Raw genomic sequence first — 54,568 nt, forward strand, 5'->3', positions numbered from 1 at the left:
CGCGACGTTGATGTCCCGCGACGACGCCCTGCAGGCGACTGCAGCAGCGCAGTCGCACGCCGAGCCGCCCTGAAGCCGGCCCGCGCCCCACGATTCCCGTCCCCACCTCTTGTCAATACCCGGGCGCATGGCTCGCCAGCGACCCGCACCACCCTGGAGAAGAACATGACCCTCAAACTCATGGCCGCGATGGCGGTCTCACTCGCGACGTTCGCCTTCCAAAGCCGCGCCGATGTCATCAAGGTGGGTGTGATCGCCCCCATGTCCGGACCGTTCTCAGCGGTCGGGCAGACCTGGGAGGGCGCCACCAAGGCCTACCAAAAGCTCAACGGCACCACTGCGGGCGGACACACGATCGAGGTGATCTACCGCGACCTGCCGGAGATCAATCCCGCGCAGGCCAAGGCACTGGCGCAGGAACTCATCATCAAGGAAGGCGCGCAGTACATCGCGGGCTTGTATTTCACGCCCGATACGCTGGCTGTCGCCGCGCTTGCGCAGGAGGCGAAGGTGCCCGTCGTGATCTTCAATGCGTCGACCTCGTCGCTTCTTGAAAAGTCCGACTACCCTCTTGCGGACCTCGTACACGCTGCCGCAGATGGCCGTGCCGGTGGCCAAGTACGCGCTCGAGAAGAACGTCAAGAACGTCGTATCCCTGGTCAGCGACTTCGGTCCCGGCCTCGACGCCGAGAAAGCCTTTAACACCGCTTTCGTTGCCGGCGGGGGCAAGGTGCTTGAAGCAATCCGTGCGCCGCTGAAGACGACGGACTTCGGCCCCCTGATGCAGCGCGTGAAAGCACTCAAGCCGGACGCGCTCTATGTCTTCGGTCCGGGCGGGCCGGCCACCTATGCGATGGTCAAGGCCTACAACGAAGCGGGGTTGAGAGCTGCGGGCGTGCGCTTCCTGGGGCACGGGCGAGACGGATGAGGACCAGCTGCGCGCGATCGGCCCCGAGCTGCTGGGAATCGAAACCGGTATGTTCTATTCGGCGACGCACAACTCGCCGCTGAACAAGGCCGCCGTCAATGCCCTGGCTGAGGTTACGCCCAAGGCCATTCCGACCGTCCAGCTCGCGAACGCGTTCGACGGCCTGCATGTGATCTATCACATGGTCAAGGCGACGGACGGCAAGCGCGACGGGCCCAAGGCCATGGCCGCCGCCAAGGGATTTTCCTGGGAAAGCCCGCGTGGCCCGGTGAAGATCGATCCGGCCTCCCGCGAGTTTGTGCAGAACGTCTACATGCGAGTGGTGGAAAAGGATGCGGCCGGACGCTTCGTCAATCGTGAGTTCCGCACGTTCGAGATGCAGCCCGACTACGGCCGCATCCAGAATGCGACCAAGTAGTGCGGAGGCTGCAGCATGTCCGTTGCGCTTCTTAGCAGCATCCTGGTCGACGGGATCACGTACGCCATGATCCTGTTCATGATCACGGTGGGCCTGTCGATGACCATGGGTCTGATGCGGGTGGTGAATCTGGCTCATGGCGCCTTCGCGATGCTCGGCGGTTTTCTGGCGGCCAGCATTCCTCAACGCCTGGGTGTGCCGATCGGGCTGGGTTTCGTACTGGCGATCGCGATCGTGGCGCTCGTGGCGGTGCTTTTCGAGCGCATCCTGTTGCGCCGCTTCTACCGGCGCGACGATCTCGACCAGATGCTGGTGACCATCGGCCTGATGTTCGTCGCGACGGCTGCGGTCAACCTGATGTTCGGATCGTCGGTGACATCCGTCGCGCTTCCTGAGGCATTCGGCGGGTCGGTGGACCTGGGGTTCCGCTCCATTCCCCGTCATCGGCTCATCGTCGTTGCCTGCGGGCTTGCGGTCGTCGGCGTCCTGTGGTTGAGCGTGGACCGGTCATCCTTTGGCATCCGGGTGCGCGCTGCGGTCGACAACGCGCCGATTGCCCGGGCCATCGGTATCGACACGACCAGGATCTATGCGGCGACTTTCGCGATCGGTGCCGCGCTCGCGGCTCTGGGCGGCATCGCCGGAGCAGAGATGCTGCCAATGGAGCCAACTTACGCCTCCAAATATCTCGTGATCCTTCTGGCGGTTGTCGCCGTGGGAGGCAACGGAAATCTGTTCGGCTCTTTCTTCGCAGCGTTGCTGCTCGGCATCGTGGAGACTTCGATGAAATACATGGTTCCGCAGCTTGCATCGGCTGCCTTTTTCCTGACGATGATTATCGTCTTGCTGGTTCGCCCACAGGGGCTGTTCGGGAGGCAAGCATGAGCGCAGTGATTCCGCCCATGGCGATGGCGACGCCAGCGCGCGTACGCCCGTGGAAGCAATTGCGCGCCGAGATCGTCCTGACGCTCGCGGGGTTGCTGGCTTTCGTAGTGTTCCCGCAGGACCTTGGACTGCTGACTAACATGGCGACGATGTCGATCTTTGCGCTGTCGCTGAGCCTCGTGCTCGGACAGGCGGGCATCGCGACCCTGGGCCAGGCCGCGTTGTACGGCGCAGGTGCGTACGTCGCGGGCTGGACCGCGTTGTATCTGACGTCCGATCCCATCATCGGGCTGCTGCTCGGCGGGCTGGGCGGAGGGCTGATAGCGCTGCTGAGCGGTGCAGTCATGCTGCGCTCGACCAAGCTCACGCTCGTCATGCTCACCATCGCGGTGGCGCAGTTGCTGCTCGAGCTCGCCAATTGGGCCAGATGGCTTACAGGTGGCGACGACGGACTTGCCGGCTTCGAGGTCGCTCCGCTGTTCGGTATTTGGGAGTTCAACTTCATGGGTCACACCGGCTATTTCTACGCGCTGGGCGCGCTGGTGTTGATGTTTTTCCTCGTGCGCAACCTGGTTGAATCACCTTTTGGCTTGACGGCCAGAGCCATACGACAGGACCCGGGACGCGTCCAGGCGTTGGGCGGGCGCGTGTATCTGCACCTGCTGGCCGTCTACACCGTCGGCGGCGTCGTGGCGGGGCTGGCAGGAGCCCTGACGGCACAGACCAGCAAGGTGGCGAATCTCTTCATGCTGGACTTCACGACGTCCGCGGGTGTGGTGGTCATGATCGTCCTCGGCGGCACGCGCCGCCTGGCGGGTGCGGTGCTCGGCACCGTTCGTACATGACGATCCATCACATCGCGTCAACCTTGAATCCGTATCACTGGCTGTTCGTCATCGGGTCGATGCTGATTGTCGTGCTCATTGTCCTGCCGGAAGGCCTCATCGGACTTCTGGACCGGGCCGTAGCGTACGCCAAGCGGTTGGGCGGCAGCGGAGGAACGCGATGACCCATCGGCTGAAAACCCAGAACCTTTGCCATTCCTTTGGGGGTCTGGCCGTCACGCAGAACGTCACGCTCTCGCTGCCGCAGGGTGCGCGCACGGCGCTGATCGGTCCGATGGGGCCGGCAAGACGACGCTGGTCAACCTGCTGAGTGGGGCGATGCGCCCGCAGTCTGGGGACATCCAACTGGACGGCCGCTCGATCGTCCAGCTACCGCAATACGCGCGCGTGCGCAGCGGCATCGTTCGCACGTTCCAGATCAGCCGACTGTTCAAGGACCTTACCGTGGCGGAGAACGTCCGGGTGCGCAGTGCTGCAGCGGCTGCGGGCCTCGATGCAGTGGTGGCCCTCACCGGCGCGTTCCGCGCGCGTTCGCGACGAGGTCCACGAGACGCTCGGCATGCTCGGCCTGCATCCCTACGCGAACCGGGTCGTAGGACACCTCGCGCTCGGCGAACAGCGGCTTGCTGAAATCGCGCTGGCGCTCGCAATGAAGCCGCAGGTTCTGCTGCTGGACGAGCCCGGCGCGGGTGTGCCGCAAGGAGAAGGCGGTCGCATCATGGACGCCATCGAGAGCCTGCCGAAGGAACTGTCGGTGCTGCTCATCGAACACGACATGGACCTGGTGTTCCGTTTCGCCTCGCACATCATCGTGCTCGTTGCCGGTGCGGTGATGGTCGAAGGCACGCCGGAAGAAGTCGCCGCCAACGAACAAGTCAAGCAAATCTATTTCGGACGAGACGGACATGCCCAAGCAACCCATTGAACTCCGGTTCGACGATGTCACGACCGGCTACGGCGTTGTGCCGGTCGTCGAGCATCTCAGCTTCAGCGTGCGCGAAGGGGAACGGCTGGGCCTCATCGGGCGAAACGGCGCCGGCAAGACCACCACCCTGGCAACCGCGATCGGCTTGGCCGACCTGATGCAGGGCCGGATCCACTTCGGCGGCAACGACATCGGCAGCGCTACGACGCATGCGCGCGCACGGGCTGGGCTCGGCTACGTGCCGCAGAGCCGCGACATCTTTCCTTCGCTGACGGTGGAGGAGAACCTGCTGTCGGGCCTGCAGGGGCGGTCGGCCGGCGTGGCTCTGCCACCGATCTACGCCCTGTTTCCGCGACTCAAGGAGCGCCGGCGCAACGGTGGCACGCAACTATCAGGCGGTGAACAGCAGATGCTGTCCGTGGCGCGGGCACTTGTTGGCCAGCCGCGCATCCTTCTGCTCGACGAGCCGCTGGAGGGCCTTGCTCCCATGGTGCGCGAGGAACTGATGGATGCCATCGTCCGGATGAGCGACCGGCTCGGAGTTGGCTGCGTGCTTGTGGAGCAGCACGTCGACGTCGTTCTCGACTTCTCCACGAACGTCATCGTGCTGGAGCGGGGCGTTGCCGCTTATTCCGGCTCCGCAGCGGCGCTGCGCGAAGAAGAGGATCTTTTGAACCGCACCATCGGTATCCAGAAGTGCTGAAGCCAATCCCTGCGAGTGCGGTGGCAGGCAGCTGCCACCTCGGCGCACATTGAGTGCGCCGGCAGTCTCATCCTGTCATGCAGAACCTTCGCGCACTCCTGAGCCCCCTGCGGGCGTTCGATGCGGTGTATCGGGCCAAAGGCGTGTCGCGAGCCGCGCAGTTGCTCCACGTCACGCCAGGAGCCGTTAGCCAGCAGATCAAGCAGCTTGAAACGGGGCTCGGCGTGCAACTTTTCCAGAAGGCCGGTCGCGAGATCGAGCTCACCGCGGTGGGCGAACGACTCGCCACCCGCGTCTGTGACGCGTTCGATCGGCTGCACGAAGCGTTGGGCGACCTGGCGGACAGCCAGCGGGAGCAGCGGCTGCGTCTCAAGGTGCCTCCGAGCATCGCCATTCGCTGGCTGGTTCCCCGCCTGCACGGCTTCCATGCGCTTCACCCCGACATCGCGCTGGAGATCGCAACGATTGCACTTGCGGATGATGTCCGGCTTGAAGGCGCGGACTGCGCGATTCGGCACGGGATGGGCGAGTGGGCCGATGTCGAGCTGGACCACCTTTTCGACGATGAGTTCGTCCCGGTCTGCACACCCGTCCTGGCGGAACAGTTCCAGGAGCCTAGCGATCTGCTGCGAGCCGACCTGCTGCACTCCATGCTGCGCCCTCAAGCCTGGCCGCTGTGGCTCGGTTCGGCCGGCCTGCTGAACACTCCAAGTCTGCCGGGCATCGCGTTGGCGAATGCCGCGTTGTGCTATCAGGCTGCAGCGGACGGCCTGGGCGTGGCGATGGCGCAGCGGGCCTACGTGCAAGACGACCTGCGCACCGGGCGCCTCGTGGTTGCGGTGGACCATGTCGCGAAGACAGAGCTCGGCTACTACCTGGTCTGCGACCCGTTGAAAGCGGCCACGGCGCCGGTTCGGCTCTTTCGGGACTGGATCCGCTCGGTGCGCTAGGCGCGCCGCGAGCAGCGCGCCATCGCCTAGTCGGCTTTGAATCCCGAGGCCTTGACGATCGGTTCCCAGAACCCGCGCATTTCGGCGAACCGGGCGCGCGCTTCGTCAGGCGAGCTTTCCGTGTTCATGAAGCCGAGCTTGCGAACCCTGCTCGAGAACTGTTCGGTGGCAGCCGCCGTGCGCACGGCGGCGCTCCACTCGGAGACCACCCCGGTGGGCGTGCCAGGTGCCAAGCATATGGCAAGCACCCCGACCGCGGTGAGTTCCTTGCGGCCGAGTTCGCCGAAGGTCGGCACGTTCGGCAGTAGCGGCGAGCGCTCTGCGGAGGTGACAGCCAGCACGCGCAGCTTGCCAGCGTTGTGGTGCTGCGCAAAGTCTCCGACCGTGGACGTGCCCGCCGCGACATTGGCGCCAGTCAGGTTCACGATCATGGGCGCCGCACCCGGGAAAAGGGATGTCCTGCAGCGGTGTCCCGATGATCCTGGCGATCTGAAGTCCCAGGAAATGCGTCGGGCCGCCCGATGCGGCGTGGCCGAAGTTGGCTTTGTCCGGATGCGCACGTACCCATGGGGCATATTCGCCGAAGGTCTTGATGGGCGAGGAGGAGGGCACGGCCAGCGCCATTGGGAACTCGACCACCGTCGATACCGGCAGGATCGTCTCTGCGGGTTGTAGTTGATCTTGTTGAAGACGAAGGGGTAGATCGATGTGAAGAAGTCGGGGCACAGCATCGCCACGCTCCCGTCGGCAGGGGCGGCCCGCATCGCATCGATCGCGATCTTCCCGCCCGCGCCAGGCTTGTTTTCCACCACCACGGTGCGACCAAGCGGGCCATGCAATTGATCTGCAAGCGCGCGCGTCACCACGTCGAGCGTGCCGCCGGGCGAGAAGCCAACCAGGATCCTGGCGGGTGGACGGTCGGCTTGCTGCCCGAGGGCCGGTGATGCGCCGACGAACGCGGCAACGATAAGTGCGAGGTTGTTGAGCCAGGCGGTACGCGGTGTCTTCAAGAGCTGCTCCAGAAGAACGCTCACATCGGTTGTTCGAGTGTCGAATCGCGCGTGCGAGCAAATGGAAGGCTTGCCCAGAGGCGCATTCGTCTTCCGGGCAAGGAGTTTCAACGGCCGCGAAAAACGGGGTGGCGCTTCTCGGCGAAGGCGCGACGCCCTTCCAGCCGATCCTCGCTATCCCTGAGCAGCCCGAAGGCCTGGCGCTCCAGGGCCAGCCCGCCTGCCAGCGGCAGCTCGCGTCCATTCATCGCGAGGCGCTTTGCAGCGGTCATCGCGAGCGGGGCATTGGCTGCCATCGCGCCTGCGAGCTGCATGGCTGATTGCTGCAATTCGGAAAAGGGCACCACCTTGCTGACCAACCCGATGCGCAGCGCTTCCGCGGCGTCGATGCGTTCTCCGGTGAGCAGCATCCACATCGCGTCCGACTGGCTGATTGCGCGGATAAGACGCTGCGTGCCGCCGGCGCCTGGGATGCTGCCGACCCGCACTTCCGGCAAGCCGAACTGGGCGTTATCAGAGCAGATGCGTATGTCCGCCAGCAAGGCCAGCTCCAGCCCGCCGCCCAGAGCGTAGCCATTGATGGCGGCGATGACGGGCTTGTCTGTCTGCAGCGTGCCGAAGTTGAAATGCCCAGTGCCGCAGCGAAAGACCTGCCGTGCTGCGCTGTCGGCGGGCGGCATGGTCTTCTTGAGGTCCGCGCCTGTGCAGAAGGCGCGCTCGCCCGCACCCGTGAGGACCAGCACGCGGATGTCCTCGTTGTTCGACACCTCGTCCCAGATCTCGAGCAATTGCTCGTTTGATTCCGGGTCGATGGAGTTCATGGCTTCGGGCCGATTCAGGGTGACGACGGCGACGCCGTTCTGGACGGTCTTCACGATGGGCATAGCTGTGCTCAATTCTGGGAAGGGCTGAGGGGGATCACCGCATCGACGGTTGCGGCTGGCATGCCGAGTTCGGCCAGCACCTCACGGGTGTGCTGGCCCAGGGTGGGGGCTGGACGTCTCGCCCGGGGCCGCTCGCCGACGGCGCTGATGACGCTGCGAGGCAGCGTCATCAGCCCGGCGGTCGGGTGCTCCAGCTGCTCGGCGAGGGCCGCTTCGAGGAAAGGCGCTGACTGCGCCACCTCCGCGTAGTTGTTGATGGGGCCGCAGATGATGTCGACGGCTGCGAACCTCTCCAGCCAGAAGGCGCGGGGCTGCGCGAGCATGCGCCCTTCGAGCAGGCGCAGCAGTGTCTCGCGATGCTGGAGTCGGCTCTTGTTGTCAGCGAACCGTGGATCGCAGGCCAGTTCCGGTGCCCCGATGGCTGAACACAAAGCCTGCCACCGTGCGGGGTGATAGGCGGCCACCATGATCCATCCGTCAGCGCAGCGCAGGGCCTCATTCGGAGTCGAATATGGCGCTGCATGCCCTTGCGGTCCGGGCACAACGCCGTCCGCGAAGTAGGACGCGAGACTCACGTGCTGAAGCGCGATGGCGCTGGCGAACATGCTGGCTTCGACGTGCTGCCCGTGTCCTGTGCGTTGGCGGTCCGCGAGGGCGGCTAGGACTGCGATGGCCGCCAGCGACCCTGTGACCAAGTCGACCACCGGCACCGGCACCTTGCACGGCTCCCCATCGCGTGCGCCGGTGACGCTCATCAGGCCGCTCACGGCCTGAAGCACACCGTCGACCCGGGAAGATCCTTGCTGTCGCCGTGCTGGCCATACGCTGAGACCGAGCAGTAGATGAGGCGCGGGTTGTCCGCCGACACCGCAGCATAGTCCAGCCCCAAGCGCGCCATGACGCCCGGGCGAAAGCTCTCCACCAGCACATCCGCCTGCGCGACCAGCGCCTGCGCCGCCTGCAAGTGCGTTGGGTGTTTGAGATCGAGCACCACACTGCGCTTGTTGCGATTGAGCGCCATGAAGGCAACTCCCTCGCCGTGGACCCAGGGCGAAAGGGCTCGCGAAAGATCGCCGACGGGCGCCTCGATCTTTACGACGTCGGCGCCCAGGTCCGCCATGCACAGCGTGCAGGTCGGACCAGCCATCACCTGCGTGAAGTCGATCACTTTCAAACCGCTCAATGCATTGGCAAGCATGCGACCTTCCGTTTTGTCGGATTGCTCATGTCGTGATGTCGACGTGCTATACGGAGGGACTGCCGAGGCTGCGCCCGCCGCAGACGTACAGGAGCTGGCCGGTGACGTAGCTCGAGCCGGGTTCCGCGAAGAACCGGACGGCGCGGCCGATGTCCTCGGGCTGGCCAATGCGTTCCATCGGTACGGTCTTGTGAAGGCTCTGTCGGACTTCCTCGGTCAGCGTTTCGAACAGCGGCGTCTCCACGATGCCGGGAGCGATGGCGTTCACGGTGATGCCCTTGCGCGCATATTCGAGCGCTAGCGAGCGTGTCAGGCTTACCACCGCTCCCTTGGAGGCGGAGTAGGCCACCTGGCCGCGGTTGCCCAGCCATGCGCGCGAGCCGATGTTGATGATGCGGCCGAACCGGTTCTCTGCCATTTGCGCCAGTACTGCCTTGGAGCAGATGAACTGCGAATGAAGGTTGACCTCGATCACGCGGGTCCAGAATGCGAGATCCATCTTGGAGACGAGCTTGTCGCCACCGATGCCTGCGTTGTTGACCAAGATGTCGATGCGGCCATGAGACGCGAGAAGCCGGGCCACGGCCGCCTCCACCTGCTCCACCGAGCTGACGTCGACCTTGAAGGTCCGCACATTGAAGCCCTCGCCCGAAAGGGCAAGCTCTGCTCCCTCCAGCGCTTTCTCATCAAAGTCCCAGAGCGCGATGCGGCATCCGGCCTGTGCGAGCTCGCGGGCGATGCCGAGGCCGATGCCCTGGCGCCACCGGTCACGACGGCAACGAGGCCGTGTAGCGATGCAGGCGCACTTGTGCTTGTAAGGTTCATGGTACTTGCGATCAAAGCGAAAGAATGTTGATGGAGCAGGCGGCGTGGTCCACGCCCCAGATGCCTCCGCCTGTCACCTGCGTGAGGCCGATGCGTGCTGCGTGGACCTGCCTTGCGCCGGCACGGCCTTGCAGTTGCTCGCGAGACTTCGACGACCTGTGCGACACCTGTCGCTCCGGGGCGGATGCCCCTTGGCGATCAGTCCGCCGCTGGGGTTGACCGGCACGCGTCCGCCAAGCGTGGTTGCACCGCTCTGCAGGAGGATCGCCGCATCGCCTCGGCTGCAAAGTCCGAGGGCCTCGTAGTAGAGCAGTTCGGAGATGGTGAACGCGTCGTGCACCTCCAGCAGACTGAGATCCTGCGGTCCGATGCCGGCTTGTTCATAGGCTAGCCTGGCGGCACGCGCGGTGATCTCGGCCTCAGTCATGTCGACAGGTGAGGTTTCGAACAAGCCAGACTGCACCACCGACGCCAGCACTCGGACGGGCGTTGCGACGCCCTTGGAAGGCTTGGTGCTGAGCACCAGCGCCGCCGCCCCATCGACCACCGCGGGGCAGCACTGGAGCAGAGTGAGCGGCTCGGCCACCGGGCGGGACGCCAAGATCTCCTCGCGGCTCGCCAGCTTGGCGAACGTGGCGATGGGATTCAGGACACCGTGCTTTCGATTCTTGACGGAGATGTCCGCCAGCGTCTCAAGCGTAAGGCCGTGATCGTGCATGTATCGCCTTGCGCGCATGGCGTACAGGGCCGGCATGATCATTCCGCGCCGGTTGTTCCAGTCCTTCTGGCTGAGCGGCAGCGGCCCGCCACCGAGGCTGCTCAGGTGATCCATGCCGAACACCACCACGGTGTCGTACTGGCCGACCTTGAGCGCCTGCAGCGCGAGATTCAACGCAGTGGCGCCGCTGGAGCAAGCGTTGTCCACGTTGTAGACAGCACCGCCGTTGACGTGCAGCTCGCGCAATGTACGCTGGCCGGGCAGCATGGCTCCGAGCGCGTTGCCGCAGTAGAACGCCTGCACCTCCGAAAGCTGCGTGCCGGCATCGGCCAGGGCATCGAGAATTGCTGCCTGGGCCATGGCCTCTTCGGTCAATTCAGGAAAGCGCCCGAAGTCCGTGATACCGACCCCGGTGATCAGTGGTTGCTTCATCTCGCATTACTCCTGGAAGGCATAGTCGGGGGTGCCGTCCGGCAACGTGAAGGGCACCACCCGCAGGCGGCTGGCGATGGCGGGCGGCTGGTTGCCGAACAGCAGTCGCCCGAACGCACGAACGCCGGGCGCGAAGTCGACCATGGCCAGGCCATAGGGCTGCTTCTCCTTGCCGGGGTGGACGATCGTGAAGCTGTAGAGGGAGCCCGTGGGGCCGAGTTCGACCTCTTCGACCTTCTGGTCGTCGTGAACGAATTCGATCGGCGGGAACTGGGGTGGCTGGCTCGCCATGCGTGTGGCGACAAGCACCATGCCGCCGGGGGTGTCACGGAAAGGGGATTCCGTTCGCTTGATGATCTTCAAAAAGTGTCTCCTGTTCGTGTGGAACTGGCCACAGCGACAGGAAGTATTGAGACGAAAGCCGTCGTGGTCATTGGATTTCTGCTCGGCATTCTTTAGCGGCGCTAAAGCATTCGAAGCAATCAGACTGGCTAAACAATGGCCAGCCAAACTGAAAGGACAGCGGGCCGAATGCAACTGCATACTGGGCCGATGAAAGAACAAATCAACGTACCGGTCACCTTGATGCGCGGTGGCACGAGCAAGGCTGTTTTTCTCTCGCAGCAAGATGTGCCCGCCGATGAGGATGCGCGCCTTCGATTCCTGCTGGCTTTGTTCGGCAGCCCGGACGTGCGTCAGATCGATGGGCTCGGCGGCGCCGACATCTTGACGAGCAAGTGCGCCATCATCGGGCCGCCGTCGCGACCCGATGCAGACATCGACTACACCTTCGTGCAGATCGGCATCGACCAGCCAACCGTCAGTTTCGAGATTGTCTGCGGCAACATTTCATCGGCCACAGGGGTCTATGCGCTGCAGGAGCAGCTGGTTCCTGTGCAAGAACCCGTCACCACCGTTCGGGTGCACAACACGAACACCGGAAAGATCCTTCGGATGTCCGTGCAATGCGCCGACGGCGAGCCGCGTGTGGAGGGCGATAGCGAAGTGGATGGTGTGCCGGGAACCGGCGCAGAGGTGGCACTGGATTTCTCCGATACCAGCGGCTCCACGACCGGAAAGCTCCTGCCCACGGGGCAGGCGCGCGATTGGGTACATGTATCGAGGCTCGGCCGCGAAATACCTGTGTCGGTGGTCGATGTAGGCACGGCATGTGTGTTCATTCGCGCGGCGGACTTGGGAATCAGTGGCACGGAACTGCCGGGGCAGCTCGGTTCCGAGATCTACGAGATGGCCGAGGAGGTGAGGCGCTGGGTCGTCGAACGTTGCAATCTTCCGTCGTCGGGGATCCTCACGCCATACCAGATCTTGATTAGCGAAGCGCAGGATTACCGGACCATTGCCGGAAACCGCGTCGTGCAGGCAGCAGAGATCGACTTCGTCGCGCGCATGGTGCTCAATGGTGGTGCCATGCACAAGGCATTCCCCGGCGGCGGCTCGGTCTGCCTCTCTGTTGCGGCACAGATCGCGGGAACAATTCCAGCCGAAGCGCGCGGCACGCATGCCGGCCCGACGCGCATTCGCATTGGCCATCCGAGCGGGGTGCTTAAAATCTTCGCGAATGTCGAGCATGCGGGCGAGGACAAATGGTCGGTGCGCGAAGTGCACTTCACGCGCACGGCGCGCCGCCTGTTCGACGGAATCGCCTATGTGCGGCGATCGCGCCTCGAGGCGCCCGCCGAGCAAAGCACGTCCATAGGCACCGGTGCGGTAGCGACATTGCCATGAGCGTCCAGAATCTTTTCTCGCTGCAGGGCCGTACGGCGCTGATTACTGGCGGCTCACGAGGCATAGGCCGCATGATCGCTGAGGGGTTTCTTGCACATGGCGCACGCGTCTACATCAGTGCGCGAAAGGCCGAAGCCTGCGACCTGGCCGCGCGAGAACTCTCGAGCACGGGCCACTGCATTTCGCTGCCGCACGACGTGTCCACGGTGGGGGGCTGCCAGGCCATGGCCGATGCCTATGCCCGTCATGAATCGACGTTGGACATCCTGGTCAACAACGCCGGCGCAGCATGGGGTGAAGACTTCGATGCTTTTCCGGAGAGCGGCTGGGACAAAGTGGTCGACCTGAACCTGAAATCGCCTTTCTTCCTGACGAAGGCGCTCATCGCACCGCTGCGCGCCGCGGCAAAAGCGCGGGTTGGGAAGATCATTCACATCGCTTCTACCGACGGCATCGGGCTCAACCCGCAGGAAAACTACTCTTACGTCGCGAGCAAGGCAGGATTGATTCACCTGACGCGGCGCATGGCGATGCGCTTGGCGCAGGACAACATCGCAGTCAGCGCCATTGCGCCCGGGGCGTTTCCTTCCGAGATGAACCGCAATGCGCGCGACCATGGGGAGGCACTGTCGGGGCACATTCCCGCCCGGCGCATCGGCACGCCGGACGACATTGCCGGCGCAGCCATCTTCCTGGCCTCGCGTGCAGGAGACTACGTGATGGGTGCCACCCTGGTGGTGGATGGTGGCGTGACCCAAGCGCGCCCCTACCGGTGAAGACGGTGGATTCAACCGTTCAATGCTCTAAGCTATGAACTGCGTAGGCAGAGGGAATGTTGTAGATGAAGTTCCGGGTACGAACCTGCTGCTGGAACAGCCAGGTGGCATTGATGCCGAAGTGCCGGAAAACTGGCTGAACCCTTCATCAGATCGCTCACCTGTTTGATGGGTCGCAGGGGGCCGTGCGACAGATCCTCGCTCAGACCGGTGGAGCTCGCCTGCTCGAGCGACATTGCTCCAAGCCGGCTCTGACGCTTTGCTGAGAGAGAATTTGGCTGAGAACCGTGCCTTGCCGTGTGTCGTTCACACTGGCGTCGGCATGCGAGCGGTCACCCGTAGCGAGTAACCGAAAAGTCGTCGACAAAACTTTGTTTTCGCATGCAAAGCGGACGCCGAAGCTGCGGCTGTCAAGCTGGCGTGTAGATGACCAGCTTCAGCGCCGGATTGTCGTTTGCCTGGAAGCTGGCGTGATCGAAGCGCATCAAGCCGTTGGTCGGGTGGTGCAACGTCTTGCGTCCGGACAAAGGTGCGCGAATGTCGTGGTCTGGCCACCAAACGACGAATTCCGAACTCGATTCGTGCAGCCGCTCGACCAGCTCGGCAAAGGCCGGATCCCCGGCCCAAAGGTCGTGCACGGCACGAAACTGCGCCAACATGGCACGTGCGACGGTCGGCCAGCCGTCGCCGAAGAGGGCACGCGCCCGCGGATCGGCGAAGACGAACACAAGGATGTTCCGCTCGACCTTCGGCAGGGCGTTGAAGTCGCAGAACAGCTCGATCGTCGCGTCGTTCCATGCGAGAAGATCCCAGCGCTGGCCGGTGACATACGCCGGATGGGGCAGGCCGGCGACGATCTTGCGAATCGTCTGCGGCACCGTTTCGCGCACGAACGTCTTTGCTGGCGCGTGGCCGGCAAGTTGTCGAAGGTGGGCATGCTCCTGCGCATCAAGGCGCAGTGCGTGGGCCAACGCGTCGATGGTGCTGCTCGATGGGCTCACCATGCGACCTTGCTCGAGTCGAACATACCAATCCGTCGAAATGCCGGCGCGCTCGGCCACTTCTTCGCGACGCAAGCCGGGTGTGCGACGACGTGGACCGCTGGGCAGACCGACAGCTTCGGGCCGCATTCGGGCTCTGCGCGAATAAAGGAAGTCGCCTAGCGCTGCTTGGGAGGTCATGGGAATCGGTCCGAGGATTGCTCGATCCCAGGATAGTGCCATGTCTGGATGGCCCGGAACGAGTTGGAGAGACTGCAGGCTCATCATTGGAGATCGACCTATGCAAGCAGTTGTTTTCGAGCGCATCGGTGCGCCACTCGTGGTCCGCGATGTCCCCCCGCCGGTCTTGGGCAGCGGCGAAGTGATCGTGGATGTTACGGCGTCCCGGGTGCTGTCATACGCAGGCGAGGTGTTCGGCGGGCAACGTACTTACCCGTTTGATTTGCCTGCCGTGCCCGGCCCGGGCCCTATCGGCCGGGTGAGGGCAACTGGCAACGATGCCACGAAGCTCAAACCTGGTGATTGGGTCTACTGCGATCCGACGATCCGAGCGAGGGACGATGCCTTAACACCGGACATCATGTTGCAGGGATTGATCGCGCCAGGGGCGGGCCCTCAGCGGCTTCGCGCGTGGGTCGGTGATGGTGGATGGGCCGAGCAGATCCTCGTGCCCACCGAGAACGTGACGCCGCTTGGGGAGATCGGGACGAAAGAGGCGCTGCAGTGGTGTGCCTTGGGCACACTGTTGGTGCCCTTCGGGGGGCTGCTGGCCGCCGAATTACAAGCAGGCGAGACTTTGCTGCTTCACGGGGCAACCGGCAGTTTCGGCAGCGCAGGTGTTGCCGTCGCATTGGCCCTGGGGGCCGGGTGCGTCGTCGCGCCGGGGCGCAACCGAGCGATGCTCGACGAGCTCGTGCGCCGCTTCGGCGACCGCGTCCGCACGGTCGTGCTGTCAGGCGATGCAGCAGTCGATCTTGTCGCGATGCGGGCAGCAGCGCTGGGGCCGATCGACTGCGTGCTCGATCTCATGCCGCCCTCGGTGCCGGCCTCGGCGGTGCGCGCCGCCGCCATGACCGTGCGCCCGGGTGGGCGAGTGATTCTGATGGGCGGCGTTGGCATGGAGGGCGGGGACGAGTTCTCGTTGCCCTACCCTTGGCTCATGCGCAACGACGTCACCGTGCGGGGCAAGTGGATGTATCCGCGCTGGGCTCCGGGGCGATTGGTGGCATTGATCCGGGCCGGTCTCCTCGACCTGGCGCAATTCACACCGACTGTTTTTCCCCTGGAGCGCGTAGCAGAAGCGGTAGCTCATGCAGCGGCGAACTCGGGGGCGTTTCAGATGACGGTACTTTGCCCGTCTGTGCGAACACAGCCAGCCATTGAGATATGAGGGTTGCGACGCCCAGCGCCAGAACCTAGCGAAATCGTCGTTGCTGAGCTGAAAAAAGGAGGCGGGTGAATCAGGAGTGGCTCAGCCGGGGCCTCGGAGAGGCCTCGGCATGTCTTCAGGAATGCTCCGCATGAGACGCAGGCCCAGCCGACGAACGCCGATGAGGATTTGCCAAACACTCCGAGACCCCCGGAAAACTCTCAGACAACTCACCTCCTAAATTCGATCGCTCATGAGCATCCGTGCCGTCAACCGATGATGAATCCGGCCAGCTAAAAAGTCCCTTTCTCAGCGTTGAACGGTTGTAGGAGAAGACGCTGTACGCCATCATCAACCGATCTGCTTTTAGCCCGTCATCCGGGGGACAGCCTCATTCCGGGCTCCCCGTCTGCTGAAGTGCCGGCGCCGCTTTCCACGCTAATACCTAGGAATCGGCCGAAATCGCGCATAGGGAACCACCGTAGGTAGTGGGCCGATCTTCGGTCTGCGCGCTCCGCTACATTTAGGCGCTCCCCAATAGCTTGCTTACGATCAAACACACGTCAGCAAAACTGTCTCGCGCCGCTGGATCTCTGCAGTTTGCGCTTCCGGCCCGCTTTCAAACGTCGCTTGAATGACTACTTCCGAGATTTTCCTGGTCGCGATGTTGATCATCTTTTCGGTGCCGTACCTCGTCTGGCGCCTGGGGCGCACTGAGTACTTTGCGCCGCTGGTGGTGGTGCAGATCATCACTGGCATCGTGCTGGGGCCGGGCGTGCTGGGTGCGGCGTTTCCCGATTACTACACATTCGTCTTCAACGGGCCGGTTGTACAGTCGCTGAACGCCGTCGCTCAGTGGGCTGTCATGATGTTCGTCTGGATCGCAGGCATTGAGCTCGACTTGCGCAAGGCTTGGGTGCATCGTCGCGAAAGTGGCGTCACAGCAGGACTGGCGCTCGGCGTACCGATGGCCTTCGGCGCGGTCGCGGCGCTCGCTTTGCTGCCCTACCCCGGCTGGATGGGGGTACGTGGGACGTCTTGGCAGTTCGTGCTGGGCATCGGCATGTCGTGCGCGGTGACAGCCCTGCCTATTCTCATCCTGCTGATGGAGAAGCTTCAGATCCTGCGCCAGCCTATCGGCCAGCGGATCCTGCGTTACGCAAGCCTGGACGATATCGCCATCTGGGGCGTCTTGGCACTGATCCTCATGGATTGGGAGCGGGTCGGCAGGCAGGCAGGCTTCTTGGCAGCGTTCGCAGTCGCTTCGATCCTTTTTCGTCGACTGATGGTCTTCGTTCCGGAGCGCGATCGCTGGTATCTCGGGCTGATCTGGTTGGCGGCCTGCGGGCTCGGCGCCGACTGGTCGGGCCTGCATTACATGGTAGGTGCATTCATCGCCGGCGCAGTGATGGACGCGGAGTGGTTTGACCAGCAGCAGATGGACTGGCTGCGCCACAACGTGCTGCTCGTCGTCATGCCAGTTTTCTTTCTCAGCACCGGCCTGCGTACCAATTGGCAGGTAGGCGGCGCGGAGGTCTTCCTCGTGGCGGCAGTGCTGCTGGTTGCTTCGGTGGCTGGCAAGCTGATCGGGCTTCGCCTGGCAGGGCGGTTGTTGAGCTGGCGACCCGGGGAAGCCTCACTGATCGGCTGGCTGCTGCAGACCAAAGCCCTCATCATGATCATCTTCGCCAACGTGCTGCTGGACAAGGGGATCATCACTAACGAGACCTTTACAGCGCTGTTGATCATGGCGGTGGTAAGCACGATGCTGACTGTACCGGTCGTGTCGCCAAAGCTGCAGCGTATGAAAGACCTTGTATTGCGATCGCGCTGAGATCGAAGGCCTGTCGGCAGAGATCCTCTCCTTCGAGCGGTGCCGTACAGCTACGTCGGCATTGTCTCTGCACATGGCGGTGTAGGGCATTGGGACGCCTCGCCCCCAAAACACAAGTTGCAATGGGCGACTGCATCTACATCGGGTCGCCCATCGAGCGCCGCAAGACCATGGTGGCTCGGAAGGTCGACTGCGGGAGCTGGCAGCAACGCAACGCTCGATGGCCCAAACGACCGGATCTGATCGAGCCGCACGGCTTACATCTGACTCATGCGCGCTCGCGTGCCCATCCGTCTTCGGTGATCAGGTCGACAAGGTCTGAGCCCAGGCCACACGAACTGGACGGCACCACACCGGGCTCACGTGCAGCGAGCGGCTTGCGAATGCGGGCGCATAGATGAGAGCGGTTTGGACCTCGGCCGTGGGCACGGGTGAGGGCGAGGCTTGGCCAGTGGCGCGATGCGTGATCGGCTCCTGGGCAACAGACGAATCGGCTCGCTAAGATTTGTGCAAAGGGAGTCACGAATACCTGATCGAGCTGCCAGCGATGCGAAAACTTTTGACTGTCGAAGACTCTTTTCAGATTTCTGGACGCGGGTTGGTCGTCGTTCCTTGTCCGAAAATTGACGAGTACACGGGCCCGGAGGCGCCTCTGGTTGAGCTACGTTTACCCGACGGTGAAGTCGCCACGGCGACGCTCAGGATCGAGCGCGCCTTTTTCTCCCCACCGCTTGTCGAGCCTCGCTGGACTTGCGTCCTTCCAAGCGCCTCGAAGGCGGACGTTCCAGTCGGCACTGAGATCTGGGTTCCGAAGCGTTTTCGTCCGGACGCCGCCGTGGGCGCGGGCGTCTAAGCAGCGCTCGCGGCGAGGGCCGGCGCGTAGTGCAAGGGCTCCGGTGCGAACCCCGTCCTTGGCTACCGACACTACGGTTCCCGATGGTAGCTTGAGGACGGGTGGCCTGCGCTCGAGGAGCACGAGGGGCCTGCCGCTTGGGGGCGCAGACTTTTTAGAGGCGGAGAGAGTTGCATGCGGTGAGTTCCTACATTACGTACTGACTTAGCTCTTTTAGATTCTCGCCTCACGATTTTGATTCTGGAGGATGCGAATGTCTGGCGGGACGTTTTAGAAGCTGTTCGGGGCCTGGACCGATGCGGAAGCAGATCTGTACGAGGCGCTCGATCACTGGCCGTCGGAACACTCCACCGAGTGGGAGGAAAGGTTCAGATTGATGAAGGCCATAGCAGATGAGAGGTACGCCGCTCTCTTCGGCGCGAGGAGGTATCCGTCCGGCCAAGTCATCTTGAAACCGGGGCTGACGGCAGAAAGCATCGCGTCCACCCAACTTAGGTGGACTTGATTACAGGAGCAGGGTAGCGATGAAGTATGGCATCACCCCCTACGTCGTAGACGGATGGCCGAAACTAGCTCGCGCCGAGGAGATGGCCACGCCCACCAAGGAGCTTGACCTTCGTACTAGACTTGCTCGCCATGTCGTCCGCGTCTACCGAACTGTTCTCGAACGTGCGTCCCAGGTTGATGGCTATTGGCTATCGCATGCTTTCGTCCGTACAGGAGGCGGAGGACTTGGTGCAGGACGCATGGTTGCGCTGGCATGAGGAGACGAAGTCGTCCCAGGCCCAAGTCTTGAATGCTGAAGCTTGGCTCGTGACCGTGACCACGCGGATGGCGATTGACCGTCTTCGGGCGGCCAAACTGCGGAGAGCGACGTACGCGGGCGCGTGGTTCCCCGAGCCGCTACTGGAACAGGCGCCGACCACGCCTGAGCAAGCGTGTGAGACCGCCGACAATGTGTCCATCGCCTTCTTGCTACTTCTGGACTGCCTGTCGCCGGAAGCGCGGGCCGCGTTTTTGCTGCGTGAGGTGTTTGACGCTGAGTACGAGCAAGTAGCCGAGGCCATTGGCCGAAGCAAAGCCTCCGCCCGGCAGATTGTCCATAGAGCCAAGCGAAGGCTGGAGAACGCACGCGAATCAGCGGGCATGAAGGCGCCGCCAATGCCAGCAGTGGCTCAGCTGGAACTGTTGCGACGACTCGTTCAAGCAATTTCGAGCGGTCACCTTGAGGGCATTAAGAGGCTGCTCGCAGAGGAAGCGGAGATGCTGGGCGACTTTGGCGACGTCAGGCCAAGCTTGGCGAGGCCTTTGTTTGGCGCTCAACGCATCGCTCAGCTTTACTACGCGATGCACCTTCGCCACGGTGACGCTATGCGACTTGAGCTGGCCATACTGAATGGCGAATGGTCCCTCCTGCGCTACATCGATGGTGCGCTTGACTCCGTACAGACATTTGAGTTCACCAATGTCCAGGTCTCTCGGGTTCGCATCCAGCGGAATCCGGTGAAGTTGGCAACGTTGAAGGAGAAGCCACTCGTCTCCTGAGCTCCCGGCCAAACGCGCCGCCACCAGGAACCTGAGGCCTGGGGCGACATTTCTTTCCCCTGCGACTGTCACAACGCGATCACGTCAAACGTCTTGGGACCAGGTTGCTCCTGCAGCCGCATCCAGTCTCAACTTGAAGAAAGCGTTTCATGACCCGCGCAGTTTGGTTCCGAGTATTCCCGGAGGGCGCCAAGGCCATCGGTGGCCTGCATCACTTCGTCACCTCTGGCACGTCCTTGCCCAGCCAGCTTATCCATCTGGTGTTCCTGCGAGTCTCGCAGATCAATGGCTGTGCCCACTGCATCGACATCCATACCCGTGACCTGATGACTGGCGGAATGTCGGTTGAGAAAGTAGTCCTCGTGCCGGTGTGGCACGAAGCGGAGTACCTGTTCTCGGAGCAAGAGCGAGCGGCCCTCGCCTGGTCCGAGGAAGTCACCCCGCGTCAGCGAAACACACGCTTCCGATGAAGCCTACGAGGCGGCGTTGGCAGTGTTCGGCGAGAAGGACTTGGTCAACCTGACCCTCACCATCGCCGCGATGAACGCCATTAACCGCATGGGCATCAGCTTCCGCATGAAGCCGCGGGCGAAAGCTTAACGGCTTCGGCGCGCCGCTCTATTGGCTGAGCTCGTGGGTTCCATTCAGTAGTGCGGCATCAACTTCCCGATCTTGCTGGCCGGCTACTGCGACGTATGCGCCAGGCGAAGTCATCTTGACGCCGGAGATGCCGCAGTTCAGGCCGCGGGCGTCCAGCGGTACGGCAGCAGATCACGCAGTGCGGATGCTCGCTGGATCGGCAGCCGCTGCAGTACGTGCTTGAGGTAAGCGTATGGCTCATGGCCATTGAGCCTGGCGGTGTGCAGCAGGCTCATGATGGCGGCGGCGCGCTGGCCCGCGCGCAGGCTACCGGCGAACAGCCAGTTCTTCCTGCCCAACGCGATGGGGCGGATCAGGTTCTCGATGCGGTTGTTGTCTGCGGCAAGGTCGGCGTCGTCGATGAAGCGCGTCAGCGCAGCCCAGCGCTTGAGGCTGTAGTCGATGGCCTTGGCCGTTGCACTGCCATCTGGCACTTTCTGACGATTAGCCATCAACCAGGCGTGCAACAAGTCGGCCGCCGGCCTGGACCTGGCTTGCCGCACGCGCAGCCGCTCGCCCGGCCCGAGGTCCTTGACCTCGCGTTCGATGTCGTAGAGGTTGGCGAACAGCTTGAGCACCCCCTCGGCAAGCATGCTGCTGTGGTTGGCCCACAGCTCATGGAACTTGCGCCGTGCGTGCGCCAGGCAACCGGCCTCGGTCACGACAGCGCTCATCACCTGCTTGTAGCCCGCGTAGTCGTCGCAGATCAGCGTACCTCGCCAGCCGCCGCTGCCGTCTTCGGCGATGCCCAGGAAGCGCCGTGCGTTGTGCCCGGCACGGCTTTCGGCGAAGTCGAAGACCACGGCGTTGACCTCGTCCCAGACCGTGGTGCAGTAGCTCCACAAGTAGGCTCTGTGCGTCTTGCCATGACCTGGCTTGAGCATCGCCACCGGGGTCTTGTCGGAGTGCAGCACGTGGTGCCCGAGCAGGTCCTCGCGCATGGCCTGCACCAACGGCGCCAGTTCCACGCCGATGGCGCCGATCCATTCGGCCTGGGTGGAGCGCGGCACTGCGAAGCCTGCGCGACCCAGGCTCGCCTCTTGGCGGTACAGCGGCTGGTGGTCGATGTACTTGGCCACTGCCACGTGCGCCATCAGGCCCGCGGTGGCCATGCCTTTGTCGATCACGCAGGCCGGCACTGGTGCCTGGACTAGCGTCTGGCACCGGGTACAGGCCCACTTGCCGCGCACATGGCGCTGCACGCTGAAGCGTCCAGGCTCATAGTCGAGCTTCTCGGCCACGTCCTGGCCGATGCGCTTCATCTGGCAGCCGCAGCCCGGTGTGGTGCAGGTGGTGTCGTCGGGTTCGTGGTGGATGTCGTAGCGCGGCAGGTGGGCCGGCAGCGCCTGCCGCTTCGGGGTCCGCTTCTCCCCTGCTGCCTTGGCTGGCGACTGCAGCTTGCCTACCTCGCGCTCCAGGGCTTGCAGGTCCTCGTCGATGGCCTCTTCCAGCAGGTTGCGCTGCTCGGGACTGAAGCGTTCGGCGCTGGCGGCGAACTTCAGCCGCTTGAGCACGGCCATCTCATGGGCCATCTTGGCGTTCAGCGCCTGGGCGTGCCGTACCTCGGTCTGCAGTCGGCTAGCCAAGGCGCACACCTCGGCGAAGCTCATGCCCGAGAACGCCGGATCAGGAGCTGCATCAAGGGCGTTGGCGCTGCTGCAGTTCATCACGGCGGTGATGGTGCCAGCAGGCTCAGCCGGCCACCATCGGCACAGTCCGCAATGGAAGGGCTCACACCACCTTGATCACGCCGGCCTCGCCGACACGCTGCCACGGCAGTCCGAGCACCAAGGCGTTCAGCTGCGAGTGGGTCAGCGACAGCGTGCTGCCATCCCTGGGCCAGACGAAGCGGCCGCTGTTCAGCCGCCGCGCTGCCAGCCACACACCGATGCCGTCGTGTACCAGCACCTTCATGCGGTTGGCCCGTCGGTTGGCAAACAGGTAGGCGTGGTGGGGCCTGGCCTCGCCGAAGACCTTGACCACGCGGGCCAACGCCGACTCGGTTCCAGCGCGCATATCCAGCGGCTCGCAGGCCAGCCACACCGCCTCCACACGGATCACCGCAGCAACTCGCGTGTCCAGATCGCGAAGTCCGTTGCGGCACTGGCCGGCCATGTGATGGTCATCGTGATCGGGCCGCGGCGCAGTTCGACGCGGATGTCTGCCGACGAGGCAGCAGCCTCGGGTGACGCCATCAGCGGCAGTGCGATGAACTCGCCAGCCTTGACGGATCTCACTTGGCCTTCGCGGGCCAATTGCCGCCAGCGGTGCACGACGTTGGCGTTGATGCCGTGCGCCATCGCTACCTTGGCCACCGACGCGCCGGGCTCATTGCATTCGGCTATCACCTGGGCTTTAGCCGCAGCGCTGTAGCGTCGCCGGGACTGTGTCTTCTCGCTTGTCATCGCGTCCACCTAAGTTACGTGGACGCGATCCTTGCCGCCGCTTCTCTTCAGTTCAAGATGACTTGGCCGGACGCATACGCGAGGAGCTCTGTATCGCTCAATTTCGACTCGGGTCGCGCGAGGTTGGGTGCCGTTCCACCGGATCGCGATGATTGATCGCTTTGCAGGCGGACGCAGCCATGAAGCTGCGTGCATGCAAACGCTTCGCTCCCTCACCGTCCCGCTATTCCAGTCAGTCGACAAGACTTATCGCTGACGCTTGGTGGAACTTAACCCTGGCGGTCAGTGGTCTGCCATTGACGAGGAGCTTCAAGCCGAGAGGACCAACGGCGCCGCAGTGGACTCCGGTCTGGTAAAACAAAGGGGCCGTCTCAAGACCCTGCAATCGGACCGCGCGAGGAAGATCTGGAGGGCTCAGCAACCGCTGTGTAGCGGTATCGATACAAAGGCGGCCGCGTAGGTCCGCATTGACCCAGCAGAAACCAGAAGCCTCGATTGCCATCCGGTGCACTTACGCGGCGCGCCGGCTGCTTGTGGCAATGAAGTTACCGATCGTGCCGTCTATCCTTGGGGTAGCAATCGCGCCCAGGCTCGGGATAGTTTTTTTTATCTCTTGAATCTTTTCGCTGAATCGCTATGTCACTTGTCGGAAGCGCTGGAGACGCCTCCGGCGCTCTGTTCAACGCTTTGAATGGAGGTTTTCGCCATGTACCGATCCCTGTTCCCTCGCGACGTTTTCGCGGAGATGGATCGCCTGCAGCGCGATGTGCAGCAGGCCTTCGATCTATCGCCCAGCATTCGCGGCTTTGCCCGCAACGGGTTCCCCGCCTTAAACGTCGGCGGCACGTCCAAGACGATCGAGATCTATGCCTTCGCAGCAGGCGTCGATCCGGCCACGCTCGAGGTCAATCTTGAGCGCGGTCTGCTGACTATCGCCGGTGAGCGCAAGAGTCCGCTGCCAGATGCCCAAGCCAAGGTGGCCGTGCACATCAATGAACGCTTCGAGGGGCGCTTCCGCCGGGTGCTGACGTTGCCCGATGACGCTGATCCAGAGGCAGTGGACGCGAAATTGCGTGACGGCGTGCTGCACATCACTGTCCAGCGTCGGGCTTCTGCGCAGCCGCGCCGCATCACTATCCAGTGACCCCAGACGTTGCCAACTTAGAAAGGAGTAAACGCCATGCGCAACGATGTTCACACTACCACCAGCAACTCTCCTCGTAGCGGCACTGCCTCGCAGGATCGTTCGCGTTACAGCGACGCGGCGTTGACGCCGCCTGTGGACGTGGTCGAGGACGCCAACGGCATCACGCTCTATGCCGACCTGCCAGGGGTGAGCCGTGACAAGTTAACGCTGCAAGTCGAATCAGACACCTTGACCATCGAGGCCGAGAGCGATCTCACTGTTCCTGATGGGTTGACTTCCCATCACACCGAAGTGGGCCTGGCAAGGTTCCGGCGCGTGTTCACGCTCAGCAAGGAATTGGACACCGAAAAGGTGTCGGCGGAACTGGCGCAGGGCGTGCTGAAACTTTGCATTCCAAAAGCCGAGCATGCGCAGCCGCGGCGCATTGAAGTGCAGATCGCATAACTGGCGACCCACTTGGCTTATGGCCGGACGCAGTCATCGCGCGGCGTCCGGCCAATCCCGTCTTCATTGCCTGATTGGGATTTTGCAGAGCGAGGTCCCAAATGAGTATGCTGAGCGGATCGCGACTTGCGTCGGGCGATCCTGATACCGCCGGCGCAGTCGTGATTGGGGTCGACCGCTTCCGACTCGGACACTCGTGGATTTCAGTTCCTGCTGAAGTCGGCTACTAGCTCTGGGCGTCTGGTCAGACAGGCACTGCGGGCCGACAGCGTGCGGGCACCACAGCGCGCCCAACGCCAGCACATCGGGTGTTTTTCTTCAGCCAGGGACCGCGGCCTTTAGGCCACGAGCCCCCAGACTTGCCGACGACGACGGCGCAGCACTGCGATTTTTCCGCTGCATTGGCGGGCACAAGGATTGCCTCGAGCTCGTACAGTCGATCGAAGCCAGGCCACTCCATCAGGTCGTCGAAAGCCGATGTATCGCACATGCTGCGCTAGCTTTACCACGAATTTCCTTGGGTAGGCGTTACCGTGCGCTTTGCGACCGGCCGAAAGCTTGTCGGTCATTGATAGGTCGAGCGAGGGCATAGATACAATCATGTGCAGAACTCGCCAAGCTCACCAGTTTTTCGCCCTTTGGGAGGGGTGGCATGCCAATGGATTTTTTGCGGCGCATCAAAGATGCTGAGTTTCCGCTTGAACTTCATGATGTAGCCGACATTCGAAATGCGATTGTCCTTGAGGCTGCCGAACTGATCGAAGCTCAACTACCCGTCGTCAACGCTCCGTTGACTGACGCAAGGGCCATCGTCCTCCGGATCACGGCGCAGGGAAGGGCCGCGATATCCAAAAGCAGGGCAAGATAGCATTGCCATAGGTGCTTGCGCGTGAATCGAGACCGCGGGCCGAACGCCTTGTAGTTGGTCTTTCATTTTTCAGTGCTACCGCCTATGCAGCGAATGCCAATGGCGCTCTATCGACCCCTTTTTCGCCGAACGATGCGGGGAAGGGGCTCGTTTCGGCAGTCAAAAAATCGAACTGGGCTGGACGGGCGGTGATCGAGATGGCTGATTTCAGACGGCAGGTCCATCGACTTGCCCACCGCGGCAGTTCCTCGTAGGCAGTCACTGCTCGTCCAGCCGTGGCATTTGCGCAGCGCATCAGTCCTTGCCTTCACTGGGGAAAATGTCGGGCCGGACCAAGCCTTCAAGTCAGCGATCGATGACCTGCTTGGCATCTGGCTGGAAATCGCGAGCGAAACCTGGAGAGCGATCTCGGCTCGATGGCTCGGAGGGCTGTTCGCTTCCGAAAAGGAACTCATCAGCGAACGCGAAAGCCGCCCAGGCGACCCAGCGTGGCTTGGTGGGGAACACATTGTCGTCCTAGCAACCTGGTGACGTGGTGCGCTAGCGCTTCCCGGTGGGCTTCATCGTGCTTTCAGGGAAAACCCTTGCTGAAAAGGCGAAGTCTTCTGACGGCAACCACAGAATACGGTGGAGACACTTCGATGGGTGAAGAGCACCATGAACGCTGCGCCTGTCCAACCTTGGCGGCGTGTCCATTGACGTGACTCTCTGTGAGGTCCCCGTGAAGTACATGAAGCTCATTTCCGCCACGGCCTGGTGCGCGTTTGCAATGTCTGCAGCACTCGCGCAGAACCTGGCACCTCCGACTACGCCTGGCCCGGCCGGAGGCAACGTTGCTACTGCCAATGCGCAGGGCGGATTGACGTCAGAGCAGTGGCTTGCTGCCGGAGCGGGTATTGCTATGTTCGCCGCGGCGATTAGCGGCAGCAGTGGCAACTCCGGCGGCGGCTTTGGTCTAGTTCCAGGCACAGGCACCACCGGCACGACCGGAACACGTTAACTGCGAATGAGCCGGCTCCCACTCCCTTTCCAAAAGGGAGAAAATTTCGACGGGGACGCCGCAACCGCACATTTCGCGCATTCTTAAAATGACGCCTCTCGACTTCCTTTGTATCCTGAGTACGGTCTCATTCCCGGCAACCATCACAGATGAAGCACAGTTGCAGCTCGTGTCCAAGCTGGCCTATCTTGAGCTCATCGATGCCGAGATATCGACCCCCAGGCATATTCGACGCACGTACCGAGAAGCTGGATTTGCGAAGATCTTTGGGCTGACGACACCAGGGATCCTGATGCTCCAGGAGGAAGGATCAAAATCGGACGTTGCAAAAATCGGAAAAGCCGCCAAGCTCGCCCAGAGCAGTTTGCAGGCCTGAGCGGAAACTCAGCGAGGGTCTACTGCTCGGCAGAATTCTCAACCGACATGAAGGCGTGAATGTCGGGGAGATCGAGCATGCAGCTTTCCTCGCTGCTTCGGTCTCCAGGTATCGTACTCGGAGCGGCGGTCGACGCTGCCTCCAAGGTTGCGCAATGACGGCCACGGCCGGAATACAAAGCCCCAAGTTAACATCGTGACCGCGATCGCGCAGGCTATGAGTTCGCCCGCGCAGCGGTCGATAAGCCTGCTCTTACGTGGCTTCATCTTTCCACTCGCGTTCGGTCGTATCTTCGGAGCCGTCGAGCCCGATCGACGTTGTCGGGAAGGCTACTCCCAACAAGCCGGACGCTTAATGAAGACCATATTGCTGCGCAGGGTCATCATTGCATCCCATCGAGCGATGACGTGGAATTCCGGCCATTTTCCCTCTGCGAAAAGGGCTTGGGATTCCTTGGGCCGGCCGAAGCTCTTGCAAGATCTCCCGTGGGTTGTCATGGCTGTTTAAAACGGAGTTCCCAGCCGCGTGAAACGTTCCGTCCGGGTGGCACTTTGCCCGGCGTGTCGCCACGAGGTGGAGAGCTGAATGCTTGGCCCAGGAAAGAGCGCTAGGACCGAACTGGCCGCCCTGCTTGATAGAACTTCGCAACCTATCAAATAAGGGGTAGTCGCCAATGTGCGCCGCCGATGTGCGGGAGGAGGGCGAGCGGCGGCGCTGATTACCGCGACTTTTGCAGAGCTGATGGAAGAGCTCTCAGTCACCTACGTCGCGCAGGTGTTTACCCGGCGGCTGCCCGGGCCTCATGGAGGTCTGGGGAACAGGGGCGCCAACCGGCGACGCGTCCTCGTCCTCGGCACTGGTCCTGGGGCCGTGTCGGTCATCTTCCGCTATCGCCATCAGCGCCAGACAGCCATCCGTCAGGGCTTGGCGCCAGCGCTTATATGGATGAGGGCTAGAAGAGTGTTCGACCCACTGCGACGCGTCGTCGCCTTCCTCCATGAGCACCCAGTAAAAAGTCCCGGGATCCGGCTCGTCAACATGCACCGAAATTCGCCGAAGGTGGGTCATGTCCGCCCCTTTGAGCGCTCACGAACCTCTTCAGCTGAATTCCCCTCCGCCTTCAACGCGACCCGCAATGGCGTTTCGCTGCAACCAACCACTCCGGTCCGGGGCCTCAGTTGGTAGGGTTCTCTCAAGGAAATCAGTTCCCTGTCGAGCCCGACCTTCTTCGGATCTTCAAGCATAGAAGTCTCCTAGCTTCCAGAACACCTCGGTTGTCGGACATCGGCGTTGAGTGCGACGTAGGAAAATTTGGATTTGACCGACAGGCAAGGCCTAACGACGGCGATGTCTGCCCTCATGGGCCTTGCGAAATCACCCCGCGGCCCGCTGCTTAACGCAGCAGCGATCTCATGAGACTGTCTGCGCTTCCAAGAAGGCCACCGTGTCGGGCGCCCGCATGCTTCGCGCGAGGTCCAGTGCTGACAAGCCTTCTGTGCTCCGAGCGTTGATGTCGGCGCCGTGCTTTAGCAGTACCTTCAGAATATCGAGCCGGTTGAACATGGCAGCGAACATGAGCGGCGTTTTGCCCCCCGGCGGTGCGAAGCTCGGCTGAGCCTCGTACTTCAGCAGCAGTTCCACGATTGGCTGAAAGCCTTTGAATACTGCTCCCGCAAGTGGCGTCTGGCCCTTATCGTTGAATCGATCTGGGTCGGCGCCGGCCCCCAGCAACGCACTGGTAGCTTCGGCGTGGCCATGATACGCGGCCAGCATCAGAAGGGTATCGCCGTTGTGATTGCTCATGTTGGGGGGAAGCCCGTTCTGCAGCAGACGCTCTAACGTTTGAGCATCGCCGGTGCGTGCCAGCTGAAAGACCTGTTGCGCAAATTCTAAGAATTCGGCATCGGTCGACGATGTGTTTGCTTCTGACTTGCTCATGAGGCACGGGCTCCCTTGTGAAAGCGTGAGACAGGACAGATGCGCTTGTGAGGCGGTTCAAGCATTGAGGTCGCGCTCCTGACCGGATATCCACCTAAACGCATCTTTTTTGAGGGCTTCGGCAAGCTGGAGCCGGCTCTTGTAAACCCCAGCGGAATTGATAGTGGACTTGACGTGATCGCCTCGAAGAATCTCCGCTCGACCGGCCAGGTTACCGTTAGGCGCGGCGCGAGTAACTGCGCAACGGACCTCCCAGCCGTCGCGAAAGAATTGGGCATAGAAGTCCGGTGTGCTCATGATCCTCTCTCTATGAAGTGAGGCGCGGAAGGTTAGGCCTCGGCATCACCGATAGCGTCGGCGGTCGTCGCGTGGTTGTGTAAGCCAGGCTCCTCCGGTCACCGGTCTAGGTTGGACGGATGCAGGCGAGACCTTTCAGGATCGCCGGACCAGGTAAGTCACCAGTTGGCCAAGGAATCCGGCTCGAAAGGTCCAGAACTTCGGCTCGCGTCATTGGTACTGAAGATGCTGCTGGCTTCCATTCTTGTCGCTAGTGACGCGGCCCGGCTGGTAAGACTCGAGCGAAGCATTGCCAGGCATCGGCAGCCGAAGCTGTATTCGCTATGCCTCAGACGCGAGAGAGAAACCGATGGCGGAGGCGAAATAGCAGACCGAGCCCATCGTCAAGCGTCCTGCGGCCGCTAGCGGCGTGGCGTGCAGTGTCGGACTCGGGCTGTGCATCGTGGGCAGGATCGAGGAGTAGGGAGCCGAACCGTTCTGTTATCTGCAACCTAGCAACCGGCTCACGCTGACGCATTTCCATCGGCGTATACGGAAGTGCCGGCAGCTCAAGCGGAATCCAAGTGCTTGTTAAGCGCTCGAAAGTCTCAATCGATCTAGCACGCTCGGTGCGGGGGCATATCTGCGCATAGCGAAACGACGCGCCACTAGCGTCTGTTCCCAGCGAGATGTGTTCGACCCGAGCGAATAGAGAGAGGTGTCTGATACAGGCTGCAACCGTGAGCCCCTTTAGGGCTCGCGCGGCTCAGCCGACGCAATTGCCGGCGGAACTCCCCAGGCGGGGGGCAATGGGGGGTGAATCGAAGAAGCCAGTGGTATGTCGCCCCTTCCAACCTACGACGCACCGCACAAGGCTCTTATGCAGGACCAGTGCCATCGTCAAAATCCAAGGAGCGCAATTGCCGGGACTCTTGTTCGATGCGGACCCGTGCATTCCGCGCGCTGAAGGCGCCGTTCACATGTACGTAGCTGTGGTGCCGTCACCGACGACACCGCCGGCATGATCCGCGTTTGCGCCAGAGGCGTGTATCCAGATTGCCAGTTCCGGCGGAGGCTGCGCGGGGAGGTCCGCTGCATGAAGCGACGCCGCCTTGGGCGGCGTGGTGTAAGACATTCGGACTATACGGCGTGAGCGTCAGCCATGTAGTTCGAGAGGGATGCTAGCCGCTGTGTGCCGACGGGCGGGGTCTGTCGCATGTCGAAACCGCCTCCTACAACGTCCGGCCATCGATAGGGATACAGTGTGCGACCTCGTCACAATCGACTTATGGGCCTCACGCACTTTGAGATGGAACAGCGGCTGCGCAAGGCTGGAGTCGCCCTGCGCCCCTATCCAATGCTCAACAAGTTCCTCTCGGATGCCGACTCGGAGACAGCCAACAAGATGCTCCTTCAGGCGGGTACGGTTTGGGAGAACGAGGTTGAGCGCCTCTTTGCGATTCAGCAGCAAGCAGAGGAGCTCACTGCTTACGCGAGCTTCGGCCAGCTGTTTGATGAGGTGTGTACGCAAGAGGGGATTTCCTCAGCCTTGGCTGTGCTCAATGCAGCCGTTCCGCATCGATACACGGCTGTCTTCCGACTCAGCGACAGGCGGATGGTAAATGTGGCGTTGGTCGACAAGCACGGTGAGCCGCTTCCTGAATTTCTCGCCGAGGTCCCGATCGCTTCCAGCTTTTGCCAGTACGTGCTGCGCGACGGCTCGTTTCTGACTGGCGATTCAAGCAGCGATCGTCGGCTGAATGGTCATCCGTATCAGGGCGTGATGCTTTCCTATCTGCGGGATCCCCATCTTCGATCTCGAGGGCCGCGCAGTTGGGACCGCATGCCACTTCGACGTGATCTCACACGATATCGCTGAGGAGAAAATGGCCCACCTGAGGGCCGCTGCGCGCATCCTCTCGAACTACTTGTCCGATCACTCGGGTCAGTCGTAGGTCTCGAACGCGCGCTGGGCCTAGAGCGCAGCAGTGTCGCCAAAGATCCGAACGCATTCGGTAGACACTTAGCTTCGTACGCGCCCATAAGCTGGCTGCTTGATTCTGAGGAAAATGTTGTGACTCTGGCGCGATAGCCGTGGCGAAAGAAAAATGGCCGGCAGGTAGTCCGGATTCAAGCGAATGCAGGTCATTCGCCGAGACTCCCATCGCAAGCATTCAGACGGCGGAAGGGCAATTTGCACGCTAACCGCTCGACGATTGCTTGTCGTTCATCAGTCAGAACATTCGCCAGCCACGTTTCTCGTTGAGGATGGCGTAGCCGTTAGCGTCCCCGCATTCGCAGGAGCGGAGGTAGCGAGGTTGGTGAGCTCGTGCTCGGCATCATCCGCGTGGCGGACGAACTGAGCAATGCAATCTTCCATGCCATCGGAAAGCACGTTCGCAGCACTCCGTTGACTCCCGAGAAGATCGTGCGCTGAGGCGGCAGTATGCCCGTTCCAAGCGGGCTTGGGTTTGGGGAGCAAAAATCAGGCAGTGGCCGTGAGCTCGGCCATCAGCTCTTCCTTGCGCGCCGCGAGGAGGTCGCGCACGGTCACCAAATCGAAGCCCTTGGCTGCTCGTGCCTTGATGAACATTTCGTTGCGCTCTTCCTTGACGTGGTGATCGATGTATTCGCCGAGAACCTTGACTTTGGCGTCGAACATGTCGTCGATCTCGGCGGCATTCTGGATCTGGGCGATCAGGTCCTTGGCGCTTGCATGCTCGTCCTCGGCCTCGTCGAGCAGGTCGGTCTCCTTCAAGGCTTCGCGCAACGCGGGATAGAAGATCTCTTCTTCGATCTGTGTGTGCACTGTGAGTTCAGCGCAGATCTGCTGGGCGAGGTCCCGCTTCTTGCCTGTGGCGCTTGCGGCCTTCGATCCCGCGAGTTCTTCATACGCCGTGAATATCTTCTTCACATTCTTGTGGTCGGTGTCGAGAAGGCTGCAGGCATCGGATTCGGCACGTTTGGTGGTCATGGAGTAGCTCCTGGTTGGTTCGGGGGGACCGATAAATTCAACCGACCCCAGTGCACGTCTCGTAGGCGGGTTGCGCACCGCTCCGAAGGGACGTCTCGGACGCGACGCCATGGATGCACAGAAACCGCTGGTACTTGTCGGCGCGCCTACCTTCGGTGGAGTCTGTTCACAGACGACATGACCTCGCACGCATTGCACACCTCCATCATGGCCTGCTTTCGAGTAAGCCTGAAAGCCATTCATTTCCGAACCAACCTAGTAACCTTCGGATGAACACCTTTCCCATCAATGCGGTGCCGTACTCGGAGGACGTCAGAACGGAGTAGGAGGACGAAGCCGAGGTCACCGCGGAACTGCATGAGACCATGATCAGATGTCTAAAACGATGCTCGGCCACAGCCGCCATGGCACCCGTAGCATGCATACGAAGAGCTTCGGCCTGCTGTGCAGCAGCCTCGAAGTGTTTCGCAAGCTTCCGGCGATGCCGGCGCAGGTGCTGTTCGAGGTCCCGGGCCCTACGATGGATCGCTTGATGTTCCACGGCGCCCGTTGGCGCAGCTGGATGACCGAGTCGCCTTGCCCTGCGCGGTTTCGCTCAAGACCGCTCGCGTCGACGGCCGGAGGGTGCACGGCCATGAGTTAGACGCGATGCAGGACTTTCTCATGGTGGACAGTACTGCTTTCGCCGCCAAGGGCGGCGAGCGCTTCCTGCAACAGCTGAAGTTGCTGCGTTACGAGGGACAAGGCGGAAGGAAGCAAGCCGGTGTAGTCCTCGCTGCTGAACGGCCCGGCGTCAGCTCTGGAAGCCGTACGGGACGGGCCACCCCGCTGCGATCGATGGGAGGCCAACCTAGGGCCTATCCGCTTGGAGCAGCCTTCTTTACTCAAGCGCCTCATCGCTTCGGCGATCACGTCGCCCGACTCTCGCTGGCACCCGTCTCTACTTCGCTCGTAGAAGAGCCGCTCGCCCCGGACCGGCAGAACGATCCCGACGCGGTGCGCGGCGCGTGAACCGGTCCGTCTTAAGTAGCTCGGGGAATGGGAATTGCGGGCCCAGCTCAAAACCGATCTGGAACGCCTGCCGATCAAGGACTATTCCGTCGAGTGGTCGCAGGCGGCAAGCCTGTGCGTTGCAGTCGCGCGGTTCAACATCAACATCTAATCTAGCTGGAACAAGGCAAGGTCCTGCGCGATCGATGCCGGCCTTTCGGTCAACCCCGGCACGGACGGGGACCGCCGCCTCCTGGGCGGGGTGATACGCGCGCGAAAAAGAGGCTTCTCCCGCTTCCGTCGCGCTTGGTAGTAGCGCCAATGGGCGTTCCATCCACGTACCTGCCGGCGTAACCGCGAAAACGAATCCCTGAGGCTTGCCGGGTCATGCCATGTTGGGCTGCCCGTTCGACGCCATAAGTCCGCCATCGACCGGCAGCGCGACGCCTGAGATGAAGCTGGCGTCGTCGCTTGCCAAGAAAGCCACGACCGCCGCGATTTCCGAGGGTTCGGCGCCGCGCCCCAGCGGAATGCGCTCGCGGAATTTCGCCATCAGCTTGCGGTCGCCCTTCATGTCCTGGGTCATCGGCGTGAAGGTCAGGCTCGGGCAGACCGCGTTGACGCGCACACCGTCCTTTCCGTGGTCGAGCGCGAGGGCCTTGGTGAAGTTGACGATCGCGCCCTTCGAGGCGTTGTAGAAGCCGAGCGCCCAGTCGCCACCCAGTCCCGACACCGATCCGGTGTTCACGATGCAGCCTCGGCTTGCGATCAGGTGCGGCATAGCCGCGCGGCAGCCATGGAAGACGCCGCCGACGTTGGTCGCCATGGTCTTGGCCCAACCGTCGAAAGGCGCCTCGGTCACGCTGCCCTCGACCGCGATGCCCGCATTGTTGAAGAGCACGTGCAGCGCACCGAAGCGTTTGATGGTAGCGGCCACCAGCGCTTGCACCTGCTTGTAGTTCGACACGTCGGTGACCTTGATCAACGTGCGCTCCGGCGGCAGGTTGGCGGCAACGCGCTCGAGCTTGACCTTGGTGTCGCCGGCAAGGACGACGCTGGCGCCCTCCTGCGAGAAACGGTGGGCCGTGGCCTCGCCAATGCCGGAACCGGCGCCCGTGACGATGACGACGCGATCGGTGAAACGCTCCATGCTGCTGCTCCTAGACGGTAAGAATCACGAGCTTGCAGCGAGGCCCGAGGCCAGAATGTCGGTTTACGGCGATTGCGCTGTCGGACGCATGCCTATGGTCCTCATTCCCAATACCTGAAAACGCTGAGTTTGCCGCCACTTTCTACCCGCGCCATTCGTACGTCGGACAGATTCGAGATCCATTTTTCGCGCAATTTGGACATCAATTTCTCGTTGGTGGTCAATTTGCGGTGCAGCGGTCGCTGAATGATCTTGCCGTGCCTGACCAACGATTCGGCCGACGGTCCAGAAGCCGAGAAATCTTCGGAGGATGGTCGCTTAGCTAACCCAATGCGTGGTTTCACCCGATCAACGTTGAGATGGTTACTAGGCCATTCACGACTGTCTCGTAGTCGCGTTGCTTTGCGTTGCTCGAGGCGCTCGGCGATCAAGGTATAATCCTTCTGTGGTGGCGAGAGCTCACGCTCGTTCGTCATTTCAGAGGTTGTGACGGGGTGGGGACTTCCCGTAGCTGCCAATGTCGCGACTGTCGTCGCCCCGTTTGGGCTGTTGAGCTGCAGCCAATGAGTTCCCGATGCTCAGCGCAGATGTTTTCTCACCTGCGATCTTGATCGAAATAGGTTTCTTCCATCGCCATTTCTGTGGGTTCGTTCGTCGTCTCGCCCTCGACACACCCGACCAACGGCAGCCGCTGTCGCGCTTCTTCATCGAGTCAAGGGAAACGGCAACCCCCACCAGGTGCTCCACTTTGACGAGGCCTTCGCTTCGCGTGGAGCTGCCCGAATTTTGCGGTCACACAAGGCTGGATGCCCGCGTGCATAAAACCTGTTCTTGCGCGCGTTCGTTTCGATGACTTTTGGTGCGCGGACTCCTTGCGCAATCCACACACTCTTGTTCCAACGGTGCCACATCCGGTGCGCACCTTTTTCCGAAAGGCTTATTCAATGAGCAGAAAAATCTTCGTAGGCAACCTGCCTTTTTCCGTCACCAATTCCAGCCTTGAAAGCAACTTTGCTGAATTCGGGAGCGTCTCCTCGGCCAAGGTAATGATGGACCGTGAAACCGGCCGCTCCAAGGGCTTCGGCTTCGTGGAAATGGCGTCTGCTGAACTCGCCCAGGCCGCTATCAGTGGCTTGAACGGTGTGTCCGTCGATGGACGCTCCATTGTCGTGAGCCTAGCGCGCCCGCGCGAAGCGGGTAGTGGCGCGGGTAGTTACAGTGCGGCAGGCTACAGTGCGAGCAACCGGTCCGACGTTGGGTACGGCAATGGCGGCTTCGGTGGCGGTCGTTACTGAGCACAGGACATCTCCCTGAAAAAACCGGCTCTGATGGCCGGTTTTTTTTGCTTAGATACCTTATGAATACCATCGAGCGACAACACCACTTCAGTGTCGATCTTCGTCTTCGATGCCTTGGTTGACAGGGCCCCGCTGCGAACGTGTACAACGATTTCTCGACGAGAGCCGACAGTGAAGCGCTATCAGGAACCGCAACTGCCTGTATGCCCGTGGAGGTAGCGGCGAACAGGTTCCCCTCTAGCGTTTGACTGATGGGGACAGGGTGGGCGCACGACGGCGTCGTAGTGTCGTCTTTTCGACTCTCCAGATGAGCGTTGCGCTGCGGCATCGCGGCCGCACCCAAATCGAGGCGAGTATCCAAACCCGGCGTAACCAGGGCCAAACTGACATCGAGGATCGCAGGGCCGCGGGGCGCCGAGGCCCTCATGACGTGCAGGCGGCATACGGTGCGGCCGATAAGGATCGATCGTCCGGCAGTCGGGCCCAGCGCGACATCTGTCGTGTCGCTCATATCGACCTCGCTGGCCGCTCCGCGCACGAATCGCTCACCGGAACATCGGCTCGCAGGTGTTTTTCGCAACGATGCGCTGAGTATTGGCAAGGAGGCTACCAATGCCGATCAAGCCGATCAAGCCGATCCCGGCGCCAGAGCGGGCGCGACAAAAGCCTAGACTGTCTGCGCACGCAGCCATCGCAGTTCGCGCCATTAGTGGTTGACCGGGAGAACTGGCGTGTCGGCTGACAGGCGCGTACTGCAATACGGCTCAGCCTGACGCATGATTACCTCCGACTCCCTGACGCCCATGCTACTGGCACAGCGGCCATCCGATCTGAGCGTCCCGGATGGTTGTACGAGATCAAGTTCGACGGATACAGGCTGCTCGTGGAGCTCGACGGCCAGGTGCGTCTGCGCACGCTCCATGGGATCGATGCGACGAAGTGGTTTCCTGAGATCGTCGCCGGCCTGGGCATGCTGCGGGGCAGGCACTACATCCTCGATGGGGAAGTCTAAGTGCTGGATGCGCGAGGCAACAGTGACTTCGGCCGGCTGCAGGGCCGCGCCGAGCAGCGGCGGTTGTACGCAGGCGCGGACCCTGTCGTCTTCTGCGCTTTCGATCTGTTGGTGGACCGAAACGTTGATATCACGGAGCAGCCGCTGGCGAAGCGCAAGGCCGCGCTCGCAGCGCTACTCAGGAAGTCGCCGTCGAGCGTTCTGTACGTCGGGCACCGTACACCTAGTCAGGTGAAGCGTGGTTTGGAAAAGGCGTTGCGCCCCCTTGCAACTAGAAAACCTCGTTGCCAAGCGAAAGGCGAGTCCCTATTAGCAAGGATTCCGATCGCTGGACTGGGTGAAGATGAGCTGATCGGTACATTCCTAGACAACTTCGCTTAGAGACGCGGCAGTGCGGTTACCGCACGCCGTCGCATACGCGTTCCGCGCTCGATGAGCCGAATGAAGGCTAGGCTACCCCTCTCGACGAAGTGTGCGAGCTGATGAGTGGCCACCGCCGCGGCGATGGTTGGCTGTTCGAGCAAGTGCACTTCGAGCTTGGCAAGTCGACGCTGCCGATGGCGCGGATCGATGGTGGTTTCTCGCACGCGTCGACGATGGATATGCGGTGCAAAGTGCGTGCGACAAGCTCAAGCGCTACCTGTTCTGGCTGGCGCGCGGCATCGCGAGATCGTCGTTCTCGAAGGAAACGTTCTCGGACGTGGAGTTCGTAGACGACGAGACCAGGCTGCAGGCTCGCCGACCGCGTCTTTGCACTTGACCGCAGTCGTTGTCGCCATCGGTGGACGCGCCGGTGAGGAGCGTCATCTGCTCGTGCTCGTGCTCTTGGTCCTGCAGAGGGCAGGTGATCTGCAAGAGTGCTGGGCCTCGTGCCAGGAGCTGTGGGTCGTGGTGGACTTCGTCGAGCGTGCCCGACGTGACGCCGCAGGCCTATCGGCAGGCCCCAACCTTCGAGCCCATGTGCAGCGCGCCACGCGCATGGACGCTCGGTAGTGCGATCGGATGCAATGCGCTTGCCGCGCAGCCCGCTACGCGGCCCGGGCGATGCGCAGTACAGGCGCACCGTGCTGACGCAGTACGTCTGCAACGTTTGCCATGCGATTCCCGACTCATTAGCTCGTAGCTTGACCTCGGCGCATCGCTGGCCGGTATCGGCCAGCGCGGCTTGATCGCGGGCGGGCTCGCGAACACGCCCGAGAACATGGTGCGCTGCCTGCGCCACACGCGCGAGATCGATCCACTGGCGCCCATGTCCCAGATCGCCGTTACCGAGCTGGACGCGCGCGATCACGGCCAGGGCGGCCGCTTGGCCCTGTGAAATCGTTCCCGTCCACGCCGTCCACGCCGTCCACGCCGTCCACGCCGTCCACGCCGTCCACGCCGTCCACGCCGTCCACGCAGTCCTACCGGGTGTAGCGCGCTGCAACACCGTGCAAGGCGATAGAAGTTACAAAACCGGATGGCCCCGTTATCCGGCACCGTAGCCGCGTTCAGAACCCTACTACGAGGCCGGCAAAGAGAGTCGCTGGGTTTCGAGTGCGAATGCTCCACGGCGCGTTTTCCCCTCGCACGGTCGATGGGCTGAGACTCGCATACAAGGCCCGGAGATAGCGGCATCTTCGGCCGCTGCAATAAGGCCCGAGCTCGGTGGAAAACCACGGCAACGCAGTAGCACGACAGAGCGGCCCGCTCACGCCCGCTGACCCACAGCCCCAAGGGCGTAAACGTCATGCGAGGACCCTTGCAAGACCGAAGCGGCCGCAGGACGGGCCGCACGGTACTCGGCGCACTACGCGTTGATTGGGTTCTGGCACTTCATGCCCAACGAACCGACAGCGACCGCTCCGGGCTTCGATGCAGCTCGGCGACGCGTGGTGCACCAAATCTAGCAACCCGATCCCTTGTGCGGGCGCGGCAGGCGCCCACACGCGCTTTTTTTTGGAGGCATGCACGGACTTTTGAACTACCCCTTGCACCCCGGAACGAAAAACCGCACAATCCAAAAAAAAACGAAGCCTCATTCATTTTGATAGGAGACAAATGCTAGTTCTTCAGGGTCAACCTCGCGCGCACCTGCGCCCTGCTTGGGTGCGAGCCACCATCGCCATCGCTTGTAGTAGCGTGCATTTGTACGCAAGTGCTCAGTCAGATGCGGCACCTGCGGTGTCCACGCCCGAGTCCGCCACACCCAAGGCGATCGAGTCCATCAGCGTCACTGCGCAGCGACGGAGGGAGCCGGCAAGGGAGGTACCGTTGACAGCGGATGTACTCAAAGGCGAGGACATGGAGCGCGGCGGCTACCAGTCGTTGAGCGACTTGGCTGCATTGCTACCAGGGATGAATCACAACCAGTCGGGAGGGGGTACCGGAGGAAGCCAGATCACCATGCGCGGAATTTCGACGGGCTCGCAAGTGGGTGCCACCGTCGGCATGTACGTCGACGACGTTCCATTCGGCTCGAGCTCCGCTTATGCAGGCGGGGGATCCTCCTCTCTCGATCTCGGCTTGTTCGATCTTGCAAGCGTCGAGTCCCTTCGTGGCCCCCAGGGCACGCTATACGGCGCCGGCGCCATGGGAGGCCTGATCAAATATGTGGCCGTGGAGCCCGACACGAGCGCCTTCAGCGGTCAAGTGACCGCTGAAGCCTCCGGTGGGCACGGCGGCAAGACCGGTCACGTCATGCGCGGCATGCTGAACGCTCCGCTGAGCGATGGTGTCGCTGGCTTACGGGCGACTGTCTATCAGCGTTCGGACGGCGGCTTTATCCGCGACGTCAATCGCTCCGGGCGCCTGGTGGACGCTTCGAAGACGGACGGTGCTCGCGTCGCTCTTCTGCTGACGCCTTCGAAGGACGTGACCGTTCGCCTGACCGCGTTGACTCAGAACCAGGAACGCGATGGCGCATCTACGCAGGACATGGACATCGCGACAGGTCGCCCGCTATACGGCGCACTGACAAAGCGGCTCATGTTGAGCGAGCCATCCGAGGTCCGAAACGACCTGGTCTCTGCAGCACTCAGGGTGGACCTCAAGTGGGCTACGCTCGATGCGATCACCGGATGGCAGCGCACCTCGAGCGCGGGGCGTGTGGACACTTCCGCACTCTACGTGCCTTTGCTCGCTCCGCAAGGGATCGTCAACAGTGCTTACGGCATGGACTATGGGTTCAGCAACCGGAAGTTCACCCAGGAGGTGCGCCTGACCTCGCCACGCAGTCGGCAGTTTGAATGGCTGGGGGGCTTCTTTTATACCGACGAGACGGGCTCCAAGACGCAGCATCTCAGCCCGTTCAACGCGTTCGCGCAGCCGACGAATCCGATTCTGGCGGACGCCAAGTTTCCATCGACCTTCCGTGAAACCGCCATCTTCGGTACCGGCACCTACTACATCACGCCGGACGCCGACGTCACCATGGGGGTGCGCCACAGCCGCAACAGCCAACGCTTGGATCAGCAGTTCAGCGGCATCTTCGCGCCAAAACCCCAGCCTGCGTCGCAGTCATCGGAGGGTGTGACGACCTGGCTGCTCACAGGAAGATGGCGTCCTGCCGAACACCAAGCGATCTACGTACGGGCTGCCAGTGGATACCGGCCAGGGGGGCCGCTGCCACTCATCGTGAATCCCCTTACCGGAGCACCGCTCACCAACTCCTCCTTCAAGTCGGACAGCCTGTGGAGCTATGAACTGGGCTGGAAAGGCGACGTGATACCGGGTCGCCTGTCGACGGAGGTGGCGTTGTATCAGATCGACTGGAAAGACATGCAGGTGTTCACATCGAGCGCGGGCTTCTCCGGTATCGGAAATGCGGGGCGCGCGCGTTCGCGCGGTCTCGAATGGACGATGCGAGCGGCCCCGATCGACTCGCTGCGACTGGCTACCTCCCTCAGCGTGATCGACGCGAAGTTGGTGGACAACAGTCCCGATCTGGGCGGGAGGGCTGGCGATCGACTGCCCAATACGGCGCGCGTATCGGCCGCGGTACAGGCTGACTACAACTTCAACGTCAGCGGATATCCGGCGTACTTCGGCGCGACGCTGCGCTACACGGGCGACCGCTTGAACAGCTTCAAGTCCTCCCCTGGGATTCCTCAATACAGGTTGCCGGCGTACACGGCCATCGACCTGCGAGGCGGCGTCCAGGTGGGCAAGGTCAATGTGGGTCTGTTCGTGCGCAACCTGACCAATCGCCGCGGGCAGACGGCGGCCGACACGACCCTGAGCACCGCGGGCGGACCAGCACGGGTGAACCTCATCACACCGCGCACGATCGGTCTGCAGTTCTCGATGGACTTCTCCTGAGCAGCAAAGCGCCATGGAAATTCTCGCGTCCGCGCAGGACATCCTCTTCAAGCAGCCTCTCGCCATCGCCGGACGCGTGCTGTCAGGTCAGTGCGTCCTCAGCGTCGATGGGCGCAGCGGGCGTCATGTCGTGCACGCGGAGGCTGCTGGTGTGTTCTACCGCGGCGAGGACGGGCAAGGGATGAAGCAAGACATTCAGGCCATGTGCGACTGGCTGCCGCGAGACCTTCTTGGCGCCTGGCGTGAAGTTCAAAAGATGCCCGCGGGTGGCGCTCGCAACGCCCTCGATTGGGTGCTCTGGCAACTCGTGGCCGCCCAACGAGGGGAGCCTGTCTATCGCATGGCGTTTCTGCCGTCACTGCGCCCCCTCCTCACCATGGTGACCCTTGGCGTGGACGAACCGCAATGCATGGCGGCGGCGGCGCGGTCGCACCCAAGCGCCAAGGCACTCAAGCTAAAGCTCTGTGGCGACGAACTTGACATCGAACGGGTCAGCGCGGTGCGCTCGGCGCGGCCTGACGTCACGCTTTCGATCGACGCAAACGAAGGGTGGTCGATGGCCCATCTCGAGCGAATGATGGGTGTGCTGCTTGCCAGCAGGGTGGCGCTGATCGAACAGCCACTGCCTGCAGCTAACGACCGTGACCTTGAAGGCTACTTTTCTCCAATCCCAATCGCCGCGGACGAGTCGCTGCAGACCATCGAGGACTTGCACCAGGTCGCGCAAAGGTATCAAGTCGCCAACATCAAGCTCGACAAGTGCGGCGGTCTGAGCGCTGCCATGCTATTGATCCGCGCCGCACGCGAGCGCGGCTTGAAAGTGATGGTCGGGTGCATGGGCGGACGATCTCGTGCCATCCAGCCAGCGTTCATTGCGGCCCAATGGGCCGACATGGTCGACCTTGACTCACCCTTGCTGATGGCTTCGGACACCACGCCGGCGGCAACCTATGCAGATGGCTACATCGGCTTCGAGGAGACAGCCTTTGCCATCGAAAACAAGCGAACAGCCGTTGTGGGCTAGCGCTTCACCCTCACTGGGGCGCCATGCAGCAACTTGATCAGCAGCCGTGCGGCCTTGAGTTTGGCTTCCGCATTGGTAGGAACGCCGATCAGCATTTGAGCTTGAGCCGCCACAAGCAGCGCCAGCATCGATTCGCCGATTGCGAGCGTCTCACTGTCATCCGCATGACCGGATGCCTGGCCGATGCGAACCACCGCTTCGAGCAAGGCCCGGCGCAGGCTCTTGAAGTTTCTAGTGACAACGGCTTGGACCTCGGGGTTGCGTCGCGTGATGGCCGCGACTTCGAGTGCCGTGCGCGCCGTCTGGTTGCTGGCATCCGGCCGCTCCTGAGCTTTCAGCAGGCCCTCCACGAGACCGAGCAACTCGCCCGCCGAAGTGCACTGCTCGAAGGGCGATGCATTGACGTCTGCCGCCTCGATGAGCTGGAGCAGGACGTCCTCCTTCGCACGAAAGTGCACGTAGATGGTGCCGATCGAAAGGCCCGCTTGCGTGCTGATCTCAGCCATCGATGCGTCGGCGACTCCCTTGCGTTCAAAAACGACGCGGGCGGCGTCGAGGATTTGCTTGCGCACCGACGCCATGTGGCGCTCATCTCGTTTGGGCATTCCGCTTGAAAAATAATGATTGATTGTTCATTTTAGGACTGAATTGAAACCATGACCTCTGATCGCACACAAAAGCTGGAAGCCATACTTTCCGCGCTCCACCGAAACGACTCCCCGGGCTTGGTAGCGAGCGTGCAGCACCATGGGAAACCGTTGCTGCGCCGAGGTTATGGCATGGCGAGCCTGGACTCGGGTGTCATTAATACGCCCTCCACGAAGATGCGTATCGGCTCAACGAGCAAGCATTTCGCCTCCGCCCTTGCGCTGCTGCTTCGTGACGAAGGTTTGCTTTCGATCGATGAGCCCGTAAGTCGCTGGCTGCCCGAGCTTCCAGCGACCCAAGGTATCCGCACGCTTCGGCAGTTCATGAACCACACGGGAGGCACGCGCGACTACTTAGATCTCTCCTTATTGTCCAACGGGATGACTGTTGTTCCCAGTGAAGGGGCCTTTGATTATCAGTGCCGACAGCAGGAGGAAAACTTCAAGCCTGGCGAACAGCTCATGTACAACAACGGGGGCTACCGCATGCTGTCCAAAGTGCTCGAGCGTGTGCTTGGCGTCCCGTTGGCGCAGGGGTTGCGTGAGCGGCTGTTTGAGCCGTTGTCGATGAACGACACCTTCCTGTGGTGCACAGACCTTGATCCGCTGCTCGGCAGCGCCACCTCGCACATCGCCAAGCCAGATGGGGGTTTTTCCAAGGGCATCTTCCCTTCGGTCATTCTGGCCGAAGGTGGCATTGCGTCCACGTTGGATGATATGCAGCGCTGGCTGGGCCACCTCATCACACCCAAGATCTGGCCACAGCGGCTCTCGAACGAGTTGATGTCCCCAACCGAACTGAGTAACGGATACCTCCACCCATACGGCTTCGGGCTCATCCGCGAGACTTGGCGAGGCGTGCAAATTCTTCATCACGCCGGCGGCGTCGTGGGAGGGACATGTCAGATGCTCGCGGCACCTGATCACGGCGTGCAGATCGTTGTCATGAGCAACCGCAGCGACATCACCGCAGTAGAGATTGCACAGCAATTGCTAGTCGTGATGCTCGAGGATGAACTCGAACCGGCGGAGATCCCGGCGAGCGCAGACTTCGCCGATGCGCTGTGTGGTGATTACCACTGCGCTTTGAACGGTCGCCACTTTGCCATCGCAAAGCACGGGGACAACTTGGTCCTGCGCAGCTTCGGTCTCCCGCTTCCGTTGACCCAATCGACATCGGAAGTACTGCGCGTCAATCTGCTGTCGGTGATTGCCTTGACGGTCGAACTGGTGCGCAACGACGCTGACAGGGTTGTCGCGATCGACGTGATCGAACAAGGCCGCCGCTATCGCTGTGATCGCCTCGAAAGCGCTGGTACGGATCAAAAGGTCGTCGAACGTTTCGCGGGCAAATGGCACAGCAGTGAAATCGGAGGTGATGTCGTGATTGGCGAAGGGCGACCCGAGTCGATGCGTGTCGCGGGACTGTATGGCCGCAGCACCTACAAGTTGGAACCGCTGCTCGAAGACACTTGTCTGATGACCAGCGACGACCCCGCACTGCCACTGCACGGCACGATTCGCCTCGTGACCGGCAAGGATGGGCAACGCGAGTTGCTGTTGGATACCGCTCGCACACGACACCTACGGTTCACAAGGGATCGCGCCCATGGCTGAGATGCGTGCGCCTTCGCGCATAGCCCTGGCTGGGTTTGGTGCCGGGGCGTTCGGCTCGACTTTGGGTTCTGGTGTGGTGCCTTTGCTCTTCCTGTTCTACCTGACAGAGTTTGCAAAGGTACCCCCCGCACTTGCAGGCGTGCTGTTAGCCATTCCCAAATTCGCCGATCTGCTGCTCGATCCATGGATCGGACGCCGAAGTGACAAGGCCGCCCGCGCCGCGGGAAGCCGAAGTCATCTGATTGCCTTCAGTGCCGTCTCACTTCCCCTTATTCTGGTGTTGCTCTTTGTGCCCATAGTCGGCTTTCCGATGCCGTTCAGGATCTTTGTGCTTGGGTCGTTCTTGGTCCTGCAATCCCTATTGCTCACCGTATTCACGGTTGCCCACACTGCGATTGCGAGCGATATGTGCGATGGCATGAAAGATCGCAGTACCTTGATGTCCTCCCGCGCACTCGGGCAAACCATCGCAGGACTCTTGGTGACCGTGTTGGCCCCGCAGATCGTTGCACGCTTCAGCGCATTTCATGGCGGCTACCTCGGCGCAGCACTGGTCCTCGCTGCCGGCGCATTTGTCGCGTTGGGTGTCTGCTGGTTGGTCGTGCGGCGGGTTCCATTGCGTACGGGAGTCGAGCGAGAGCGGCCGCCGTCGCTGCCGAAGGCCCTGCGGGCGACGTTGCGCAACAAGGCCTTCTACGGCGTCGCTCTGATCCTTGTGCTGCTCGGCACCAGTTCGACGGCGCTCTTCAGCGCCTTGCCCTACGCCAACAAGCATTTGCTCCAGGCAGGTCCAGAAAACCTCTCGGTACTGCTCACGCCGATCTTTGTCGCCCTGCTGGCGGGAGTCGCCGCGGCGCCATGGGTCGCGCGTCGCGTTGCCCCCGCGCGCATCCTCGGCGGCGCGCTATTTTTGGCGCTCGTCGGCGTCGTCTGGTTCACGGCCGGGCCGCGCACGCTGATGTCGATGGTTGCCGGGGGCGCGATGTTCGGTGTCGCGTGCGGAGGACTGACGGTACTGATCACCACACTGGCAATGGAGACCGCCACGCGGTCGTCCGCGAAAGGCGAAAGCCTCGGGCTCTACCTGGGCGTCCTCTTTTCTGCCGAGAAGCTTGGCCAATCGCTCGGGGGCATCGTGGTCGGGATCGGGCTCGATTGGGTCGGAACCCTGGGTGCAGCGCCCGATGCGTCATCGCTGCAGCGCCTGGCTTTGCTGTGGCTGGCCGCGCCGGCTTCGGTACTGGTGCTCGCGCTGGCGATGGTCGCTTCGCTCGCACCACGTTTGCGTGCGCTTTAAGACAGGCTCTTTTTCATGAAGATTTTTACATCTGCGTTGGTCACGGAGACCAACACGTTCTCTGAGCATCCGACGACGCTCGCATCGTTCGAGGAGCTTGGCATCATTCGCGGGCCCACGCCGGCGCGAGCGCTGGGCGACGTTGGGCCGATTGTCGAGCAGTGGCGCCTTCGCGCGCGCCGCTACGGCGATGAGGTGGTCGAAGGCGTGTATGCCATCGCGCAACCCGCGGGGCGCGTTAGGGCTGAGGCATACGCACAGTTGCGTGGGGAGATTCTCAATGCAGCGCGCGCGGCGATGCCGTTGGACATGGTGCTGTTGTTCCTTCACGGCGCGATGGTGGCAGAAGGCGAGGACGACTGCGAAGGGGATCTGATTCGGGCCATGCGTGAACTCGTGGGCCCCCAGTGCGTGATCGGCGTTGAACTCGATCCACACTGCCACATGACGTCCACCATGACCCAGCATGCCGATGTCATCATCCTCATGCGCGAGTACCCGCATACGGACTACGAGGCTCGGGCTGCGGAATTGTTCGATGCGTGCCGGGCCGCGGCAAGCGGCGTCACGCGTCCGGTCATGGCGGTGGCGGATTGCCGCATGGTTGGCTTCTACCCCACGACCATCGAGCCGATGCGCGGCCTCGTGAACTGGATGAGCGAGATCGAAGCGCGCCCCGGCATCGTCTCCGTAAGTCTCGTACATGGATTCCCATGGGGCGACGTTGCTGATGCAGGGACCAAAGTGCTCGTGGTGGCAGACGGCGACCCCGCCTTCGCCATGACCCAGGCGACGGAGCTCGCACAGGCGCTTTATCGGATCCGCCATGCGATGCTGCCCCGTCTGGAAACCGTCAGACAAGCGCTAGAAGGCTTCGATGCACAGGGCGGAATGCCACGGCTGCTGGCAGACGCAGGCGATAACCCGGGCGGCGGGGCGCCAGGCGATCACACAGTGCTGCTCGCCGAACTGGTTCAGCGCAAGGATTTGCGCAGTGCCGTGGGGATGTTGGTAGATCCGCAGAGTGTTCAGGCGTGCTTCGAGTCAGGTATCGGGGCTCGTTTACAGCTGAGCCTGGGCGGGAAGGGTGGTGCAGTATCTGGACGACCGCTCGAAGTCGAAGCAAGTGTTCGGGGACTCGCACTCGACCATGTCCAGTGGGTCGGGGATATTCGCGATCCGCTCGGTCGCGCTGCATGGATTCGAGTCAATGCCACGGACATCGTCTTGAGCAGCCGTCGGCAACAGACGCTTTCGCCCACTGCCTTCACCGGGCTGGGCGTTCCTCTGCACGAAGCACAGGTCATCGCGGTGAAGTCCAGCCATCACTACTACGCCGAGTTCTCAAAGCTCTCGACGGATCGGCACGTGATCGAGACCGGAGCCGCACTGTCGATGAATTTTGCACATCTTCCGTACCGCAATCGGCACATGCACTTCTTCCCCGCCACGGACAACCCGTCTCCGCATCTGGCATGAGTACCACTACTTCTCTTGCTGCCGGCGAACGACAGCTCCGCCTTGTCGGCTCGCCCAGCGGCGCGTCGATGATGGTTGACGGGCACGAGGTGCTTTGCTTCGGCGGCTCGGCCTATCTCGGGCTGGGCGGCCTGCCTGAACTCATCGAGACTGGCTGCTCCGCATTGCGGCAGTTCGGCGCGAGCACCCATCTCCCTCGCCACTATGGCTTCAGCTCGGGCGCGAATCAGCAGGCCGAGGCTGAAGCGCGTCGATTTTTCGGTGCGGAAGCCGCGATGTACTTCGGGACCGGCTACTTGTTCGGCCTTATCGCACTCACCGGTCTTGCACCCGACTGCGATGCTATATACATCGACGAATCGGCTCACTACAGCCTGCGAGACGGCGCGCACTCGACAGGCAAGCCTATCCATTCGTTCGCTCACTGCGATGCTGAGGACCTAGCGCGCGTGCTCGCGCATACGCTCAAGCGGGGTCAACGGCCGCTTGTTGCAACAGACGGGATGTTTGCGACCACGGGTGCGATCGCGCCCGCTTTCGGCGTATGCACAGGTCATCGCACCCTCAGACGGATGGCTGGTCGTTGATGAGTCGCATGCTTTCGGAACGATCGGGCCACACGGCCGGGGCAGCGCAGAGCTCGCGCAGCTGCCATTCCATCACCTGGTGATCGGTGGGTCCGCCGCCAAAGCGTTCGGAGCGCACGGAGGACTGGCGCTTGGTGACGCGCAAGCCATCGCACAACTCTGGCGAACTCCGGTGTCACGTGGCGCCGTCCTGGGCTGCTCCGCTGGCGCCGCAATGACAGCGGAAAGCCTCCGCCTGATTCGCAAACGACCTGAAATCCTTGAACGCTTGCGAGAAAACGCGCGTTCGCTGAAGGCGGGGCTGCGTGCACTGGGTTTGACGGTCGAGGACAACCCTGGACCCATCGCTGCCTTCGTGCATGGGGACAGCTTTCACATGCAGCGCATCCAGCGCGCACTCTGGGACCAGGGCATTTTCGTGGCGTACTCCACCTATGTGGGTGCCGGCCCCATGGGCGTGCTGCGTTGCGCTGCCTTCGCGGACCACACGCCCGAGCAGATCGCTCAGTTGCTCGAGGCATTGCGCAAGCTGCTGTAGAGAACACGCAGCTCGATCGCTCGAAACGCCGAGTCGAGCGCTTCCACCTTTGGCTCCAACAAGTTTCCCGTGCCCCCAGGGCAAGACACAACCCATGATGAACTTCACCGCTGACCAACTTCCGTTCTCCAAGCTTCGCAGTACGAATGGGCTGCTTTTCCTCTCCGGGGAACTCCCGATTCCGGAAGCAGGACCAATGCCTGAGGACATTGCGCTGCAAACCGATCTGACGCTTCATCGCATCGACGCTTCGCTCCGCAATGTCGGCCTGAGCCTCGCGAATGTGGTGCAGGTCACGGTCCACTTGGCGCGCGCGGAAGACTTTGCGGCGTTCAATGCAGCGTACCGCAAGCACTTTCAAGCGCCGTATCCGACACGCACGACCGTGGTCGCGCAGCTCTTGATTCCCGGAGCGCTCATCGAGATCACGGTGATCGCAGCCATCGAACTTGCAACTGAAGTCACATCCGATGCCAGATGAAGTCGTGGTGTTGGGGGCTGGAATGGTCGGCACCTGCACGGCCCTCGAACTGACGCTGCGAGGGCATTCGGTCACGTTGGTCGATCGCTCGCCGATTGGTCGGGAGACGAGTTATGGCAATGCGGGTGTCATTCAGCGCGAGGCCGTCGAGCCCTACACGTTTCCGCGCGACCTGAAGGCGTTGATGCGGGCCGCCCTTGGACATGGGCTGGACATCAACTATCACTTCACCGGCTTGTTGGCCGCCCTGCCGCAATTGGTTCGCTATTGGAGGAACTCCGCCCCTTCGCAGCACCGCCGCATCAGCCGTGAGTATGCCGGTCTCATCGAACATGTTACCGATGAACATGGGCGCTACATCGCCCTTGCTCGAGCAGAGGATCTCGTACGGCGCAAGGGCCTTCGCTTGATGTACCGAACCGAAAGCGCGTTCGAGGATGCGGTCGCCCACGCTGAGCGCCTGAACCAGGAGTACGGCATCGCCTTTGACGCACTCGACAGCCATGACATGGCGTTAGCGGAGCCGTCGCTTCGAAGGTCCGTCGCCGGCGCGGTTCATTGGGTGCAGTCGTGGAGTGTGAGCGACCCGGGGGCGCTGGTCGAACGCTACGCCAAAGCATTCCAGCGACGGGGCGGCCATTTCTTGCGTGCCGATGCGATCGCGTTGCGGGAGCGTTCTGTCGGGTGGGAGGCTCGACTCGACGGGGGCATCCTGCACGCACGGCATGTGGTGGTCGCACTTGGGCCATGGTCCGATGCTTTGATCAGGCCCTTGGGTTACCGCCTACCACTGTTTGTCAAACGTGGCTACCACCGGCACTACGTCGGAGGTGACGGGGTGCTCGTTCCAACATTGGACGCTGAGCGCGGCTACGTGATGTCCTCGCAGCGCCGGGGCCTGCGCATCACGACCGGCGCGGAGATCGCACGCATCGATGCGCAGCCGACCCCACGGCAACTTGCCGGCGCGGAAGCCGAGGCGCGCGAACTGTTGAGTCTGGGCATTCCCGTGGAAGACGAGCCTTGGATCGGCGCTCGGCCATGCTGCGCCGATATGAAGCCGGTCATCGGGCGGGCGCATCGACACCGGGGCTTGTGGTTCAACTTCGGGCACGGGCATCACGGATTCACGCTGGGACCTGCGGGGGCACGGCTTCTGGCTGACCTCATCGAGTCCAAGCAGCCATACACGGAAGCGAAGGCGTTTTCACCTTTGAGGTTCGCATGAACGGGGCGCTCAACGCTTTTTTTGACGTCGATGCGTCCGCATCGACTCGCACTTTGCTGGCATCTGGTTGGCAGATCGACGGCTAGGGGATTGATCAATGGATTTCAGTGAAAGCCGAAGACCCGGAAGCAGGGTAGTCGGGTTCTTTATCGTAGTCGGACTGCATCTGCTCTTGGGCTGGGCGCTGATAAGCGGATTGGCGCGTCGGGTCGTGGAGGTCGTGAAAGCACCCGTGGAAGTCAGCATCCTGGAGGAGCCCAAGGCGCCGCCTCCCCCGCCACCACCTCCACCGCCGCCGCCAGAGCCACCCCGAAGGCCTCCGCCTCCCCGCAAAGTGGCGCCGCCTCCGCCAAGCTACATGCCTCCACCGGAGGTCAATGTCGCTCCGCCCGCAGACCCGCAGCCGTCGATCACGGCCAGCTCTGTACCGCCCCCGCCCGCGCCGGTGGTGATTGCGCCGCCGGCACCGCCCGCTGCGCCTCGAGCCTTGGGCACTCCTGCACGGATCGACGTGTCGTCTTGCGAGAAGCCTGAGTATCCGAGGTCGGCACTGCGTGCGGAAGTCACCGGGACCACACGCATCCGCTTCACGATCGATGCCTCGGGACGCGTGGCGAAAGCGGAGATAGATCGACCCTCAGGACCCACCCGAGAGCATCGATCGTTGGACGCGGCGGCGGTGGAGGTCTTGAGCAGATGCCCGTTCAAGCCCGGGACCGATACCGAGGGACAGCCAGTCGGTGGTGCAGTGGCCACTGTCGAGTACGTGTGGAAGCTCGAATAGTGCCTCGTCCGCCATCGTGCTAACCCGCCCCACATCCGCGTCCCAGGTCGCCCGAAAAGCGGCCACGCTCGATCCACGTGCCAGCGATGCACGTCCTGTCAAATTTTCTAATGGAGAAGCTCTCATGTCCTTCGTCAAATTCTTTCGCAGCGCCATGCTCGCTGTCATATCCGTCACCCTGCTTCTTGGCGCGCTGACTGCATCCGCCCAAAATGCGTCGACCCCGCCGGCGCCGGTGGCCAATGCGGCGCCCGCAGCGAACACCGATGCGAGCGCATCCTCATCGGCGAAGGGCGAAGGCCAGGGCAATGCTGCCGTTGCATCGTCTACGACCCACGCCGTCGAGAACCCCTACGGACTGAGCGCCCTCTGGGCTCAGGGTGACTTTGTCGCCAGAGGCACGCTGATCATCATGGTGATCATGAGCATCGGCAGTTGGTGCATCATCTTCGTCAAGCTGTACGAACAGCAAAAGCTGCTCAATGCCGCCAGTGCGGCCAGCAAGTCCTTCTGGAAGGCTGGCAGTGTGCAGGCTGGGGCGCAAACGCTGCGCAACGGAAGTGCCTTTCGCTATATCGCCGAACAGGGCTTGACCGCCAGCCAGCATCACGAGGGCACACTGGTCGAACAGATCGACCTGCACACATGGGTGACGATGAGCATCCAGCGCGCTGTGGAGAAGGTGCAAAGTAGGCTGCAGGACGGGCTCGCCTTTCTTGCGACTGTCGGTTCCACCGCGCCTTTTGTGGGACTTTTTGGAACTGTCTGGGGCATCTACAACGCGCTGACGGCAATCGGCGTGTCTGGCCAAGCTTCAATCGATAAGGTGGCAGGCCCCGTCGGGGAGGCGTTGATCATGACCGCCATTGGCTTGGCCGTCGCTGTGCCTGCGGTAATGGGGTACAACTGGCTGATCCGGCGCAACAAGAGTGCCATGGAGCGGGTGCGCAATTTCAGTGGCGATCTGCACAATGTGTTGATCGGAGCCAAGCGGTGAGCCTCGTCGTTCTCATACCCGCCTACCTTCTCCGAGCCCATGGAACGGTGGGCTTATCGTCGCCCACCGTCAATACGGAGTCCATCAAATGGGAATGAACCTCAGCGCCGACGGCGATGATGAGGCTTTGAACTCGAGCATTAACACGACCCCTTTGGTCGATGTGATGTTGGTACTTCTGATCATCTTCCTGATCACCATTCCGGTTGTGACTCAGTCGATCAAGCTTGAACTCCCCAAAGAGAGGAATGTCCCGACACAAACCAAACCAGAAAATATCGTGCTTGCGGTCAGCCGCAACGGTGAACTGTACTGGGGGATCGAGCGTATGCCCGACGTGGAGACCGTGGTCGCTCGACTGAAGACTATCGCAGTCAAGGAGCCGCAGCCCGAGGTGCACATCCGCGGCGACGCGGAAGTTCCTTACGAGGCGGTCGGGCGACTGGTGACGGCCTGCCGACGGGCAGGCATTCACAAGGTTGGATTCATCACCGAGCCGCCTGCGGGCAGCGCGAGTCGATAGGTAAACAAAATGGCAATGAGTGCAGGAAGCGGACACGACGATGAAGAGATCATCGTCGATATCAACACAACACCACTGATCGATGTCATGTTGGTTTTGTTGATCATGTTCATCATCACGATCCCTATCCAGACGCATGCTGTCAAGATGAATATGCCGATCCCCAGCAGCGACCCGAACCCGCCGATCGCTACGAAAGAGATCCGCATCGAGGTCGAGGCTGATGGAACGATCGGATGGAATGGGGAAGTCGTTGCAGGTCGACCGGACCTCGAGCGACGGCTGGCGACAGTTGCCGCGCAGCCCGAACAACCAGAGGTTCATTTGCGCCCCAGCAACAGTGTTCCCTATAAGCACGTGGCAGGCATCATGGCGAGCGCGCAGCGCCTCGGTGTGGTCAAGATCGGGATCGTCGGCAGCGAGCAGCTTGCGAACTGACAAGCAATGGGAAGGTGCGAAACATTCCCCCTCGCACCTGACTTGGTCTGGCCTCGCCTGGCGTTCACGCCTCTGGAAGTCCGAAAGAGCGACCGGGAGCCTTTTTGTCAGCGGTGTCCGCTCTTGAGAGTCCCGGCCCATACTGTCGGCGATACTCACTCGGCGACATCTTGAGGACCCGCAAGAATGCCCGCCGCATGACTTCTTCTGCGGAGAAGCCGCAGCGTAAGGCAATGGCTTTGAAAGACATCGGCGTTGTCTCGATCTCAACGCAAGCCCGACTGAGACGGAGCTGCTCCAGCGCGCGTGCTGGGGTGATGCCAGTGGTCCGAAGGTAAAAGCGGCCAAAGGTTCTCGGGCTCATCGACAACCTGTCGGCCAGCCTGTCCACTGATAGGCGCTCGTGCAGGTTCTCGACCATCCAAGCATGCAGGGCGATGACACGGCTGTCTCCGGTTGCGCGTTCGGCAAGGTCGCTGCGAAACCGAAACGGTGTGGCGATGGGCTCCCAGGAAGCCCCAAGCTGCGCGGTCACGCTGATTGCGATTGGCTGTCCGAGGTCGTCTGCCACCATTTTCAGCGCAAGCTTCATTCCCGAAGAGGCCGCCACTGCATCCCATAGGCGACGCGCATCCGATGGGTCAGTTCTTTGATGCGCAGCATCTGCGACTGTGAAGCCAATGGTCCCGACCGATGCGATGCGATCGATCTGCGATCGATGTTCGAAAATCCACTCTCGCGCTCGTCTCGCATGCGTGGAGGAGCTACCCAGCATGTTCAAGGCTCCCCCACCGATCACCATTACCGTGTGGATGGCTTCTGACACGTCGGAAGGCAACTCACGTGCGTTCAAGAAGGCACAGCCAGCGCCTCGGACCGGCATCGGCGAAGAAACGAACGTGTGGATCTCGTAGAACGATCTCCCATGCCGCTCGGTGTGAGCCACGTTGGCGGCCTCGAAGACGTGTATCGCTGCCGCAACATCGAAAAGTTCGAATCCGTCAACAACGATCAGCCAGATTTGCGCCATTGAAAGAGTCTTGAGGTGATTGGCGCGCCGAGAAGTTCGGCCTCAACGCTCGTGTTGGATCCTAGATGCCCCTGATTCGAAATGACTGCAAATGTGCTGGCGTGGCGAAAAAGGTGGAATATTTGTCGGTGTGCCGAATAAGACATGTTCTTAGACTGTGTTGTGGCAGATTGGTTTTTCGTCTTCATGTTTTTCGGAAGTGCACGCCGATTGACGTAGACATTCGTTCAATGAAAGATCGACAGTGAAAAAATATCGCTACCTTTCCTCTTCGGAAAAAAGACTCCGCGGCACACTGCGGCTTTCGAGGCTTCGGCTGAACGAGAGCTCCCATTCGAACGAACGGCTTCTTTCTAGAAATCAACGATGCGCTGAGGCGAGCGATAGGGGCAGCTTCCAAGTTCGAAGTCGTTGCGCGGGGTGCGAGACGTCTGGGGTTTGAGCACTGCGCCTATGGCGTGAGGTTCTTCGACTCGTTCGCCCGCCCGAAGACGCTGATGCTCAATAACTATGCGCCGGCCTGGCAACAGCGCTATCGTGAACAGGACTACCTCGCGATCGATCCGACGGTGGCGCACGGAGTTCGCTCGCGAGCTTCGTTGGTCTGGCGTCGCGAAGTCTTCGAAGCCACGCCGCAGTTTTGGTCGGAAGCGCGTGAGGCAGGCTTGCGTGTGGGTTGGGCTCAATCTTCCTTTGATCCGGATGGCAGCATCGGAATGCTCACGCTGGCGCGGTCGCGAGAGGTGCTCTCGGCGGCAGAGCTCTTGGGGCGAGGAGCGCAGATGCAATGGTTGGCGGATGCCGCGCACTTTCACCTTTCCGAGGCGCTCTGGCCGGACCAACATCGGGTGTATCCGGCGCTCACGGCTAGGGAGTTGGATGTTCTGCGATGGACGGCGGACGGGAAAACGTCAGAGGAGGTTGCCATTCTGCTGGGTGTTTCGTGTAATACAGTCAACTACCACGTCAAGAACGCAATCCGAAAACTGCATGTGACAAACAAGGCTGCGGCGGTTGCGCGTATGTTGCGTCTTCGGTTGCTGATGTGAGCTTGCGCGATGTCGTGAAGATGTAGCCCGAGCGGCCGTTCGTTAGCCCGCGAGAGGTTGGCGTTGCAGGCAGACCACGAGCATCGAGTCAGCATTCAGAGAACGGATCGAAAGCATGAGCGACTGCGCATCGAGGGTTCGATTTCAATCCGACATGCGTATACGAAATGCTGGTTCAGGCGAACCGG

General features: G+C 61.9%; 57 protein-coding genes and 6 pseudogenes (2 of these 63 running past the window's edge). 42 read left to right on the plus strand and 21 right to left on the minus strand.

Annotated elements, in window-relative coordinates; genetic code table 11:
• The 12 genes and pseudogenes from ACHMXE_RS07435 to ACHMXE_RS07490 form a co-directional block, all read left to right on the plus strand.
• A protein-coding gene (locus ACHMXE_RS07435) for an isochorismatase family protein (protein ID WP_203208048.1) crosses the window boundary here: on the plus strand, positions 1 to 73 show its 3' portion. It extends 572 nt beyond the left edge of the window; only the last 73 of its 645 coding nucleotides appear in the window; the start codon falls outside the window, past its left edge; its stop codon occupies positions 71 to 73.
• A 92-nt stretch (positions 74 to 165) separates the two neighbouring features.
• Positions 166 to 702 carry an ABC transporter substrate-binding protein gene (locus ACHMXE_RS07440; protein ID WP_395345194.1) on the plus strand — a complete coding sequence of 179 codons (537 nt, stop codon included), beginning with the start codon at positions 166 to 168 and terminating at the stop codon, positions 700 to 702.
• Positions 599 to 928: an ABC transporter substrate-binding protein gene (locus tag ACHMXE_RS07445; RefSeq protein WP_395345196.1), complete on the plus strand. Its 330-nt coding sequence runs from the start codon at positions 599 to 601 to the stop codon at positions 926 to 928. The genes ACHMXE_RS07440 and ACHMXE_RS07445 overlap by 104 nt, the downstream gene beginning before the upstream one ends.
• Positions 929 to 977: 49 nt before the next feature.
• Positions 978 to 1,346, plus strand: coding sequence for an ABC transporter substrate-binding protein (locus ACHMXE_RS07450; protein ID WP_395345198.1), 369 nt, complete (start codon positions 978 to 980; stop codon positions 1,344 to 1,346).
• Between the two features lie 15 nt (positions 1,347 to 1,361).
• A complete protein-coding gene (locus ACHMXE_RS07455) occupies positions 1,362 to 2,231 on the plus strand; it encodes a branched-chain amino acid ABC transporter permease (RefSeq protein WP_203208046.1) in 870 nt (289 codons plus the stop codon).
• Positions 2,228 to 3,076 (plus strand): branched-chain amino acid ABC transporter permease, encoded by an 849-nt coding sequence (locus tag ACHMXE_RS07460; protein ID WP_395345200.1) that lies wholly within the window; start codon positions 2,228 to 2,230, stop codon positions 3,074 to 3,076. Before ACHMXE_RS07455 ends, ACHMXE_RS07460 begins: the two co-directional genes overlap by 4 nt.
• Entirely contained in the window at positions 3,073 to 3,240 is a 168-nt protein-coding gene (locus ACHMXE_RS07465; RefSeq protein WP_395345202.1) for a hypothetical protein, read from the plus strand. The genes ACHMXE_RS07460 and ACHMXE_RS07465 overlap by 4 nt, the downstream gene beginning before the upstream one ends.
• Positions 3,237 to 3,386: a hypothetical protein gene (locus tag ACHMXE_RS07470; protein ID WP_395345204.1), complete on the plus strand. Its 150-nt coding sequence runs from the start codon at positions 3,237 to 3,239 to the stop codon at positions 3,384 to 3,386. Before ACHMXE_RS07465 ends, ACHMXE_RS07470 begins: the two co-directional genes overlap by 4 nt.
• Before the next feature lie 8 nt (positions 3,387 to 3,394).
• Positions 3,395 to 3,490: pseudogene (locus tag ACHMXE_RS07475) on the plus strand (ABC transporter ATP-binding protein); the annotation flags it as partial.
• A 55-nt stretch (positions 3,491 to 3,545) separates the two neighbouring features.
• A complete protein-coding gene (locus ACHMXE_RS07480; RefSeq protein ID WP_395345206.1) occupies positions 3,546 to 4,001 on the plus strand; it encodes an ATP-binding cassette domain-containing protein in 456 nt (151 codons plus the stop codon).
• Positions 3,982 to 4,704 carry an ABC transporter ATP-binding protein gene (locus ACHMXE_RS07485; protein WP_203208043.1) on the plus strand — a complete coding sequence of 241 codons (723 nt, stop codon included), beginning with the start codon at positions 3,982 to 3,984 and terminating at the stop codon, positions 4,702 to 4,704. Before ACHMXE_RS07480 ends, ACHMXE_RS07485 begins: the two co-directional genes overlap by 20 nt.
• Positions 4,705 to 4,781: 77 nt before the next feature.
• Entirely contained in the window at positions 4,782 to 5,654 is an 873-nt protein-coding gene (locus ACHMXE_RS07490; RefSeq protein WP_203208042.1) for a LysR substrate-binding domain-containing protein, read from the plus strand.
• A 26-nt stretch (positions 5,655 to 5,680) separates the two neighbouring features.
• Here ACHMXE_RS07490 and ACHMXE_RS07495 read toward each other — a convergent pair whose 3' ends face one another.
• From ACHMXE_RS07495 to ACHMXE_RS07525, 7 genes and pseudogenes are all read right to left on the minus strand, one after another.
• Entirely contained in the window at positions 5,681 to 6,229 is a 549-nt protein-coding gene (locus ACHMXE_RS07495) for a tripartite tricarboxylate transporter substrate-binding protein (protein WP_395347459.1), read from the minus strand.
• Positions 6,150 to 6,688: pseudogene (locus tag ACHMXE_RS07500) on the minus strand (tripartite tricarboxylate transporter substrate-binding protein); the annotation flags it as partial. The gene ACHMXE_RS07495 and the pseudogene ACHMXE_RS07500, both read right to left, overlap by 80 nt.
• An 83-nt stretch (positions 6,689 to 6,771) precedes the next feature.
• The gene (locus tag ACHMXE_RS07505; RefSeq protein WP_203208041.1) at positions 6,772 to 7,548 is read right to left on the minus strand and encodes an enoyl-CoA hydratase/isomerase family protein; all 777 of its coding nucleotides are present in this window, start codon (positions 7,546 to 7,548) and stop codon (positions 6,772 to 6,774) included.
• Between the two features lie 8 nt (positions 7,549 to 7,556).
• A pseudogene (locus tag ACHMXE_RS07510) lies at positions 7,557 to 8,746 on the minus strand (CaiB/BaiF CoA transferase family protein).
• A gap of 46 nt (positions 8,747 to 8,792) precedes the next feature.
• Positions 8,793 to 9,571 (minus strand): annotated as a pseudogene (locus ACHMXE_RS07515) (SDR family NAD(P)-dependent oxidoreductase).
• A gap of 11 nt (positions 9,572 to 9,582) precedes the next feature.
• Positions 9,583 to 10,721, minus strand: a pseudogene (locus ACHMXE_RS07520) (thiolase family protein).
• 6 nt (positions 10,722 to 10,727) lie between these two features.
• Positions 10,728 to 11,084, minus strand: coding sequence for an OB-fold domain-containing protein (locus ACHMXE_RS07525; protein ID WP_281081745.1), 357 nt, complete (start codon positions 11,082 to 11,084; stop codon positions 10,728 to 10,730).
• A 189-nt stretch (positions 11,085 to 11,273) separates the two neighbouring features.
• Here ACHMXE_RS07525 and ACHMXE_RS07530 point away from each other — a divergent pair, with 189 nt between their 5' ends.
• Both ACHMXE_RS07530 and ACHMXE_RS07535 read left to right on the plus strand, forming a co-directional pair.
• Positions 11,274 to 12,467 carry a 2-methylaconitate cis-trans isomerase PrpF family protein gene (locus ACHMXE_RS07530; protein ID WP_395345209.1) on the plus strand — a complete coding sequence of 398 codons (1,194 nt, stop codon included), beginning with the start codon at positions 11,274 to 11,276 and terminating at the stop codon, positions 12,465 to 12,467.
• Entirely contained in the window at positions 12,464 to 13,243 is a 780-nt protein-coding gene (locus ACHMXE_RS07535; RefSeq protein ID WP_203208036.1) for an SDR family oxidoreductase, read from the plus strand. The genes ACHMXE_RS07530 and ACHMXE_RS07535 overlap by 4 nt, the downstream gene beginning before the upstream one ends.
• Before the next feature lie 410 nt (positions 13,244 to 13,653).
• Here ACHMXE_RS07535 and ACHMXE_RS07540 read toward each other — a convergent pair whose 3' ends face one another.
• The gene (locus tag ACHMXE_RS07540; protein WP_203208035.1) at positions 13,654 to 14,424 is read right to left on the minus strand and encodes a helix-turn-helix domain-containing protein; all 771 of its coding nucleotides are present in this window, start codon (positions 14,422 to 14,424) and stop codon (positions 13,654 to 13,656) included.
• A gap of 100 nt (positions 14,425 to 14,524) precedes the next feature.
• On the opposite strand from ACHMXE_RS07540, the gene ACHMXE_RS07545 reads away from it, so the two are divergent.
• The 4 genes and pseudogenes from ACHMXE_RS07545 (at position 14,525) to ACHMXE_RS07560 (ending at position 20,445) form a co-directional block, all read left to right on the plus strand.
• Positions 14,525 to 15,634, plus strand: coding sequence for a zinc-binding alcohol dehydrogenase family protein (locus ACHMXE_RS07545; protein WP_203208034.1), 1,110 nt, complete (start codon positions 14,525 to 14,527; stop codon positions 15,632 to 15,634).
• A gap of 613 nt (positions 15,635 to 16,247) precedes the next feature.
• A complete protein-coding gene (locus ACHMXE_RS07550; protein WP_203208033.1) occupies positions 16,248 to 17,447 on the plus strand; it encodes a cation:proton antiporter in 1,200 nt (399 codons plus the stop codon).
• A gap of 1,489 nt (positions 17,448 to 18,936) precedes the next feature.
• Positions 18,937 to 19,845: a sigma-70 family RNA polymerase sigma factor gene (locus ACHMXE_RS07555; protein WP_203208419.1), complete on the plus strand. Its 909-nt coding sequence runs from the start codon at positions 18,937 to 18,939 to the stop codon at positions 19,843 to 19,845.
• A gap of 149 nt (positions 19,846 to 19,994) precedes the next feature.
• A pseudogene (locus ACHMXE_RS07560) lies at positions 19,995 to 20,445 on the plus strand (carboxymuconolactone decarboxylase family protein).
• Positions 20,446 to 20,582: 137 nt separating this feature from the next.
• Here ACHMXE_RS07560 and tnpC read toward each other — a convergent pair.
• The 3 genes from tnpC to tnpA form a co-directional block, all read right to left on the minus strand.
• Entirely contained in the window at positions 20,583 to 22,151 is a 1,569-nt protein-coding gene (gene tnpC / locus ACHMXE_RS07565; RefSeq protein ID WP_395345213.1) for an IS66 family transposase, read from the minus strand.
• A 64-nt stretch (positions 22,152 to 22,215) separates the two neighbouring features.
• Positions 22,216 to 22,599 (minus strand): IS66 family insertion sequence element accessory protein TnpB, encoded by a 384-nt coding sequence (tnpB, locus tag ACHMXE_RS07570; RefSeq protein WP_203208032.1) that lies wholly within the window; start codon positions 22,597 to 22,599, stop codon positions 22,216 to 22,218.
• A complete protein-coding gene (gene tnpA / locus ACHMXE_RS07575) occupies positions 22,542 to 22,889 on the minus strand; it encodes an IS66-like element accessory protein TnpA (RefSeq protein WP_203208031.1) in 348 nt (115 codons plus the stop codon). The genes tnpB and tnpA overlap by 58 nt, the downstream gene beginning before the upstream one ends.
• A gap of 706 nt (positions 22,890 to 23,595) precedes the next feature.
• On the opposite strand from tnpA, the gene ACHMXE_RS07580 reads away from it, so the two are divergent.
• Positions 23,596 to 24,033: an Hsp20/alpha crystallin family protein gene (locus ACHMXE_RS07580; RefSeq protein WP_203208030.1), complete on the plus strand. Its 438-nt coding sequence runs from the start codon at positions 23,596 to 23,598 to the stop codon at positions 24,031 to 24,033.
• Positions 24,034 to 24,069: 36 nt separating this feature from the next.
• Positions 24,070 to 24,480, plus strand: a complete 411-nt coding sequence (locus tag ACHMXE_RS07585; protein WP_203208029.1) for an Hsp20/alpha crystallin family protein — start codon at positions 24,070 to 24,072, stop codon at positions 24,478 to 24,480.
• Positions 24,481 to 25,078: 598 nt separating this feature from the next.
• Here ACHMXE_RS07585 and ACHMXE_RS07590 read toward each other — a convergent pair.
• On the minus strand, positions 25,079 to 25,249 hold the full coding sequence (locus ACHMXE_RS07590) for a hypothetical protein (RefSeq protein WP_395345217.1): 171 nt from the start codon (positions 25,247 to 25,249) through the stop codon (positions 25,079 to 25,081).
• 1,187 nt (positions 25,250 to 26,436) lie between these two features.
• Here ACHMXE_RS07590 and ACHMXE_RS07595 point away from each other — a divergent pair.
• Complete coding sequence (locus ACHMXE_RS07595) at positions 26,437 to 26,724, plus strand: hypothetical protein (protein WP_395345220.1); 288 nt, start codon at positions 26,437 to 26,439, stop codon at positions 26,722 to 26,724.
• A gap of 1,064 nt (positions 26,725 to 27,788) precedes the next feature.
• Here the strand turns inward: ACHMXE_RS07595 and ACHMXE_RS07600 are convergent.
• From ACHMXE_RS07600 to ACHMXE_RS07610, 3 genes are all read right to left on the minus strand, one after another.
• Complete coding sequence (locus ACHMXE_RS07600; protein ID WP_395345223.1) at positions 27,789 to 27,968, minus strand: DUF3606 domain-containing protein; 180 nt, start codon at positions 27,966 to 27,968, stop codon at positions 27,789 to 27,791.
• Between the two features lie 166 nt (positions 27,969 to 28,134).
• On the minus strand, positions 28,135 to 28,662 hold the full coding sequence (locus ACHMXE_RS07605) for an ankyrin repeat domain-containing protein (protein WP_395345225.1): 528 nt from the start codon (positions 28,660 to 28,662) through the stop codon (positions 28,135 to 28,137).
• A gap of 57 nt (positions 28,663 to 28,719) precedes the next feature.
• Positions 28,720 to 28,959 (minus strand): hypothetical protein, encoded by a 240-nt coding sequence (locus ACHMXE_RS07610; protein WP_203208023.1) that lies wholly within the window; start codon positions 28,957 to 28,959, stop codon positions 28,720 to 28,722.
• 1,267 nt (positions 28,960 to 30,226) lie between these two features.
• On the opposite strand from ACHMXE_RS07610, the gene ACHMXE_RS07615 reads away from it, so the two are divergent.
• Positions 30,227 to 30,817 (plus strand): hypothetical protein, encoded by a 591-nt coding sequence (locus ACHMXE_RS07615; RefSeq protein WP_395345227.1) that lies wholly within the window; start codon positions 30,227 to 30,229, stop codon positions 30,815 to 30,817.
• Between the two features lie 606 nt (positions 30,818 to 31,423).
• On the opposite strand, the gene ACHMXE_RS07620 is transcribed toward ACHMXE_RS07615, so the two are convergent.
• Positions 31,424 to 31,912 carry a hemerythrin domain-containing protein gene (locus ACHMXE_RS07620; RefSeq protein ID WP_395345230.1) on the minus strand — a complete coding sequence of 163 codons (489 nt, stop codon included), beginning with the start codon at positions 31,910 to 31,912 and terminating at the stop codon, positions 31,424 to 31,426.
• A 648-nt stretch (positions 31,913 to 32,560) separates the two neighbouring features.
• On the opposite strand from ACHMXE_RS07620, the gene ACHMXE_RS07625 reads away from it, so the two are divergent.
• A complete protein-coding gene (locus ACHMXE_RS07625; protein ID WP_395345232.1) occupies positions 32,561 to 32,923 on the plus strand; it encodes a hypothetical protein in 363 nt (120 codons plus the stop codon).
• A gap of 364 nt (positions 32,924 to 33,287) precedes the next feature.
• On the opposite strand, the gene ACHMXE_RS07630 is transcribed toward ACHMXE_RS07625, so the two are convergent.
• Complete coding sequence (locus ACHMXE_RS07630) at positions 33,288 to 34,052, minus strand: SDR family NAD(P)-dependent oxidoreductase (protein WP_203208021.1); 765 nt, start codon at positions 34,050 to 34,052, stop codon at positions 33,288 to 33,290.
• A 101-nt stretch (positions 34,053 to 34,153) separates the two neighbouring features.
• Positions 34,154 to 34,528, minus strand: a complete 375-nt coding sequence (locus tag ACHMXE_RS07635) for a YetF domain-containing protein (protein WP_395345235.1) — start codon at positions 34,526 to 34,528, stop codon at positions 34,154 to 34,156.
• 468 nt (positions 34,529 to 34,996) lie between these two features.
• On the opposite strand from ACHMXE_RS07635, the gene ACHMXE_RS07640 reads away from it, so the two are divergent.
• From ACHMXE_RS07640 to ACHMXE_RS07670, 7 genes are all read left to right on the plus strand, one after another.
• Positions 34,997 to 35,347: an RNA-binding protein gene (locus tag ACHMXE_RS07640; RefSeq protein WP_203208019.1), complete on the plus strand. Its 351-nt coding sequence runs from the start codon at positions 34,997 to 34,999 to the stop codon at positions 35,345 to 35,347.
• A gap of 850 nt (positions 35,348 to 36,197) precedes the next feature.
• On the plus strand, positions 36,198 to 36,362 hold the full coding sequence (locus ACHMXE_RS07645) for a hypothetical protein (protein WP_395345237.1): 165 nt from the start codon (positions 36,198 to 36,200) through the stop codon (positions 36,360 to 36,362).
• Positions 36,363 to 36,743, plus strand: coding sequence for a hypothetical protein (locus tag ACHMXE_RS07650; RefSeq protein ID WP_395345240.1), 381 nt, complete (start codon positions 36,363 to 36,365; stop codon positions 36,741 to 36,743).
• A gap of 226 nt (positions 36,744 to 36,969) precedes the next feature.
• The gene (locus ACHMXE_RS07655; RefSeq protein WP_395345242.1) at positions 36,970 to 37,122 is read left to right on the plus strand and encodes a hypothetical protein; all 153 of its coding nucleotides are present in this window, start codon (positions 36,970 to 36,972) and stop codon (positions 37,120 to 37,122) included.
• A gap of 405 nt (positions 37,123 to 37,527) precedes the next feature.
• Positions 37,528 to 37,680, plus strand: coding sequence for a hypothetical protein (locus tag ACHMXE_RS07660; protein ID WP_203208016.1), 153 nt, complete (start codon positions 37,528 to 37,530; stop codon positions 37,678 to 37,680).
• Positions 37,681 to 38,525: 845 nt separating this feature from the next.
• Positions 38,526 to 40,661: a TonB-dependent receptor gene (locus ACHMXE_RS07665; protein ID WP_395345244.1), complete on the plus strand. Its 2,136-nt coding sequence runs from the start codon at positions 38,526 to 38,528 to the stop codon at positions 40,659 to 40,661.
• Positions 40,662 to 40,674: 13 nt separating this feature from the next.
• A complete protein-coding gene (locus tag ACHMXE_RS07670) occupies positions 40,675 to 41,685 on the plus strand; it encodes a dipeptide epimerase (RefSeq protein WP_395345247.1) in 1,011 nt (336 codons plus the stop codon).
• Here the strand turns inward: ACHMXE_RS07670 and ACHMXE_RS07675 are convergent.
• Positions 41,682 to 42,266: a TetR/AcrR family transcriptional regulator gene (locus tag ACHMXE_RS07675; protein ID WP_395345250.1), complete on the minus strand. Its 585-nt coding sequence runs from the start codon at positions 42,264 to 42,266 to the stop codon at positions 41,682 to 41,684. The two genes, ACHMXE_RS07670 and ACHMXE_RS07675, sit on opposite strands and share 4 nt — an antisense overlap.
• Before the next feature lie 75 nt (positions 42,267 to 42,341).
• Here ACHMXE_RS07675 and ACHMXE_RS07680 point away from each other — a divergent pair, with 75 nt between their 5' ends.
• The 11 genes from ACHMXE_RS07680 (at position 42,342) to ACHMXE_RS07730 (ending at position 52,301) form a co-directional block, all read left to right on the plus strand.
• Positions 42,342 to 43,949, plus strand: a complete 1,608-nt coding sequence (locus ACHMXE_RS07680; RefSeq protein ID WP_395345253.1) for a serine hydrolase domain-containing protein — start codon at positions 42,342 to 42,344, stop codon at positions 43,947 to 43,949.
• Positions 43,942 to 45,246 (plus strand): MFS transporter, encoded by a 1,305-nt coding sequence (locus tag ACHMXE_RS07685; protein WP_395345255.1) that lies wholly within the window; start codon positions 43,942 to 43,944, stop codon positions 45,244 to 45,246. The genes ACHMXE_RS07680 and ACHMXE_RS07685 overlap by 8 nt, the downstream gene beginning before the upstream one ends.
• A 15-nt stretch (positions 45,247 to 45,261) precedes the next feature.
• On the plus strand, positions 45,262 to 46,725 hold the full coding sequence (locus ACHMXE_RS07690; protein WP_395345258.1) for a M81 family metallopeptidase: 1,464 nt from the start codon (positions 45,262 to 45,264) through the stop codon (positions 46,723 to 46,725).
• Positions 46,722 to 47,312 carry a hypothetical protein gene (locus ACHMXE_RS07695; RefSeq protein ID WP_395345261.1) on the plus strand — a complete coding sequence of 197 codons (591 nt, stop codon included), beginning with the start codon at positions 46,722 to 46,724 and terminating at the stop codon, positions 47,310 to 47,312. The genes ACHMXE_RS07690 and ACHMXE_RS07695 overlap by 4 nt, the downstream gene beginning before the upstream one ends.
• Positions 47,245 to 47,850, plus strand: a complete 606-nt coding sequence (locus tag ACHMXE_RS07700; protein ID WP_395345264.1) for an aminotransferase class I/II-fold pyridoxal phosphate-dependent enzyme — start codon at positions 47,245 to 47,247, stop codon at positions 47,848 to 47,850. Before ACHMXE_RS07695 ends, ACHMXE_RS07700 begins: the two co-directional genes overlap by 68 nt.
• A 94-nt stretch (positions 47,851 to 47,944) precedes the next feature.
• Positions 47,945 to 48,331 carry a RidA family protein gene (locus ACHMXE_RS07705; protein WP_395345267.1) on the plus strand — a complete coding sequence of 129 codons (387 nt, stop codon included), beginning with the start codon at positions 47,945 to 47,947 and terminating at the stop codon, positions 48,329 to 48,331.
• Entirely contained in the window at positions 48,321 to 49,559 is a 1,239-nt protein-coding gene (locus ACHMXE_RS07710) for an NAD(P)/FAD-dependent oxidoreductase (RefSeq protein WP_395345270.1), read from the plus strand. Before ACHMXE_RS07705 ends, ACHMXE_RS07710 begins: the two co-directional genes overlap by 11 nt.
• A gap of 358 nt (positions 49,560 to 49,917) precedes the next feature.
• On the plus strand, positions 49,918 to 50,343 hold the full coding sequence (locus ACHMXE_RS07715) for an energy transducer TonB (RefSeq protein WP_281081741.1): 426 nt from the start codon (positions 49,918 to 49,920) through the stop codon (positions 50,341 to 50,343).
• A gap of 124 nt (positions 50,344 to 50,467) precedes the next feature.
• Positions 50,468 to 51,340, plus strand: a complete 873-nt coding sequence (locus ACHMXE_RS07720; protein WP_203208006.1) for a MotA/TolQ/ExbB proton channel family protein — start codon at positions 50,468 to 50,470, stop codon at positions 51,338 to 51,340.
• 88 nt (positions 51,341 to 51,428) lie between these two features.
• Positions 51,429 to 51,863 (plus strand): biopolymer transporter ExbD, encoded by a 435-nt coding sequence (locus ACHMXE_RS07725; protein WP_203208005.1) that lies wholly within the window; start codon positions 51,429 to 51,431, stop codon positions 51,861 to 51,863.
• 9 nt (positions 51,864 to 51,872) lie between these two features.
• Positions 51,873 to 52,301 (plus strand): biopolymer transporter ExbD, encoded by a 429-nt coding sequence (locus ACHMXE_RS07730; protein WP_203208004.1) that lies wholly within the window; start codon positions 51,873 to 51,875, stop codon positions 52,299 to 52,301.
• A 64-nt stretch (positions 52,302 to 52,365) separates the two neighbouring features.
• On the opposite strand, the gene ACHMXE_RS07735 is transcribed toward ACHMXE_RS07730, so the two are convergent.
• Complete coding sequence (locus ACHMXE_RS07735) at positions 52,366 to 53,331, minus strand: GlxA family transcriptional regulator (RefSeq protein ID WP_395345276.1); 966 nt, start codon at positions 53,329 to 53,331, stop codon at positions 52,366 to 52,368.
• Between the two features lie 458 nt (positions 53,332 to 53,789).
• Here ACHMXE_RS07735 and ACHMXE_RS07740 point away from each other — a divergent pair, with 458 nt between their 5' ends.
• Complete coding sequence (locus ACHMXE_RS07740; RefSeq protein ID WP_395345279.1) at positions 53,790 to 54,380, plus strand: LuxR family transcriptional regulator; 591 nt, start codon at positions 53,790 to 53,792, stop codon at positions 54,378 to 54,380.
• A 95-nt stretch (positions 54,381 to 54,475) separates the two neighbouring features.
• On the opposite strand, the gene ACHMXE_RS07745 is transcribed toward ACHMXE_RS07740, so the two are convergent.
• Positions 54,476 to 54,568, minus strand: the final stretch of a protein-coding gene (locus tag ACHMXE_RS07745) for an acyl-homoserine-lactone synthase (protein WP_395345282.1). 504 nt of this gene lie beyond the right edge of the window; 93 of the gene's 597 nt are visible here — the last part of the coding sequence; its start codon lies off the right edge, out of view; its stop codon occupies positions 54,476 to 54,478.

This window comes from Variovorax sp. UC122_21 (genome assembly GCF_044056785.1).
GTDB lineage: Bacteria > Pseudomonadota > Gammaproteobacteria > Burkholderiales > Burkholderiaceae_C > Variovorax.

What these genes read in the sequence shown, in the direction of transcription:
- ACHMXE_RS07720 (WP_203208006.1), top strand. Translation starts at nt 50,468, where the DNA reads ATGTCCTTCGTCAAATTCTTTCGCAGCGCCATGCTCGCTGTCATATCC.
- ACHMXE_RS07690 (WP_395345258.1), top strand. Translation starts at nt 45,262, where the DNA reads ATGAAGATTTTTACATCTGCGTTGGTCACGGAGACCAACACGTTCTCT.
- ACHMXE_RS07670 (WP_395345247.1), top strand. Translation starts at nt 40,675, where the DNA reads ATGGAAATTCTCGCGTCCGCGCAGGACATCCTCTTCAAGCAGCCTCTC.
- ACHMXE_RS07455 (WP_203208046.1), top strand. Translation starts at nt 1,362, where the DNA reads ATGTCCGTTGCGCTTCTTAGCAGCATCCTGGTCGACGGGATCACGTAC.
- ACHMXE_RS07715 (WP_281081741.1), top strand. Translation starts at nt 49,918, where the DNA reads ATGCCTCCACCGGAGGTCAATGTCGCTCCGCCCGCAGACCCGCAGCCG.
- ACHMXE_RS07595 (WP_395345220.1), top strand. Translation starts at nt 26,437, where the DNA reads ATGACGCCTCTCGACTTCCTTTGTATCCTGAGTACGGTCTCATTCCCG.
- tnpC (WP_395345213.1), bottom strand. Translation starts at nt 22,151, where the DNA reads ATGAACTGCAGCAGCGCCAACGCCCTTGATGCAGCTCCTGATCCGGCG.
- ACHMXE_RS07470 (WP_395345204.1), top strand. Translation starts at nt 3,237, where the DNA reads ATGACCCATCGGCTGAAAACCCAGAACCTTTGCCATTCCTTTGGGGGT.
- ACHMXE_RS07580 (WP_203208030.1), top strand. Translation starts at nt 23,596, where the DNA reads ATGTACCGATCCCTGTTCCCTCGCGACGTTTTCGCGGAGATGGATCGC.
- ACHMXE_RS07605 (WP_395345225.1), bottom strand. Translation starts at nt 28,662, where the DNA reads ATGAGCAAGTCAGAAGCAAACACATCGTCGACCGATGCCGAATTCTTA.
- ACHMXE_RS07450 (WP_395345198.1), top strand. Translation starts at nt 978, where the DNA reads ATGTTCTATTCGGCGACGCACAACTCGCCGCTGAACAAGGCCGCCGTC.
- ACHMXE_RS07545 (WP_203208034.1), top strand. Translation starts at nt 14,525, where the DNA reads ATGCAAGCAGTTGTTTTCGAGCGCATCGGTGCGCCACTCGTGGTCCGC.
- ACHMXE_RS07685 (WP_395345255.1), top strand. Translation starts at nt 43,942, where the DNA reads ATGGCTGAGATGCGTGCGCCTTCGCGCATAGCCCTGGCTGGGTTTGGT.
- ACHMXE_RS07530 (WP_395345209.1), top strand. Translation starts at nt 11,274, where the DNA reads ATGAAAGAACAAATCAACGTACCGGTCACCTTGATGCGCGGTGGCACG.
- ACHMXE_RS07680 (WP_395345253.1), top strand. Translation starts at nt 42,342, where the DNA reads ATGACCTCTGATCGCACACAAAAGCTGGAAGCCATACTTTCCGCGCTC.
- ACHMXE_RS07440 (WP_395345194.1), top strand. Translation starts at nt 166, where the DNA reads ATGACCCTCAAACTCATGGCCGCGATGGCGGTCTCACTCGCGACGTTC.
- ACHMXE_RS07710 (WP_395345270.1), top strand. Translation starts at nt 48,321, where the DNA reads ATGCCAGATGAAGTCGTGGTGTTGGGGGCTGGAATGGTCGGCACCTGC.
- tnpA (WP_203208031.1), bottom strand. Translation starts at nt 22,889, where the DNA reads ATGACAAGCGAGAAGACACAGTCCCGGCGACGCTACAGCGCTGCGGCT.
- ACHMXE_RS07585 (WP_203208029.1), top strand. Translation starts at nt 24,070, where the DNA reads ATGCGCAACGATGTTCACACTACCACCAGCAACTCTCCTCGTAGCGGC.
- ACHMXE_RS07675 (WP_395345250.1), bottom strand. Translation starts at nt 42,266, where the DNA reads ATGGCGTCGGTGCGCAAGCAAATCCTCGACGCCGCCCGCGTCGTTTTT.
- ACHMXE_RS07630 (WP_203208021.1), bottom strand. Translation starts at nt 34,052, where the DNA reads ATGGAGCGTTTCACCGATCGCGTCGTCATCGTCACGGGCGCCGGTTCC.
- ACHMXE_RS07540 (WP_203208035.1), bottom strand. Translation starts at nt 14,424, where the DNA reads ATGACCTCCCAAGCAGCGCTAGGCGACTTCCTTTATTCGCGCAGAGCC.
- tnpB (WP_203208032.1), bottom strand. Translation starts at nt 22,599, where the DNA reads ATGGCCGGCCAGTGCCGCAACGGACTTCGCGATCTGGACACGCGAGTT.
- ACHMXE_RS07635 (WP_395345235.1), bottom strand. Translation starts at nt 34,528, where the DNA reads ATGACGAACGAGCGTGAGCTCTCGCCACCACAGAAGGATTATACCTTG.
- ACHMXE_RS07445 (WP_395345196.1), top strand. Translation starts at nt 599, where the DNA reads ATGGCCGTGCCGGTGGCCAAGTACGCGCTCGAGAAGAACGTCAAGAAC.
- ACHMXE_RS07485 (WP_203208043.1), top strand. Translation starts at nt 3,982, where the DNA reads ATGCCCAAGCAACCCATTGAACTCCGGTTCGACGATGTCACGACCGGC.
- ACHMXE_RS07505 (WP_203208041.1), bottom strand. Translation starts at nt 7,548, where the DNA reads ATGCCCATCGTGAAGACCGTCCAGAACGGCGTCGCCGTCGTCACCCTG.
- ACHMXE_RS07555 (WP_203208419.1), top strand. Translation starts at nt 18,937, where the DNA reads ATGTCGTCCGCGTCTACCGAACTGTTCTCGAACGTGCGTCCCAGGTTG.
- ACHMXE_RS07610 (WP_203208023.1), bottom strand. Translation starts at nt 28,959, where the DNA reads ATGAGCACACCGGACTTCTATGCCCAATTCTTTCGCGACGGCTGGGAG.
- ACHMXE_RS07550 (WP_203208033.1), top strand. Translation starts at nt 16,248, where the DNA reads ATGACTACTTCCGAGATTTTCCTGGTCGCGATGTTGATCATCTTTTCG.
- ACHMXE_RS07600 (WP_395345223.1), bottom strand. Translation starts at nt 27,968, where the DNA reads ATGCTTGAAGATCCGAAGAAGGTCGGGCTCGACAGGGAACTGATTTCC.
- ACHMXE_RS07625 (WP_395345232.1), top strand. Translation starts at nt 32,561, where the DNA reads ATGCAGGACTTTCTCATGGTGGACAGTACTGCTTTCGCCGCCAAGGGC.
- ACHMXE_RS07725 (WP_203208005.1), top strand. Translation starts at nt 51,429, where the DNA reads ATGGGAATGAACCTCAGCGCCGACGGCGATGATGAGGCTTTGAACTCG.
- ACHMXE_RS07695 (WP_395345261.1), top strand. Translation starts at nt 46,722, where the DNA reads ATGAGTACCACTACTTCTCTTGCTGCCGGCGAACGACAGCTCCGCCTT.
- ACHMXE_RS07735 (WP_395345276.1), bottom strand. Translation starts at nt 53,331, where the DNA reads ATGGCGCAAATCTGGCTGATCGTTGTTGACGGATTCGAACTTTTCGAT.
- ACHMXE_RS07705 (WP_395345267.1), top strand. Translation starts at nt 47,945, where the DNA reads ATGATGAACTTCACCGCTGACCAACTTCCGTTCTCCAAGCTTCGCAGT.
- ACHMXE_RS07460 (WP_395345200.1), top strand. Translation starts at nt 2,228, where the DNA reads ATGAGCGCAGTGATTCCGCCCATGGCGATGGCGACGCCAGCGCGCGTA.
- ACHMXE_RS07615 (WP_395345227.1), top strand. Translation starts at nt 30,227, where the DNA reads ATGGGCCTCACGCACTTTGAGATGGAACAGCGGCTGCGCAAGGCTGGA.
- ACHMXE_RS07490 (WP_203208042.1), top strand. Translation starts at nt 4,782, where the DNA reads ATGCAGAACCTTCGCGCACTCCTGAGCCCCCTGCGGGCGTTCGATGCG.
- ACHMXE_RS07620 (WP_395345230.1), bottom strand. Translation starts at nt 31,912, where the DNA reads ATGACCACCAAACGTGCCGAATCCGATGCCTGCAGCCTTCTCGACACC.
- ACHMXE_RS07730 (WP_203208004.1), top strand. Translation starts at nt 51,873, where the DNA reads ATGGCAATGAGTGCAGGAAGCGGACACGACGATGAAGAGATCATCGTC.
- ACHMXE_RS07465 (WP_395345202.1), top strand. Translation starts at nt 3,073, where the DNA reads ATGACGATCCATCACATCGCGTCAACCTTGAATCCGTATCACTGGCTG.
- ACHMXE_RS07535 (WP_203208036.1), top strand. Translation starts at nt 12,464, where the DNA reads ATGAGCGTCCAGAATCTTTTCTCGCTGCAGGGCCGTACGGCGCTGATT.
- ACHMXE_RS07640 (WP_203208019.1), top strand. Translation starts at nt 34,997, where the DNA reads ATGAGCAGAAAAATCTTCGTAGGCAACCTGCCTTTTTCCGTCACCAAT.
- ACHMXE_RS07495 (WP_395347459.1), bottom strand. Translation starts at nt 6,229, where the DNA reads ATGCCCCATGGGTACGTGCGCATCCGGACAAAGCCAACTTCGGCCACG.